Origin of the sequence: Rhodocyclus purpureus, from assembly GCF_016653115.1 — a bacterium.
Classification (GTDB): Bacteria; Pseudomonadota; Gammaproteobacteria; order Burkholderiales; family Rhodocyclaceae; genus Rhodocyclus; species Rhodocyclus purpureus.
This window is the reverse complement of record NZ_NHRX01000067.1, coordinates 134,575-191,467: the sequence shown is the minus strand read 5'-3', so window position 1 is coordinate 191,467 and position 56,893 is coordinate 134,575. Positions and strand designations below refer to the sequence as shown.

49 protein-coding genes (1 of these 49 cut by a window edge) are annotated in these 56,893 nt (G+C 67.9%); 14 read left to right on the top strand and 35 right to left on the bottom strand.

The annotated features are described in order from the left end of the window. Positions 1-202 precede the first annotated feature (202 nt). From guaA to CCR84_RS15710, 4 genes are all read right to left on the bottom strand, one after another. Positions 203-1,765, bottom strand: a complete 1,563-nt coding sequence (gene guaA, locus CCR84_RS15725) for a glutamine-hydrolyzing GMP synthase (RefSeq protein ID WP_201214399.1) — start codon at positions 1,763-1,765, stop codon at positions 203-205. Positions 1,766-1,914: 149 nt separating this feature from the next. After that, entirely contained in the window at positions 1,915-3,375 is a 1,461-nt protein-coding gene (gene guaB, locus CCR84_RS15720; RefSeq protein ID WP_201214387.1) for an IMP dehydrogenase, read from the bottom strand. Between the two features lie 99 nt (positions 3,376-3,474). After that, a complete protein-coding gene (locus CCR84_RS15715; RefSeq protein WP_201214375.1) occupies positions 3,475-3,798 on the bottom strand; it encodes an RnfH family protein in 324 nt (107 codons plus the stop codon). Positions 3,799-3,802: 4 nt separating this feature from the next. Further along, positions 3,803-4,240 carry a type II toxin-antitoxin system RatA family toxin gene (locus tag CCR84_RS15710; RefSeq protein ID WP_201214374.1) on the bottom strand — a complete coding sequence of 146 codons (438 nt, stop codon included), beginning with the start codon at positions 4,238-4,240 and terminating at the stop codon, positions 3,803-3,805. Between the two features lie 151 nt (positions 4,241-4,391). Here CCR84_RS15710 and CCR84_RS15705 point away from each other — a divergent pair, with 151 nt between their 5' ends. Next, the gene (locus tag CCR84_RS15705) at positions 4,392-5,003 is read left to right on the top strand and encodes a trimeric intracellular cation channel family protein (protein WP_201214372.1); all 612 of its coding nucleotides are present in this window, start codon (positions 4,392-4,394) and stop codon (positions 5,001-5,003) included. A gap of 150 nt (positions 5,004-5,153) precedes the next feature. Here the strand turns inward: CCR84_RS15705 and ppsA are convergent, their stop codons facing one another. Beyond that, complete coding sequence (gene ppsA, locus CCR84_RS15700) at positions 5,154-7,535, bottom strand: phosphoenolpyruvate synthase (protein ID WP_338052633.1); 2,382 nt, start codon at positions 7,533-7,535, stop codon at positions 5,154-5,156. A gap of 195 nt (positions 7,536-7,730) precedes the next feature. Here ppsA and ppc point away from each other — a divergent pair, with 195 nt between their 5' ends. Together ppc and ppsR are read left to right on the top strand one after the other, a co-directional pair. Beyond that, positions 7,731-10,556: a phosphoenolpyruvate carboxylase gene (gene ppc / locus CCR84_RS15695; protein WP_201214368.1), complete on the top strand. Its 2,826-nt coding sequence runs from the start codon at positions 7,731-7,733 to the stop codon at positions 10,554-10,556. 46 nt (positions 10,557-10,602) lie between these two features. Further along, positions 10,603-11,436, top strand: coding sequence for a posphoenolpyruvate synthetase regulatory kinase/phosphorylase PpsR (ppsR, locus tag CCR84_RS15690; RefSeq protein WP_201214366.1), 834 nt, complete (start codon positions 10,603-10,605; stop codon positions 11,434-11,436). Here ppsR and CCR84_RS15685 read toward each other — a convergent pair. From CCR84_RS15685 to rpsB, 16 genes are all read right to left on the bottom strand, one after another. Beyond that, positions 11,433-12,251: a TrmH family RNA methyltransferase gene (locus CCR84_RS15685; RefSeq protein WP_201214364.1), complete on the bottom strand. Its 819-nt coding sequence runs from the start codon at positions 12,249-12,251 to the stop codon at positions 11,433-11,435. The two genes, ppsR and CCR84_RS15685, sit on opposite strands and share 4 nt — an antisense overlap. A 30-nt stretch (positions 12,252-12,281) precedes the next feature. Beyond that, complete coding sequence (gene rnhB / locus CCR84_RS15680; protein ID WP_201214361.1) at positions 12,282-12,869, bottom strand: ribonuclease HII; 588 nt, start codon at positions 12,867-12,869, stop codon at positions 12,282-12,284. Continuing rightward, positions 12,862-14,025 (bottom strand): lipid-A-disaccharide synthase, encoded by a 1,164-nt coding sequence (lpxB, locus tag CCR84_RS15675; protein ID WP_201214358.1) that lies wholly within the window; start codon positions 14,023-14,025, stop codon positions 12,862-12,864. The genes rnhB and lpxB overlap by 8 nt, the downstream gene beginning before the upstream one ends. Further along, positions 14,022-14,792, bottom strand: coding sequence for an acyl-ACP--UDP-N-acetylglucosamine O-acyltransferase (lpxA, locus tag CCR84_RS15670; RefSeq protein WP_201214355.1), 771 nt, complete (start codon positions 14,790-14,792; stop codon positions 14,022-14,024). The genes lpxB and lpxA overlap by 4 nt, the downstream gene beginning before the upstream one ends. 16 nt (positions 14,793-14,808) lie before the next feature. Further along, complete coding sequence (gene fabZ, locus CCR84_RS15665; RefSeq protein ID WP_201214457.1) at positions 14,809-15,246, bottom strand: 3-hydroxyacyl-ACP dehydratase FabZ; 438 nt, start codon at positions 15,244-15,246, stop codon at positions 14,809-14,811. Positions 15,247-15,301: 55 nt separating this feature from the next. Beyond that, positions 15,302-16,357, bottom strand: coding sequence for a UDP-3-O-(3-hydroxymyristoyl)glucosamine N-acyltransferase (gene lpxD, locus CCR84_RS15660; protein ID WP_201214352.1), 1,056 nt, complete (start codon positions 16,355-16,357; stop codon positions 15,302-15,304). A gap of 23 nt (positions 16,358-16,380) precedes the next feature. Continuing rightward, entirely contained in the window at positions 16,381-16,899 is a 519-nt protein-coding gene (locus tag CCR84_RS15655; RefSeq protein ID WP_201214349.1) for an OmpH/Skp family outer membrane protein, read from the bottom strand. A gap of 15 nt (positions 16,900-16,914) precedes the next feature. Further along, on the bottom strand, positions 16,915-19,203 hold the full coding sequence (gene bamA / locus CCR84_RS15650; RefSeq protein ID WP_201214345.1) for an outer membrane protein assembly factor BamA: 2,289 nt from the start codon (positions 19,201-19,203) through the stop codon (positions 16,915-16,917). Positions 19,204-19,207: 4 nt separating this feature from the next. Further along, the gene (gene rseP / locus CCR84_RS15645; RefSeq protein ID WP_201214342.1) at positions 19,208-20,575 is read right to left on the bottom strand and encodes an RIP metalloprotease RseP; all 1,368 of its coding nucleotides are present in this window, start codon (positions 20,573-20,575) and stop codon (positions 19,208-19,210) included. Further along, entirely contained in the window at positions 20,572-21,780 is a 1,209-nt protein-coding gene (ispC, locus tag CCR84_RS15640; RefSeq protein ID WP_201214331.1) for a 1-deoxy-D-xylulose-5-phosphate reductoisomerase, read from the bottom strand. Before ispC ends, rseP begins: the two co-directional genes overlap by 4 nt. Before the next feature lie 20 nt (positions 21,781-21,800). Next, the gene (locus CCR84_RS15635) at positions 21,801-22,640 is read right to left on the bottom strand and encodes a phosphatidate cytidylyltransferase (RefSeq protein WP_201214329.1); all 840 of its coding nucleotides are present in this window, start codon (positions 22,638-22,640) and stop codon (positions 21,801-21,803) included. Further along, positions 22,633-23,460, bottom strand: a complete 828-nt coding sequence (gene uppS, locus CCR84_RS15630) for a polyprenyl diphosphate synthase (RefSeq protein WP_201214327.1) — start codon at positions 23,458-23,460, stop codon at positions 22,633-22,635. Before uppS ends, CCR84_RS15635 begins: the two co-directional genes overlap by 8 nt. A 23-nt stretch (positions 23,461-23,483) precedes the next feature. Then, positions 23,484-24,044 carry a ribosome recycling factor gene (gene frr / locus CCR84_RS15625; RefSeq protein ID WP_201214314.1) on the bottom strand — a complete coding sequence of 187 codons (561 nt, stop codon included), beginning with the start codon at positions 24,042-24,044 and terminating at the stop codon, positions 23,484-23,486. Between the two features lie 10 nt (positions 24,045-24,054). Next, complete coding sequence (gene pyrH, locus CCR84_RS15620; protein WP_201214311.1) at positions 24,055-24,771, bottom strand: UMP kinase; 717 nt, start codon at positions 24,769-24,771, stop codon at positions 24,055-24,057. An 80-nt stretch (positions 24,772-24,851) separates the two neighbouring features. Further along, entirely contained in the window at positions 24,852-25,742 is an 891-nt protein-coding gene (gene tsf, locus CCR84_RS15615; RefSeq protein WP_201214308.1) for a translation elongation factor Ts, read from the bottom strand. 105 nt (positions 25,743-25,847) lie between these two features. Beyond that, positions 25,848-26,591, bottom strand: coding sequence for a 30S ribosomal protein S2 (gene rpsB / locus CCR84_RS15610; protein WP_201214305.1), 744 nt, complete (start codon positions 26,589-26,591; stop codon positions 25,848-25,850). 336 nt (positions 26,592-26,927) lie between these two features. On the opposite strand from rpsB, the gene map reads away from it, so the two are divergent. Together map and CCR84_RS15600 are read left to right on the top strand one after the other, a co-directional pair. After that, the gene (gene map / locus CCR84_RS15605) at positions 26,928-27,725 is read left to right on the top strand and encodes a type I methionyl aminopeptidase (RefSeq protein WP_201214302.1); all 798 of its coding nucleotides are present in this window, start codon (positions 26,928-26,930) and stop codon (positions 27,723-27,725) included. A gap of 18 nt (positions 27,726-27,743) precedes the next feature. Next, positions 27,744-30,320, top strand: a complete 2,577-nt coding sequence (locus tag CCR84_RS15600) for a [protein-PII] uridylyltransferase (RefSeq protein WP_201214291.1) — start codon at positions 27,744-27,746, stop codon at positions 30,318-30,320. A gap of 109 nt (positions 30,321-30,429) precedes the next feature. Here the strand turns inward: CCR84_RS15600 and CCR84_RS15595 are convergent, their stop codons facing one another. Genes CCR84_RS15595 through smc form a run of 6 tightly spaced genes read right to left on the bottom strand, consistent with a single transcriptional unit; the run spans position 30,430 to position 39,605 of the window. Further along, positions 30,430-31,188, bottom strand: coding sequence for an S-methyl-5'-thioinosine phosphorylase (locus tag CCR84_RS15595; protein WP_201214289.1), 759 nt, complete (start codon positions 31,186-31,188; stop codon positions 30,430-30,432). Position 31,189: 1 nt separating this feature from the next. Then, a complete protein-coding gene (locus tag CCR84_RS15590) occupies positions 31,190-31,738 on the bottom strand; it encodes a hypoxanthine-guanine phosphoribosyltransferase (protein WP_201214287.1) in 549 nt (182 codons plus the stop codon). Between the two features lie 9 nt (positions 31,739-31,747). Beyond that, the gene (galU, locus tag CCR84_RS15585; protein ID WP_201214284.1) at positions 31,748-32,629 is read right to left on the bottom strand and encodes a UTP--glucose-1-phosphate uridylyltransferase GalU; all 882 of its coding nucleotides are present in this window, start codon (positions 32,627-32,629) and stop codon (positions 31,748-31,750) included. Then, positions 32,626-34,764 carry an NAD-dependent DNA ligase LigA gene (gene ligA, locus CCR84_RS15580; protein ID WP_201214281.1) on the bottom strand — a complete coding sequence of 713 codons (2,139 nt, stop codon included), beginning with the start codon at positions 34,762-34,764 and terminating at the stop codon, positions 32,626-32,628. Before ligA ends, galU begins: the two co-directional genes overlap by 4 nt. A gap of 15 nt (positions 34,765-34,779) precedes the next feature. Next, positions 34,780-36,054 (bottom strand): cell division protein ZipA C-terminal FtsZ-binding domain-containing protein, encoded by a 1,275-nt coding sequence (locus CCR84_RS15575; RefSeq protein WP_242508771.1) that lies wholly within the window; start codon positions 36,052-36,054, stop codon positions 34,780-34,782. Positions 36,055-36,062: 8 nt separating this feature from the next. Then, on the bottom strand, positions 36,063-39,605 hold the full coding sequence (gene smc, locus CCR84_RS15570) for a chromosome segregation protein SMC (protein ID WP_338052632.1): 3,543 nt from the start codon (positions 39,603-39,605) through the stop codon (positions 36,063-36,065). Between the two features lie 259 nt (positions 39,606-39,864). Between smc and CCR84_RS15565 the strand changes: the two genes are divergently transcribed. Continuing rightward, positions 39,865-40,608 (top strand): YecA/YgfB family protein, encoded by a 744-nt coding sequence (locus CCR84_RS15565; protein ID WP_242508770.1) that lies wholly within the window; start codon positions 39,865-39,867, stop codon positions 40,606-40,608. A gap of 28 nt (positions 40,609-40,636) precedes the next feature. On the opposite strand, the gene ispF is transcribed toward CCR84_RS15565, so the two are convergent. Both ispF and ispD read right to left on the bottom strand, forming a co-directional pair. Further along, entirely contained in the window at positions 40,637-41,137 is a 501-nt protein-coding gene (ispF, locus tag CCR84_RS15560; RefSeq protein WP_201214279.1) for a 2-C-methyl-D-erythritol 2,4-cyclodiphosphate synthase, read from the bottom strand. Next, the gene (ispD, locus tag CCR84_RS15555) at positions 41,137-41,829 is read right to left on the bottom strand and encodes a 2-C-methyl-D-erythritol 4-phosphate cytidylyltransferase (RefSeq protein WP_201214269.1); all 693 of its coding nucleotides are present in this window, start codon (positions 41,827-41,829) and stop codon (positions 41,137-41,139) included. Before ispD ends, ispF begins: the two co-directional genes overlap by 1 nt. 18 nt (positions 41,830-41,847) lie before the next feature. On the opposite strand from ispD, the gene CCR84_RS15550 reads away from it, so the two are divergent. Beyond that, the gene (locus CCR84_RS15550) at positions 41,848-42,498 is read left to right on the top strand and encodes a DUF4010 domain-containing protein (RefSeq protein WP_201214267.1); all 651 of its coding nucleotides are present in this window, start codon (positions 41,848-41,850) and stop codon (positions 42,496-42,498) included. A 69-nt stretch (positions 42,499-42,567) separates the two neighbouring features. Further along, complete coding sequence (locus CCR84_RS15545) at positions 42,568-42,780, top strand: DUF465 domain-containing protein (protein ID WP_201214264.1); 213 nt, start codon at positions 42,568-42,570, stop codon at positions 42,778-42,780. A gap of 65 nt (positions 42,781-42,845) precedes the next feature. On the opposite strand, the gene CCR84_RS15540 is transcribed toward CCR84_RS15545, so the two are convergent. The 6 genes from CCR84_RS15540 to typA form a co-directional block, all read right to left on the bottom strand. Further along, positions 42,846-43,856 carry an inorganic phosphate transporter gene (locus tag CCR84_RS15540; protein WP_201214261.1) on the bottom strand — a complete coding sequence of 337 codons (1,011 nt, stop codon included), beginning with the start codon at positions 43,854-43,856 and terminating at the stop codon, positions 42,846-42,848. 13 nt (positions 43,857-43,869) lie between these two features. Further along, complete coding sequence (locus CCR84_RS15535; RefSeq protein ID WP_201214258.1) at positions 43,870-44,508, bottom strand: DUF47 domain-containing protein; 639 nt, start codon at positions 44,506-44,508, stop codon at positions 43,870-43,872. A gap of 122 nt (positions 44,509-44,630) precedes the next feature. Further along, positions 44,631-45,176, bottom strand: coding sequence for a hypothetical protein (locus CCR84_RS15530; protein WP_201214255.1), 546 nt, complete (start codon positions 45,174-45,176; stop codon positions 44,631-44,633). Positions 45,177-45,204: 28 nt separating this feature from the next. Beyond that, entirely contained in the window at positions 45,205-46,116 is a 912-nt protein-coding gene (locus tag CCR84_RS15525; RefSeq protein WP_201214252.1) for an arginase, read from the bottom strand. A 181-nt stretch (positions 46,117-46,297) separates the two neighbouring features. After that, positions 46,298-47,296 (bottom strand): zinc-dependent alcohol dehydrogenase family protein, encoded by a 999-nt coding sequence (locus CCR84_RS15520; protein WP_201214237.1) that lies wholly within the window; start codon positions 47,294-47,296, stop codon positions 46,298-46,300. Positions 47,297-47,421: 125 nt separating this feature from the next. Beyond that, complete coding sequence (gene typA / locus CCR84_RS15515) at positions 47,422-49,260, bottom strand: translational GTPase TypA (RefSeq protein ID WP_201214233.1); 1,839 nt, start codon at positions 49,258-49,260, stop codon at positions 47,422-47,424. A 248-nt stretch (positions 49,261-49,508) separates the two neighbouring features. On the opposite strand from typA, the gene menB reads away from it, so the two are divergent. The 6 genes from menB to CCR84_RS15485 form a co-directional block, all read left to right on the top strand. Beyond that, positions 49,509-50,357, top strand: a complete 849-nt coding sequence (gene menB, locus CCR84_RS15510) for a 1,4-dihydroxy-2-naphthoyl-CoA synthase (protein ID WP_201214225.1) — start codon at positions 49,509-49,511, stop codon at positions 50,355-50,357. 19 nt (positions 50,358-50,376) lie between these two features. Continuing rightward, positions 50,377-51,558 (top strand): enolase C-terminal domain-like protein, encoded by a 1,182-nt coding sequence (locus CCR84_RS15505; protein WP_201214223.1) that lies wholly within the window; start codon positions 50,377-50,379, stop codon positions 51,556-51,558. 116 nt (positions 51,559-51,674) lie between these two features. Next, positions 51,675-53,075 (top strand): class I adenylate-forming enzyme family protein, encoded by a 1,401-nt coding sequence (locus tag CCR84_RS15500; protein ID WP_201214220.1) that lies wholly within the window; start codon positions 51,675-51,677, stop codon positions 53,073-53,075. Continuing rightward, positions 53,072-54,547 (top strand): isochorismate synthase, encoded by a 1,476-nt coding sequence (locus tag CCR84_RS15495; protein WP_201214218.1) that lies wholly within the window; start codon positions 53,072-53,074, stop codon positions 54,545-54,547. Before CCR84_RS15500 ends, CCR84_RS15495 begins: the two co-directional genes overlap by 4 nt. After that, the gene (menD, locus tag CCR84_RS15490) at positions 54,544-56,340 is read left to right on the top strand and encodes a 2-succinyl-5-enolpyruvyl-6-hydroxy-3-cyclohexene-1-carboxylic-acid synthase (protein ID WP_201214216.1); all 1,797 of its coding nucleotides are present in this window, start codon (positions 54,544-54,546) and stop codon (positions 56,338-56,340) included. Before CCR84_RS15495 ends, menD begins: the two co-directional genes overlap by 4 nt. 140 nt (positions 56,341-56,480) lie before the next feature. Then, positions 56,481-56,893: the 5' portion of a C40 family peptidase gene (locus CCR84_RS15485; RefSeq protein ID WP_201214214.1), read on the top strand. Its footprint extends 91 nt past the window's final position; 413 of the gene's 504 nt are visible here — the first part of the coding sequence; its start codon is at positions 56,481-56,483; the stop codon falls past the right edge of the window.

Below are 56,893 nucleotides of genomic sequence, written 5' to 3'. Positions count from 1 at the left end.
AGACCAAGACATCAATGGATGGTATCGGCCAAGATCGATTGAACGGGCAAAAGGATACCATCAGACAGACCACGGGAAAGGGTTGCTTTGTAATTCATTGTCATGCATCCAGATGCGAGGGCAGACGTAAAAAAAGCCCATTTTTACATGGGCTTATGTTGATTCTAGTGCCAGATCGTGCCTGGCACCACACTAGGGCAAATCATTCCCACTCGATCGTTGCCGGCGGCTTGCCCGAGATATCGTACACGACGCGGTTGATGCCGCGCACTTCGTTGATGATCCGGTTCGACACCCGGCCGAGCAGGCTGTGCGGCAGTTCGGCCCAGCGCGCGGTCATGAAGTCCTGCGTCTCGACGGCACGCAGCGCGACGACGTACTCGTAGGTGCGGCCATCACCCATGACGCCGACGCTCTTCACCGGCAGGAAGACGGCGAAGGCCTGGCTAGTCTTGTCGTACCAGTCGGCGGCGCGCAGTTCGTCGATGAAGATCGCGTCGGCGCGGCGCAGGAGGTCGGCGAATTCCTTCTTCACTTCGCCGAGGATACGCACGCCGAGGCCGGGACCGGGGAAGGGGTGGCGATAGACCATCTCGTGCGCGAGGCCGAGCGCGACGCCGAGTTCGCGCACTTCGTCCTTGAACAGTTCGCGCAGCGGTTCGAGCAGCTTCAGGTTGAGCGTCTCGGGCAGGCCGCCGACGTTGTGGTGGCTCTTGATCGCGTGCGCCTTGCCGGTCTTGGCGCCGGCCGACTCGATCACGTCGGGGTAGATCGTGCCCTGCGCCAGCCAGCGCGCCGCGGGCAGCTTCTTGGCCTCGGCCTGGAACACCTCGACGAACTCGCGACCGATGATCTTGCGCTTCTGCTCGGGATCGGAGACCCCCTTGAGATGCCCCATGAACTGCTCGGTGGCGTCGACGTGGATGACGCGCACGCCGAGATTGCGCGCGAAGGTCTGCATCACCTGCTCGCCCTCGTTGAGGCGCAGGAGACCGTTGTCCACGAAGACGCAGGTGAGCTGGTCCCCGATGGCGCGGTGGATCAGCGCGGCAGCGACCGACGAATCGACGCCACCGGAGAGGCCCAGGATCACCTCGTCGCTGCCGACCTGCTCGCGGATCCTGGCGACCGCCTCGTCGATGTAACCCGGCATGGTCCAGTCGCGACCGCAGCCGCAGATGTCGTGCACGAAGTTCGCGAACATCTCGCGGCCCTTGATGGTATGCGTGACTTCCGGATGAAACTGGACCGCGTAGAAGCCACGCGCCTCGTCGGCCATCGCCGCGATCGGCGTCGCCGCGTTCGAAGCGGTCACGCGGAAACCCGCCGGCAGCTCGACGACCTTGTCGCCGTGGCTCATCCACACCTCCAGCTGAGCCTTGCCAGCCGCACTGCGGCTGTCGGCCAGGCCACGGAACAGCGCACAGTCGTCGGCTTCGATCGTCGCGTAGCCGAACTCGCGCTTGTCGGCGCCGACGACCTTGCCGCCGAGCTGCTCGGCCATCGTCTGCATGCCGTAGCAGATGCCGAGCACCGGCACGCCGAGTTCGAAAACGGCCTGCGGCGCGCGGCAGTCGACGGCCTCATAGACCGAATTCGGTCCGCCCGAGAGGATGATGCCGCTGGCGCCGAAGTTGCGGACGAACTCGTCGCTGACGTCGTACGAATGGAGTTCGCAATAGACCTGCTGCTCGCGCACGCGCCGCGCGATGAGCTGCGTGACCTGCGAACCGAAGTCGAGGATGAGGATCTTCTTGTGGGCCATGGTGGAGTACCGGAAGTCGGAATCTGTCGGAGCGCCGGAGGGCGCGCATCGGGAAGTGCGGGAATCGGCGTGCTGGCGAATCGAGGCGAATGAAGGCCGATGAACAAAGGGCGGCCCGCAAGCCGCCCCCTGAGGATCCGCCCTGCGCCTCACTCGACGTGGTAGTTCGGCGCTTCCTTGGTGATCTGCACGTCGTGCACGTGCGACTCGCGCACGCCGGCCGAGGTGATCTCGACGAAGGTCGCCTGCGCGTGCATCTGGTCGATCGTAGCGCAACCGAGGTAGCCCATCGACGAGCGCAGGCCGCCCATCAGCTGGTGGATCACCGCGAGCACCGAGCCCTTGTAGGGAACGCGTCCCTCGATGCCCTCGGGCACCAGCTTGTCGACGTTGGCAGTGGTTTCCTGGAAGTAGCGGTCGGCAGCACCGGCGGCCATCGCGCCGATCGAGCCCATGCCACGGTAGGACTTGTACGAGCGGCCCTGGAACAGCTCGACCTCGCCCGGGGCTTCCTCGGTACCGGCGAACAGGCCGCCGAGCATGACCACGTTGCCGCCGGCGGCGATCGCCTTGGCGATGTCGCCCGAAAAGCGCACGCCACCGTCGGCGATGACCGGAACGCCCGTTCCGCGCAACGCATCGGCGACGTTCTGGATCGCGGTGATCTGCGGCACGCCGACGCCGGCGACGATGCGCGTCGTGCAGATCGAGCCGGGACCGATGCCGACCTTGACCCCGTCGGCACCGTGGTCGACGAGCGCCTTCGCTGCCGCAGCGGTGGCGATGTTGCCGCCGATCACCTCGACGTTCGGGAAGTTGCGCTTCACCCAGCGCACGCGGTCGAGCACGCCCTGCGAGTGGCCATGTGCGGTATCGACCACCAGCGCGTCGACGCCGGCCTCGACGAGCAGTGCGGCGCGTTCCTCGGTACCGGGGCCGACACCGATCGCCGCACCGACGCGCAGGCGGCCGGCAGCATCCTTGCTCGCATTCGGGTGCTCGCTCGACTTCAGGATGTCCTTGACCGTGATCAGTCCGCGCAGTTCGAAGTCGTCATTGACGACGAGGACGCGCTCCAGGCGGTGCTTGTGAATCAGCGCCTGGCCTTCGGCGACGGAGGCGCCCTCCTGCACGGTCACCAGACGCTCGCGCGGCGTCATGATGTTGCTCACCGGCTGGTCGAGGTTGGTCTCGAAGCGCAGGTCGCGGTTGGTGACGATGCCGACCACCTGCTTGCCCTGCACCACCGGCAGCCCGGAGATCCTGTGCTGACGCGTCAGCGCCAGCACCTCGCGCACCGTCATCGTCGGCGGGATCGTGATCGGGTCCTTGAGGATCCCCGACTCGAAGCGCTTAACCTTCGACACCTCGGCCGCCTGCGCCTTCGGGCTCAGGTTCTTGTGCACGATGCCGATGCCACCTTCCTGCGCCAGCGCGATCGCCAGGCGGGCTTCGGTGACGGTGTCCATCGCAGCGGACACCAGCGGCAGATCGAGACTGATGTTGCGCGTCAGGCGGGTACGCAGGCTAACGTCGCGCGGCAGGATCGCAGAATGGGCGGGAACCAGCAGGACGTCATCGAACGTCAGCGCCTTCTGAATTAAACGCATGGCTTTTATCCAGGCTCACAAAAGCAGGATTATACAGCAAGGCCGCCTGCCACCGCAGGACAGACAAGGCCCAGCCGGCAGGCCCGCGTGCAGCCTGCTTCAGCCGGCGTCCGCCTCGCCGGCGCCCTTCTTCATCGCCTTGCCCTCGCTCGCGCGCTGCTTGCGCATTTCCTTGGGGTCGGCGATCAGCGGGCGGTAGATCTCGACGCGGTCGCGATCGCGCAGCACCGTGTCCAGCCTGGAGAGCTTGCCGTAGATGCCGAACTTGCCCTTCGCCAGGTCGATCGCCGGGTGCTTCTGCAGCAGCCCGGAGGCCTCGAGCGCCTGCTTCAGGGTCGCACCTGCGGGCAGGTTCAGCGCGACCAGGTCCTGGCGGGCCGGCAGCGCATGGACGACCTCGACGCGGATGTTGTTGTCAGTCATCGGCTCAGCGGTTTCCGTAGACGACCGCAGCGCGGCGGACGAAGGCATCGACGAAGGTGTTCATGATCTGCCCGAATACCGGCGCGATCACCTTCTCGAACATCTTGCTCGAAAACTCGTAGGAGAGCTGGAATTCGACCTTGCACGCCGTCTCGCCGAGCGGCTTGAAGCGCCACATCCCCTCCAGCCGGCGGAAAGGCCCGTCGACCAGCTTGATGTTCATCCACAGCGGCACTTCCTTGTCGTTGTCGGTGGTGAAGTGCGACTTCACGCTGAGATAATTGATGAACAAGGTGGCGACCGTCTTCTTCTCGTCGCGGTACTTGAGTTGCGTCTGGCTGCACCAGGGCAGGAAAGCGGGATAATGCTCGACGCCATCCACCAGATCGAACATCTCTCTCGCCGACCGCTCGATCAGGACCGATTTTTCAACCAACGCCATCTGCCACCGCTCCGGAGAACATCATCAAGAGCCGGCGATTCTAGCGCAAAACCCTGCCCAGCACCGTTCCGATGCTTCTTGCCGACATTCACGACCAAGCCCCCCGCGCGCCGAGCCCCGACCGGCGCGCGCCGCTGCGGAGCGCAAACTGATGGAAGAACTTCTCTACTGGGCCGGGATGGCCGCAGTCGCGGTCAATGCCATCACCGGCGTTCTCGTCGCGCAGCACAAGCAGATGGACCTCGTCGGCGCGACCACGGTGGCGACGGCCACCGCGATCGGCGGCGGCACCCTGCGCGACGTGCTGCTGCAGCGCGAGGTCTTCTGGGTGGCCGATCAGGCCTACCTGGCGATCGCCATCGTCGTCGGCATCGTCACCTTCTTCTGGGCACGGCAGCGACGCATCGCGGAGGCGCGCTTCCTTTACCCGGATGCGGTCGGCCTGGCACTGTTCAGCGTGCTCGGCGCCCAGATGGCACTGCAATGGCAGGCCCCGTGGCTGGTCGCGAGCATCATGGGCGTCATCACCGGCGTCTTCGGCGGCGTCCTGCGCGACCTCTTCTGCAACCAGGTACCGCTCATCTTCCTGCCCGGCGAACTCTACGCATCGGTCGCCTGGATCGGCGCGCTGACCCTGATCGGACTGCAGGAGGTTGGTGTCGACGACACGACCTCGACCTGGGTCGCGATGGCGGTGATCCTGGCCGTGCGCGCGGCGGCAATCCGCTTCCGCATCCGCCTGCCGACCTTCAAGTCGCCTTGATGGGCGGACCGTCGGGTTAGCGCAGCCTAACCCGACAAGTGACGGCCTGAACCATGCCGCCCCCTGGAAAAACGGCTCCGGGCACGGAGCGTGCGCGGAGCCGTTTGCACTCGCTGCTGGCGGCATTGCCGCCAGCCCCGGATCGATGGATCAGGCGCGGTGCGCCGCCAGCCGCGTCCAAGTTTCGATGACCGTGTCCGGGTTCAGCGAAATGCTGCTGATTCCCTGGTCCATCAGCCATTCGGCGAGATCGGGGTGGTCGGAAGGCCCCTGGCCGCAGATGCCGACGTATTTGCCCTGGCGACGGCAGGCCGTGATCGCCATGTCGAGCAGCACCTTCACCGCCGCATCGCGCTCGTCGAACAGCGAGGCGACCAGACCCGAGTCGCGGTCGAGGCCGAGCGAGAGCTGGGTGAGATCGTTCGAGCCGATCGAGAAGCCGTCGAAGTGCTTGAGGAACTCCTCGGCGAGCAGCGCGTTCGAGGGGATCTCGCACATCATGATCAGCTTGAGATCGTTGTCGCCGCGCTTCAGGCCGTGCTCGGCGAGCAGTTGCTCGACCGCAGCGCCTTCGCCGACGGTACGCACGAAGGGCACCATCAGCTGCACGTTGGTCAGGCCCATCTCGTTGCGCACCTTGCGCATCGCCTCGCATTCCATCTCGAAGCAGTCGCGGAAGGTCGAGGCGATGTAGCGCGAGGCACCGCGGAAGCCGAGCATCGGATTCTCTTCCTCAGGCTCGTAGACATCGCCGCCGAGCAGCTTGCGGTACTCGTTCGACTTGAAGTCGGACATGCGCACGATCACCGGCTTCGGCCAGAAGGCGGCGGCGATGGTCGCGACGCCTTCGACCAGCTTCTCGACGAAGAAGGTCCTGGCGTCGGCGTAGCCACGCGCGCGCCGTTCGATTTCCTCGCGCCGGTCGACGGGCAGGTGTTCGATGTCGAGGATCGCCTTCGGGTGCACGCCGATCACGTTGTTGATGATGAATTCGACGCGCGCCAGGCCGACGCCGTCGTTCGGCAGCTGCGAGAACTCGAAGGCGAGTTCGGGGTTGCCGACGTTCATCATCACCTTGACCGGCACTTCGGGCATCGCCGCGACGTCGCGCGAGGTGACCTCGAAATCGAGCTTGCCGCGATAGACGTGGCCGGTGTCGCCCTCGGCACAGGACACGGTGACGATCTCGCCCTCGTAGAGCATGTCGGTCGCGTCGCCACAGCCGACGATCGCCGGGATGCCGAGCTCGCGCGCGATGATGGCCGCGTGGCAGGTGCGTCCGCCGCGGTTGGTGACGATCGCCGCCGCGCGCTTCATCACCGGTTCCCAGTTCGGGTCGGTCATGTCGGCGACGAGCACGTCACCCGGCTGCACCTTGTGCATCTCGCTAGGGTCATGGACGACGCGGACCGGGCCGACGCCGATCTTCTGGCCGATGGCGCGGCCCGACGCCAGCACCTTCGAGTAGCTCTTCAGGCGGAACTTCTGCACCGTGCTGGCGCCCTCTTCCTGCGACTTGACCGTCTCCGGACGCGCCTGCAGCACGTAGATGCGGCCGTCGCGACCGTCCTTGCCCCATTCGATGTCCATCGGGCGCTGGTAGTGCGCCTCGATGATCATCGCGTAGCGCGCCAGTTCCTGGACTTCGGCGTCGTTGATCGAGAAGCGGTTGCGGTCGGCTTCGGCGACGTCGGTCGTGACCGTCGAGCGGCCGGCGACCTTCTCGCTGGCGAAGACCATCTTGATCATCTTCGAACCGAGCGTGCGGCGGATCACCGCGTGCTTGCCGGCCTTGAGCATCGGCTTGTGCACGTAAAACTCGTCGGGATTCACCGCGCCCTGCACCACCGTCTCGCCCAGGCCCCACGAGGAGGTGATGAACACCGCGTCACGGAAACCGGATTCGGTGTCGAGCGTGAACATGACGCCGGCGGCGCCGGTGTCGGAGCGGACCATGCGCTGCACGCCGGCCGAGAGCGCGACGTTGGCGTGCACGAAGCCCTTGTGCACGCGGTAGGCAATGGCGCGGTCGTTGTACAGCGAGGCGAACACCTCCTTCATCGCGTGCAGGATGTTGTCCAGGCCTTCGATGTTGAGGAAGGTTTCCTGCTGGCCGGCGAAGGAAGCGTCGGGCAGGTCTTCGGCGGTGGCCGAAGAACGTACGGCAAAACTCATGCCGTCGCCGGATTCGGCGACCAGCGCCGCGTAGGCATCGCGGATCGCTGCGTCGAGTGCCGGCGGGAAAGGCGTGTCGATGATCCACTGGCGGATCTGTGCGCCACAGGCGACCAGCGCGCTGACGTCATCGACGTCAAGCGTCTCGAGCGCCTTGGCGATGCGCTCGGCGAGGCCTTCGTGGGCGAGGAAATCGCGGTACGCCTGCGCCGTCGTTGCAAAGCCGCCGGGAACGCGTACCCCCATGTGCGAGAGCTGGCTGATCATCTCGCCGAGCGAGGCATTCTTGCCGCCCACCCGATCAACGTCGGTCATGCGCAGATTCTCGAAGCTGATCACATATTCGTTCGTCGCCACCGTAGTTCGCCCCTGATGAAATTAAAGTCCGATGCGAGAAAATGGCCGGCACAGTACCGGCCGCAGAGGGTGTCATCTTATCATTTTCCCGTCGTTGTGGGCTTGCGGCGCGCCTGCGCGACCGCCGCGCAGGCGCATTTCCCGGCAAGGTCGAATCGGCGATAATGCGCTGCTGCGGATCACCGGAGCACGCCCATGCCCATCCCCGAGACCGATTCAGCTGACGACAAGGACCAGCCGCTGCGCGCCGACATCCGCCTGCTCGGCCGCCTGCTCGGAGACACGGTGCGCGAGCAGGAAGGGGAAGCGGTGTTCGCGGTCGTCGAACGCATTCGCCAAGCCTCGGTGCGCTTCGACCGGGAGAGCGCCCGGGAAGACGCACTACCGGCCGTCGCTCCGGCAGACGAAGCCAGCCGCGCGGAGCTCGCGCAGCTGCTCAACAAGCTGCCGCGCGAGACGATGCTGTCGGTCGTCCGCGCCTTCAGCTACTTCCTGCATCTGGCGAACATCGCCGAGGACCAGCACCACATCCGTCGCCGGCGCGCGCACGAGCTGCAGGGGTCGCCGGCGCGTGAAGGCAGCCTCGAACATTCGCTGGCACGCGTCGTCGCGGCCGGCGTACCGCTCGCGCGCCTGCGTGAATTCTTCACCGTCGCCCAAGTCTCGCCGGTGCTCACCGCGCACCCGACCGAGGTCAGCCGCAAGAGCATCCTGCAGGCGCAGCACGAGATCGCGCGCCTGCTCGACGGCCGCGACCGCATGCAGCTCACCGCCGGCGAACGCGCCGACAACGAGCGCTCGCTGCGGCGCGCGGTGCTGACGCTGTGGCGGACGCGGATGCTGCGCCCCAGCCGACTGGCGGTGGTCGACGAGATCAACAACGGCATCAGCCACTACGAGTCGACCTTCTTCAGCGAACTGCCGCGCCTCTATGGCGAGCTCGAGGAGCTGCTGGCGCGCAGCTTTCCCGGAGAAGACTGGGACCTGCCGCCCTTCCTGCGCATCGGCAGCTGGATCGGTGGCGACCGCGACGGCAATCCCTTCGTCACCGCCGACATCCTGCGCAGCGCGCTCAGGCTACAGTCGGCGGCAGTATTCGACTTCTACCTGCACGAGGTGCATGCGCTCGGCGGCGAGCTGTCGCTGTCGCAACTGCTCGTTCCGGTGTCGCCCGCGCTCGCGGAACTCGCTGAACGCTCGCCCGACCATTCACCGCACCGTGCCGACGAGCCCTACCGGCGCGCGCTGACCGGCATCTACGCGCGCCTGGCCGCAACCGCGCGCGCGCTCGACCAGCACGCGTCCGAACGCGTGCCGCTCGGCGCAGCGCCCCCCTACGCCGACAGCGCCGACTTTCTCGCCGACCTGGGAACGATCGCCGCCTCGCTGCGCGAGCACGGCGCCGCGCTGCTCGCCGACGGCCGCCTGCGCCGGCTACGACGCGCCGTGCAGGTGTTCGGCTTCCACCTGGCGCCGCTCGACCTGCGCCAGAACTCGGACGTGCACGAGCGCTGCGTCGCCGAACTGCTGGCGAGCGCCGGACGGCTGCCGACGCCCGACGCTTACAGCAGGCTCGGCGAGGAGGAGCGGATCGCGCTGCTCGCCGCCGAGATCGCCAGCCCGCGCCCCCTCTACTCGCCGCTGCTCGCCGGCGTCGAACTGTCGCGCGCGACCGCCGACGAACTGGCGATCTTCTTCGCCGCCCGCGAGTTGCGCGCGCGCTACGGCGCCGCAGCACTGCCGAATGTCATCATCTCGAAGACCGACGGCGCCTCCGACCTGCTCGAAGTCGCGCTGCTGCTCAAGGAGGCCGGGCTGCTCGTTGCCGGGGAGACCCCGTCGCTGGCGATGAACATCATCCCGCTGTTCGAGACCATCGACGACCTGCGCCGCAGCGCCGCAGTGATGGCGCAGCTGTTCGCGCTCCCCGTCTGGCGTGCCCTGATCGCCTCGCGCGACGACGAGCAGGAGGTGATGCTCGGCTATTCGGACAGCAACAAGGACGGTGGCTTCCTCACCTCGGGCTGGGAACTGTACAAGGCCGAGGTCGCGCTGACCGAGACCTGCGCCCGCCATGGCGTCCGCCTGCGCCTCTTTCATGGCCGCGGCGGTTCGGTCGGTCGTGGCGGCGGCCCCAGCTACCAGGCGATCCTGGCCCAGCCCGACGGCGCCGTTTCCGGCCAGATCCGCATCACCGAGCAGGGCGAGGTGATCGCCTCAAAGTACGCACACCCGGAGGTCGGTCGGCGCAACCTCGAGATCCTGGCGGCGGCGACGCTCGAAGCGACCTTGCTCGCGCGCGAGCAGGAGACCGACCCAGCCCCCTTGCGCGCGGTGATGGAGACGCTGTCGCAGCACGCCTACCGCGCCTACCGCGGCCTCGTGTACGAGACGCCCGGTTTCGACCGCTACTTCCGCGAGTCGACGCCGATATCGGAGATCGCCGAACTCAACATCGGCAGCCGTCCGGCCTCGCGCAAGCCCTCGCAGCGGATCGAGGACCTGCGCGCGATTCCCTGGGTGTTCAGCTGGTCGCAGTGCCGGCTGATGATCCCCGGCTGGTACGGCTTCGGCAGCGCAGTCGAGGCCTTCCTCGCCGGTCATCCCGACGGTCTGGCGACGCTGCGCCGCATGTACCGGTCGTGGCCCTTCTTCCGCTCGCTGCTCTCGAACATGGACATGGTGCTGGCCAAGACCGATATCGGCATCGCCTCGCGCTACGCCGAACTCGTCACCGACCTCGAACTGCGCGACGCGGTGTTCGCGCGCATCGCCGGCGAACACGCGCGCACGCGCCGCCACCTGCTGGCGATCGAGGAGACGGACTGCCTGCTCGCCGACAACCCCTCGCTGCGCCGCTCGATCCGCAACCGCTTCCCCTACATGGACCCGCTCAACCACCTGCAGATCGAACTCCTGCGCCGTCACCGCGAACACGCAGGAGAGATCGACGAACGCGCCCGCCGAGGCATCCACATGACCATCAACGGCATCGCCGCCGGCCTGCGCAACAGCGGCTAGCTTCCCTTCAGCGCCCACCTTCCATCACTTGCGAAAGCCTTTTTCCATGAACCAGCCACATCCCGTGCGCAGTGCCTTCTTCGTTTCCGACAGCACCGCGATCACCGCCGAAACCCTCGGCCACAGCCTGCTCTCCCAGTTCAAGGGAATCAAGTTCAGGCAGACCCGCATCCCCTTCGTGAACAACGAGGAAAAGGCACTCGCTGCCGCCGCACGCATCGCGCAGGCCGCGCGCGAGGACAACGCGCGACCGATCGTTTTCACGACCCTGGTCGAACCGGCGCTGAACGCGATCCTCGACGATTCGCAGGGCTTCTGCGTGCCGCTGCTCGAAACCTTCCTCGCGCCGCTAGAGAACGAGCTGCGCATCGAGTCGACACACACCATCGGCGGTTCGCACTCCTTCACCGAGAACAAGCACTACGAGGACCGTCTCGACGCGATCAACTTCGCGCTCAACCACGACGACGGCATCACCATGGCCGGCATGGAGCAGGCCAACGTGATCCTGGTCGGCGTCTCGCGCTGCGGCAAGACGCCGACCAGCATCTACCTGGCGATGCAGTTCGGCATCAAGGCCGCCAACTACCCGCTGATTCCCGAGGACTTCGAGCGCGGCCGCCTGCCGCAGGGACTCGATCGCTTCCGCCAGCGCATGTTCGGTCTGACCATCCAGCCCGAGCGCCTGCACAAGATCCGCAGCGAGCGGCGCCCGAACAGCCATTACGCGTCGATCGAGAATTGCCGCCGCGAGGTGGCCGAGGCCGAGCGCCTGATGCAGCGCGAGGGAATCCGCTGGCTCGACTCGACCACCAAGTCGATCGAGGAGATCTCGACGACGATCATGCACGAGATCAAGCTCGAGGGCCACGCGTTCTAGCCGCTCCCCGTGACCGGCGCCTGGCTCCGCGGCAGGCGCTGGCGGACCGTCTCGAACAGACAGACCGCAGCCGCCGCCGCGGCATTGAGCGACTCGCTGCCGCCCGGCATCGGGATGGTGAAGTGTGCCCGTGCCGCAGCCGCCGTCGCCGGGCGCACGCCCGCGCCTTCGCTGCCGAAGATCCAGGCCAGCGGCCCCGTCAGGTCGGCGGCGAACAGCGACTGGCCGGCTGCGGGCTCGGTGACGGCAGCCACGCCGCGATAGGCGCCGATGAAGGCGCACAGGTCGGCGTTTTCGAAGAGCTCGAGCGCAAAATGCGCACCCATCCCGGCGCGCAGGGTTTTCGGCGACCAGACCTGAGCGCAGTCGGGCGACAACAGCACCTGGCGGAAACCCGCCGCGGCGGCGCTGCGCAGGATCGAGCCGACGTTGCCCGGATCCTGCACGCCGTCGAGGAGGACGGCATCGGCATCGGGATCGGGCGCGCCAGCCGCTTGCGGCTGGCGGATCAGCGCCATGATGCCGCTCGGCGTGTCGACCGCGGCGAGCTCGGCGAAGAGCGGGGCGGACAGGGCGAGGACCTCGATCGTCGGGTCGAGCGCCGCCAGATGGCGGGCAATCTCGGCGCGGGACGCTCCCTGTTCGCTGACGATCAAGGCTTCCGGCCGGCCGCAGCGCTCGCTGTAAACCTCGATCAGGTGCATGCCGTCGAGCAGCGCGAGCCCTTCGCGGCGGCGTTCGCGAGCGCTCTGCGCCAGCTTCTTCAGCGCCTTGAAGCGCGGGTTATCGCGCGAAACGATGTGTCTGACGGACATGGGCGGGTGTCTCCGCTGGCGGCGCCAGGCTTACAGCAGGTTCAGTTGCGCCACCGGCGCGAAGCTGCGCCGGTGCTCTGGACAAGGCCCGTGGCGGCGCAGCGCAGCGAGGTGCTGCGCGGTCGGGTAGCCCTTGTGCCGGTCGAAAGCGTACTCGGGGTGGCGCTCATGCAGCGCGAGCATCCCTGCATCGCGCACGGTCTTCGCCAGGATCGACGCGGCGGCGATCGGCGCCGAGCGCGCGTCACCGCCGACCAGCGCCTCGGCCGGACAGGGAAGTTGGGGACAGCGGTTGCCGTCGATCAGCGCGCGCTCGGGGGGAACGGCGAGCGCGGCAACGGCGCGCTGCATGGCGAGCAGGCTCGCCTGCAGGACGTTCAGGCGATCGATCTCGGCAACGCTGGCCTCGGCCACCGCCCAGGCAAGCGCCCGTTCGCGGATCAGGAGCGCCAGCGCCTCGCGCTTCTTCGCCGACAACTTCTTCGAGTCGTCGAGTCCGGCGATCGGCCACGCCGGGTCGAGGATGACCGCCGCGGCGACGACGGCACCGGCGAGCGGACCGCGGCCGGCCTCGTCGACGCCACAGACGAGGCCGGCGGGAACGATCAGCTCAGCCATGCGTGGCCGGCAGGCAGTCGATGATCGCCTGCGCCGCCTTCTCGGCGGTGTTCTGGCGCAACTGCAGGTGGATGCCGCGAAACACCTCGCCGATGCGCGCCGCGGTCTCGCGGTCGGCGAAGAGATTGAGCAGGGCCTGCGCCAGATTCTCGGGCGTGGCATCGTCCTGGATGAACTCCGGGACGACGAAGCGGCCGGCGAGCACGTTCGGCAGCCCGACGTAGGGCAGATAACCCCTGCCTTTCATCAGCCGGTACGAGAGTGGCGACATGCGGTAGGCGATGGCCATCGGCCGCTTGAGCAGCGCCGCTTCCAGGGTCGCCGTTCCGCTGGCGACGAGGACCACGTCGGCAGCGGCCATGGCGTCGTGCGCATGACCGAAGAGCAGGCGCAGCGGCAGGTCGTGCGCCTCGCAGCGATAGATCGCCTGCTCGAACATGAGCCGCGTCTCGCGCGTCGCCAGCGGCACGAGGAAGAGCGCATCCGGCAGCTTCTCGGCGATCCTGCGCGCGGTGCGGATGAAGATGTCGGCCATGTACTGCAATTCGGACTGACGGCTTCCGGGCAGCAGCGCGAACACCGGTTGCATGGCCGGGATCTCCAGCAACTCGCGCGCGCCGACGCGCCCGTCCTCGACCGGCAGGACGTCGGCGAGCGGATGCCCGACGTAGCTCACCGGAATCTGCCGCGCCTCGTAGAGCGCCGGTTCGAACGGGAACAGGGCGAGCACGCGGTTGACCGCCGCGGCGATCTTGCGGATGCGCTCGCCGCGCCAGGCCCAGATCGACGGACTGACGTAGTGCACCGTGGTGATGCCGCGCTCCTTCAGCGCCTGCTCCAGCCCGAGGTTGAAATCGGGCGCGTCGACGCCGATGAAGACGTCGGGGCGATGGCCGTCGTCGGCGAGCAGACGACGGCGCAGTTCGCTACGGATCCCGGCGATCTCGGGGTAATGGCGCAACGCATCGACGTAGCCGAGCACGGCCAGCTTTTCCAGCGGATACCAGGCGTCGAAGCCTTGCGCCTCCATCTTCGGCCCGCCGATGCCGTAGAAGACGGCATCGGGCAGGCGCGCGCGCAGCGCGGCGATCAGGTGACTCGCCAGCAGATCGCCCGACGCCTCGCCGGCGACCATGGCGATGCGCACGGCGGTCATCGGATGATGCCGCGCTTCGAGGCTGCGAGAAAGTCCAGAATCGGCCGGATTTCCGGGTGCGCTACGGCATCCTGCTCGAGCTTGGCGCGCGCCTCTTCGAGGCGCAGGCCGGACTTGTACAACGTGCGGTAGGCACGCTTCAGGGCCAGCAGCGCGTCGGCAGAGAAGCCGCGGCGCTTCAGTCCTTCGCTGTTGATGCCGAACGGGCTGGCGGTGTTGCCGGCGGCGGTGACGTAGGGCGGGATGTCCTGCAGGACGACCGTGCCGACCGCGGTCATGCAGTGCGCGCCGACGCGGCAGAACTGGTGCACGCCGGTGAAACCGCCGAGGATCGCCCAGTCGTCGACATGGACATGGCCGGCCAGCTGCGAGTTGTTGGCGAAGATGGTCCTGTTGCCGACCCGGCAATCGTGCGCGATGTGCACGTAGGCCATGATCCAGTTGTCGTCGCCGATGCGCGTGACGCCCTCGTCCTGCGTGGTGCCGACGTTGAAGGTGCAGAACTCGCGGATGGTGTTGCGGTCGCCGATCTCCAGCCGCGTCGGCTCGCCCGCGTACTTCTTGTCCTGCGGGACTTCACCGAGCGAGGCAAACTGGAAGATGCGGTTATCGCGGCCGATGCGCGTGTGACCGCTGATGACGACGTGCGGACCGACGCTGGTGCCGTCGCCGATCTCGACGTCGGGGCCGATGATCGAATAAGCACCGATGCTGACATTCTGGCCGATACGGGCACCCGGATCGACGATGGCGCTAGGGTGAATCATGTGCTCCCCCACCCGCTCAGGCGACGGCGCGCTGCGCGCACATCAGTTCGGCCTCGGCGGCGACCTGGCCGTCCACGCGCGCGACGGCACGATACTTCCAGATGCCGCGCATGTTGCGCACGATCTCGACGTGCAGGTCGAGGCGGTCACCCGCGGAGACCGGACGCTTGAAACGGGCACCGTCGATGCCGACGAAGTAGAACACCGAATCGTTGTCGGGCTTGGCCCCCATCGTCTTGAACGAGAGGATCCCGGCCGCCTGCGCCAGCGCTTCCATGATCAGCACGCCCGGCATCACCGGGTGATGCGGGAAGTGACCGACGAAGAACGGCTCGTTGATGGTCACGTTCTTGTAGGCATGGATCTTCTCGCCCGGCGTGAAGTCGACCACACGATCGACCAGCAGGAAGGGATAGCGGTGCGGCAGGTGTTCGAGGATTTCCTTGATTTCCATTGAGTTCAAGCTGGTTGCTCCGTCAGCGCGGGATCGAGGCGATCGTCCGCAGTCTTCATTCAGTGGTGTCGGTCCCGGGAGCGGCGCTGCGGGGAGCGGCTGCGATCAGGCGGGCGAGGTTCTTTTCGAGTTCGGCGACGCGATCGGCAAGCGTCGCCAGGCGGCGGATCTGCGCCGCGTTGTGCAGCCAGTCGGCGTGCGGCTCCAGCGGATAGATCGCGGTGTATTGCCCGGGCTTCTTCAGGCTCTTGCTCACCATCGACCCGGCCGAGACGTGCGTGTCGTCGGCGAGTTCGAGGTGGCCGAGGATCATGCCGGCGCCGCCGACCGTACAGCGCTTGCCGATCTTCGCACTGCCGGCGATGCCGACGCAGCCGGCCATCGCCGAATGCTCGCCGATCACCACGTTGTGCGCGACCTGGATCTGGTTGTCCAGCTTGACCCCGTCGCCGATCACGGTGTCGTCGAGCGCGCCGCGGTCGATCGAGGTGTTGGCGCCGACCTCGACGTCGTCGCCGATGATCACGCGGCCGATCTGCGGGATCTTGATCCAGCGCTCGCCGTCCCTGGCGAAGCCGAAGCCGTCGCTGCCGATGACGGCACCGGCCTGGATCACCGCGCGCCGGCCGATGCGGCAGTCGCGATAGACGACCACGTTCGGGTAGAGCTGCGAATCGTCACCGATGGCGACGCCGTCGCCGACGACGCAGCCCGGATGGATGACCACGTTCTCACCGATGACGACGTCACGGCCGACCACCGCGTTCTCGCCGACGCTGGCCGAGGCCGGCAGTTCCGAATGCACGACCGCCGACGGATGCACACCGCGCGCACGCTGCGGCGGCGGATTGAGCAGCGCGACCACGCGCGCGTAACAGACGTAGGGGTTCGCGTGGATCAGCCGCGGCAGCGTCGTGTCGTCGGCAAACTGCGGCGGCACGATCACCGCCGTCGCGCGTGTCGTCCGCAACTGCTGGCGGTACTTGGCACCGACGAGAAAGGCGATCTGCCCGGGCTCGGCCGAGGCCAGGGCGGCCACCTGATGGACCAGCACCGAGCCATCGCCGGCGAGTTGTGCGCCCAGCCGCTCGGCGAGCGCGTCGAGACGCATTCCTCCTTGCACTTGCACTCCGCTTACTTGGCGTCCCTGCCTTCCGACAGCGCCTTGATCACCTTGTCGGTGACGTCGAGACGCGGGCTGACCCAGACCACGTCCTGCAGGATCAGATCGTATTTCTCGCTCTCGGCGATCTGCTTGATCGCCTTGTTCGCCTTCTCGATGATGGCGGCGTTTTCCTCGTTCTGGCGCAGGTTGAGGTCCTCGCGGAACTCACGCTGCTTGCGCTGGAATTCGCGCGACAGTTCGTTGAGTTCCTTTTCCTTGGCGCGCCGTTCCGAATCGGCCATCGTCACCGCGTTCTTCTCGAGGTTTTCCTGCATCGACTGCAGTTGCTTGGCGACGCGCTGCAACTCCTGGTCACGCCTGGAGAACTCCTGCTCGATCTTCTTTCCTGCCTTCTGCGCCGCCGGGGCATCGCGGAAGATGCGCTGGGTATTGACGTAGCCGATCTTCAACTGGTCCGAGGCGAACGAGTAGGAAGCGGGCAGCGACACGGCCAGCGCCAGCAACAACGTGGAAATTTTCTTGTTCAAGCTGTTTCTCCCCGATTAAAAGGTCGTTCCCATCTGGAACTGAAAACGTTGCAGTCTATCACCGTCCTTGCTGTTGAGCGGCTGGGCGATGCTGAATTTGAGCGGGCCGAGCGGCGAGGTCCATACCGCAGAGATACCGGTGGAGGTGCGCAGGTCGCCGACCGCCATCTTGTCCTCCTTGTCCCAGACCCAGCCGGCGTCGAAGAACGCGCCGAGGCGGAAGGACTTGTCGACACCGAGGCCGGGCAGCGGGAACAGCAGTTCAGAATTGAAGACCAGGCGCTTGTTGCCGCCTGTACGCTGATCGGAGACCACGCCATTCACAGTATCGCGCGGGCCGAGGCTCGCCGTGTCATAGCCGCGCACCGAAGTGACGCCGCCTGCGTAGAAGCGCTTGTAGAAGGGAACGCTCTGGCCGCCGTAGCCGTCGGCGTAACCCGCTTCGCCGTTCAGCATCAGCGTGAAGGTCTTGCTCAGCGGGAAATAGCGCTGATGCTGGTAGGTGGCGCGATAGTAGTGCAGCGAGCCGCCCGGTACCGCGACTTCGAGCCCCGCGCGCTGGATGCCGCCGCGGGTCGGGTAGATCACGCTGTCCTTGGTGTCGGAGGTCCAGCCGACCGTAGCCGGCAGGCTGATGTTGCTCTCGCCGAACTCCTTGACGAAGTCGAGGTAGCGCTGCGGGCTGTCTTCGTAGGTGGTCACCTTCGTGTTGTCGATGCCGAAGCCGACCGAGATCGACTCCTTCTCGGCGATCGGGAAACCGAAGCGGATGCCGCCGCCCATCGAACTCGTCTTGTAGCGATACGAGAGCGACAGGGGGTTGAGGTTGCGCTGATAGAGGTCGAAACCCTGGCTGATGCCGTCGACGGTGAAATACGGGTCGGTGTAGGACAGGCTGATGTTGCGGTTGAGCTTGCCGGTGTTGAGCTGGAGGGAAGCGAACTTGCCCGAACCGAACAGGTTGGCCTGCGAGATGCCGCCCGACAGGATCACCTTCTCGGCGCTGGAGAAACCGGCGCCGAGCGAGATGGTGCCGGTCGACTTCTCGACGACCTTGAGGTTCACGTCGACCTGGTCGTTGGTTCCCGGAACCGGCGGCGTCTCGACGCTGACCTCACTGAAGTAGTTGGTCTTGTCCACGCGCTGACGCGACAGCTGGACGCGGTCGGCGTCGTACCAGCCGCCCTCCATCTGCCGCATCTCGCGGCGGATGACCTGGTCGGCGGTCTTGGTGTTGCCGACCACGTTGATGCGACGGACGTAGGCGCGCTTGCCCGGATCGACGAAGATGGTGAAGGCGACCTGGCGTTTTTCCTTGTCCACGTCGGGCGCCGCATTGACGTTGGCGAAGGCATAGCCGAGCGCACCGAGGCGGTCTGAGATGGCCTTGCTGCTCTCGTTCAGTTTCTCGCGCGAGAACACGTCACCCGGCTTGATCTGCACGGCCTTGCGGAATTCCTCTTCAGACAGCAGCAGGTCGCCGGCGAGCTTCACCGACGAGACCATGTAGCGCTCGCCCTCGTTCACGCTGACCGTGATGTAGATGTCCTTCTTGTCCGGACTGATCGACACCTGCGTGGACTCGACGTTGAATTCGAGGTAGCCGCGATTGAGGTAGAAGGAGCGCAGCGACTCGAGGTCGGCCGACAGCTTCTGCTTCGAGTACTGGTCGTTCTTGGTGTACCAGCTGATCCAGTTCGGCGTCTGCAGCTGGAAGACGTCGAGCAGTTCCTTCTCCGCAAAGGCCTTGGCGCCGACCAGGTTGATCTGCTTGATCTTGGCCGCCTCGCCCTCGCTGATGCTGAAGTTGATCGCCACCCGGTTACGCTCGAGCGGCGTCACCGTGGTCGTGATCGCGACGCTGTACTTGCCACGCGACAGGTATTGCCGCTTCAGTTCCTGCTCGGCCTTGTCCAGCGTCGCGCGGTCGAAAACGCGCGACTCGGCGATGCCGATCTCCTTCAGGCCCTTCTTCAGCTGGTCCTTGTCGAATTCCTTCAGGCCGACGAAGTCGATCTGCGCGATCGCCGGACGCTCCTCGACGACGACGATGAGCACGTCACCCTCGACCTCGATGCGCACGTCCTTGAAGAAACCGGTCGCAAAAAGCGCCTTGATCGACTGCGCGGCCTTCTCGTCGCTCATCGTCTCGCCGACCTTGACCGGCAGATAGCTGAAGACGGTGCCCGCCTCGGTGCGCTGGATGCCCTCGACGCGAATGTCCTTGACGGTGAAGGCCTCGAAAGCGAAGGTACCGGACGCGGAGAGCGCAGCAATCAAGCCTGCGACCATTTTTTTGTTCATAAGATTAGCCGGAAAGCAATCGAGACAAATCGTTGTAGAAGGCGAACACCATCAGGAGCGCAATCAGCGCGATGCCGATGCGCTGCCCGATTTCCATGGTGCGTTCGGAGAGCGGCGTACCCTTGATAATTTCGGCCAGATAATACAACAAATGCCCGCCGTCCAATATCGGGATGGGCAGCAGGTTGAGCACGCCGAGACTGAGGCTGATCAGCGCGAGAAAGCGCAGGTAATAATCGACGCCCAGTTGCGCCGACTGCCCGGCATAGTTGGCGATCGTCACCGGACCGCTGAGATTGCGCCAGGAAACGTCGCCGGTGAGCATCCGCCCCATCATCACGAGACTGAGTGCGCTCTTGTCCCAGGTCTCGGCGACGGCCTTGCCGAAGGCGACGAGCGGTGGATGACGCACGGTGACGAGCCAGGCCGCACGCGTCGCCTCGTCGGCCAGAACGCCGATGCCGATGCGGCCGACTTCCCTGCCCCTGCGCATTTCACTGCCGACTGCCGCGCGCGTCGAGAACTCGCCGTCGCCACGCAGGAACGTGATGCGCAGGGACTTTCCGGGGGAAACGCGGATCGTGCCGACCACCTCGGCCCAGTCGTCGATGGTCCGCCCGTCGATGGCGACGATGCGGTCACCGACGCGCAGGCCTGCCGAGGCCGCGCCACCGTCGGCCTGCACCTCGCCGATGACTGGGGCCTGCCGTGGCCGCCCGGGAACGAGTCCGATGCGTTCGAGCGCGTCACCCTCCCAAGCCGACTCGCGGACAGCGGCAAGATCGACCCGGCGAACGGCGACGTTCGACTGCTCGTCGATCACTTCGAGTTCGATCGCATCGCGGTCGAGCGACTCGCGCAGCAGCGCCCAGCGCAGGTCCTGCCAGGTGTCGACGGCGACGCCACCGACCTTCAGCACGCGCTCGCCGCGGACGACGCCGGCTGCCGCAGCGGCACTCGCGGCCGGCGGCTCGCCCAGGAAGGGACGTGGCTCCTCGACGCCGTGCCAGAAGAGCGCCCAGTAGAGCACGATCGCGAGCAGGAAATTGGCGGCCGGCCCGGCCGCCGCGATCGCCATCCGCCGCAGCGGTGGCTGCCGGTTGTAGGCACGATGCAACTCGGCCGGCGCCACCTCGCCCTCGCGCTCGTCGAGCATGCGCACGAAGCCACCGAGCGGGATGGCCGAAATCATCCATTCGGTGCCGTCGGCGCCGAAGCGGCGCGACCACAGCGGCTTGCCGAAGCCGATCGAGAAGCTCAGTACCTTGACGCCGAGACGACGTGCCACCCAGTAGTGACCGAACTCGTGGACGAAGACGAGCAGGCCGAGCGCCAGCGCAAAGGCGGCGAGCGTGTGCGGCAGCTGGCTCACGCCACCCCGATCACCGCGGCGCCTGCCGACGCCCTCTCGGCCACGATCTGGCCGGCCAGTTCACGGGCAGCGCGGTCAGCCGCGAGCACCTCGGCCAGCGTCGTCACCTCGCCCGCCGGCAGCGCGTCGAGCACGGTGGCGATCAGCGGCGCGATTTCGGTGAAGCCGATGCGGCCGTCGAGGAAGGCTTCCACCGCGACCTCGTTGGCTGCGTTGAGCGTCGCCGGCGCGCTGCCCCCGGCCTTCAGCGCACGATAGGCGAGCGCCAGGCAGGGGAAACGCGCGAAGTCGGGGCGTTCGAATTCGAGTTGGGCGACGGCGAAGAGGTCGAGCGGCGCCACCCCGGAAGCGATCCGCTCGGGATAGGCGAGCGCGTGCGCGATCGGCGTGCGCATGTCGGGATTGCCGAGTTCGGCGAGTACCGAGCCATCGACGTACTGCACCAGCGAATGCACCACGCTCTGCGGGTGGATCACCACCTGGATGTTCTCGGCAGGGACGTTGAACAGCCAGCGCGCCTCGATCATCTCCAGGCCCTTGTTCATCATCGTCGCCGAATCGACCGAGATCTTGCGCCCCATCGACCACTTCGGGTGCGCGCAGGCTTGGTCCGGCGTCACCGCGACGAGGTCGGCGACCGGCGTCTTGCGGAACGGTCCGCCCGACGCGGTCAAGAGCAGGCCGGAAACGCCGCTCACCGCCATGTCGCCACGGTAATCGGCCGGCAGCGACTGGAAGATCGCGTTGTGCTCGGAATCGATCGGCAAGAGCGTCGCGCCGCTTTCGGCGACGGCGCGGATGAACACCGCGCCAGCCATCACCAGCGCTTCCTTGTTCGCGAGCAGAACCTTCTTGCCGGCACGCACCGCCGCCAGCGTCGGCTCGAGACCGGCGGCGCCGACGATCGCCGCCATCACCGCGTCGACCTCGGGCAGGCTGGCCAGCCGGCAGAGCGCTTCCGGACCATGCTCGACTGCGGTCGTGCAGCCGGCAGCGGCGAGCCTCGTGCGCAGACGCGTGGCCAGTTCTGCGTCGCCGACGACCGCGAAGCGCGGCTGGAACTCGATGCACTGTTCGAACAGCTTGTCGACCTGCCGGTGCGCGCACAGCGCGAGCACGCGGTAGCGTTCGGGATGACGACGGACGACGTCGAGCGTGCTGACGCCGATCGAACCGGTGGAGCCGAGAATGGTGAGCTTCTGCATGGGCTTCTCGCAGGGAGGATTCAGAGCTGTGCCGCCAGCCACACCAACGCGACCAGCGGCAGGGTTGAGGTCAGGCTGTCGATCCGGTCGAGCACGCCGCCGTGGCCGGGCAGCACGTTGCTGCTGTCCTTCAGCCCGGCCTGGCGCTTCAGGAGCGACTCGAACAGGTCGCCGACGACGCTGACCACGGTCAGCGCGAGCATAACGAGCACGAGGCGCGCGGGCGAATCGCGCAGCGCCGGCGGCAGGTGGTCGGCGAGCAGGAAACCGTAGGCGAGGACCGCGATGGCGGCGCCGGCAGCGCCTTCCCAGGTCTTGCCGGGGCTGATCGAAGGCGCCAGCTTGTGCCTGCCGAAGGCACGTCCGCTGAAGTAGGCGGCGATGTCGGCGATCCAGACGATGGCCATGATCCCCAGGAGGAAGAAGCCACCACCGGCGTGCAGGTGCAGCAGGGCGAGCCAGGTGGGCAGGATGACGACGGCGCCGACGGCGACGCCGCCGATGCCGCCCGGCAGCGGCCAGCGCTTCGCCATCCATGCCGGCACCAGCAGGAGCCAGAAAGCGACTGCCGGCAGGTAGAACCAGCGCGCGAACTCCCAGGCGCTGGCGAGCGGGAAGAAGTCGCCGAGACCGAGCGCCTCGGGAAAGACGAAGGCCAGGGCGTCGCACAGCACCAGGGTGGCGACGCCGAAACCGATCCGCGCCGGCGCCGACCAGCGCAGCAGCGCGCCCCACTCCCAGGCGGCGAGCGCGGCGACCAAGGCCGCCACCGCCGCCCAGCCGAAAGGCGGCAGCGCGAACAGCGCGGACAGGAAAGCGGCGAGGAGGAAGACCGCGGTGATGACCCGCGTCTTAAGCATGAATACGGTTTTCCTTGGGCGGTTCGTCTGCAGCGCCGGGCGCCGCCGGCGCTGCGTCAGCCGCGGGCTGGGTCGCCGCGAGTTGCTCGCTGGTCCTGCCGAAGCGCCGTTCGCGCTTGCGGTAGGAGGCGATCGCCGCGTCGAAGGCCGCCACGCCGAAGTCCGGCCAGACCGTGTCGATGAAGTAGAACTCCGTGTAGGCGAGTTGCCAGAGCAGGAAGTTGCTGATCCGCTCCTCGCCGCCGGTGCGGATGAAGAGGTCGGGCTCGGGCGCGTAGGCCATCGACAGGTAGGGCGCGAGGTCGTCTTCCTGCCACTTGCCGAGCCGCTCCGGATGCGCCTCGGCGAGGCGGTTGGCAGCCTGCAGGATGTCCCAGCGACCACCGTAGTTGGCAGCGATGGTCAGCGTCAGCCGATCGTTGCCGGCGGTGCGCTCCTCGGCGCTGGCGATCATCGCGCGCAGCGAGTCGTCGAAGCGCGAGAGGTCGCCGACGATCTTCAGCCGCACGCCGTTCTCGTGCATGCGCGCGACCTCGTTGCGCAGCGAGCGGACGAAGAGCTGCATCAGCAGCGTCACTTCCTCTTCCGGACGCCGCCAGTTCTCGGAACTGAAAGCAAACAGCGTAAGGTAGCGGATGCCACGGTCGAGGCAGGTGCGCACCGACTCGCGCACCGCCTCGACACCGCGGTGGTGGCCGGCGACGCGCGGCAGGAAGCGCCGCCGCGCCCAGCGCCCGTTGCCGTCCATGATGATCGCCACATGCTGCGGCACCACGCCAGCCTCGGGAATGGCCTGCGTCGAACTCGTGAATTTCGCCATCGTGGTGCTCCGGTGGGACCGGGCTAAATCGCCATCAGCTCGGCTTCTTTCTGCGTCAGTTGCTTGTCGACTTCGGCAACGAAACGATCGGTCAGTTTCTGCATCTCGTCGTGCGCGCGGCGCTCGTCGTCCTCGGAGATCTCCTTGGCCTTGACCATCTCCTTCAGCTGCGCGAGCGCGTCGCGGCGCAGGTTGCGCAACGCAACCTTGGCGCCCTCGCCTTCGCCCTTGACCACCTTGGTCAGGTCGCGGCGGCGCTCTTCGGTCAGCGCCGGCATCGGCACGCGGATCAGCTCGCCCATCGACGACGGGTTGAGACCGAGGTCGGAATCACGAATGGCGCGCTCGACCTTGCCGGCCATCGCCTTTTCCCAGACCTGGACGCCGAGCGTGCGCGCGTCGATCAGCGTGATGTTGGCGACCTGATTGACCGGCACCGGCGAACCGTAGTATTCCACCTGCACGTGGTCGAGCAGGCCGACATGCGCGCGCCCCGTCCGCACCTTGGCCAGGTCGGTCTTCAGGGCTTCGAGCGTGCGCCCCATCTTGTGCTCGATGCTTTTCTTCAATTCGGCAATAGACATTTTTCTTCCCTCAGCAAACGACCAGCGTACCTTCGTTCTCACCCATGACGACGCGCAGCAGCGCGCCCGGCTTGTAGATCGAAAACACGTTGATCGGCAGGCGCTGGTCGCGGCAGAGCGCAAAGGCGGTGGCGTCCATCACGCCCAGGTTCTGCGCGATCGCCTCGTCGAAACTGATCTGTTCGTAACGTACCGCGTCGGCAAACTTGTTCGGGTCGGCCGAGTAGATGCCATCGACCTTGGTCGCCTTGAGCACGATCTCGGCCCCGATCTCTGCCCCGCGCAGGGCTGCGGCGGTATCGGTGGTGAAGAACGGGTTGCCGGTGCCCGCGGCGAAGATCACCGTGCGCCCCTGTTCGAGGTAGCGGATCGCCTTGCCGCGGATGTACGGCTCGACCACCTGCTCGATGTTGAGCGCGGACTGCACGCGCGAGGCGATGCCCGCGGCGCGCATGGCGTCCTGCAAGGCCAGGCCGTTCATCACGGTCGCCAGCATGCCCATGTAATCGGCCTGGGCACGATCCATTCCGGTCGACGCGTGCGCGAGACCGCGAAAGATGTTGCCACCACCGATGACGACGCCGACCTGCACCCCGAGATCGACCACCGCCTTGATCTCGGCAACGATCTCCGAGATCGTCTGCCGGTTGATTCCGTAGGCGTCGTGACCCATCAGGGCCTCACCCGACAGTTTGAGCAGGATTCGCTTGTACTTTGGCTCGGCCATGCTGGCTCCGGTTATCGTCATGTGGCGTGAAAACTGCTCGGCCGGTCCGGCAGCAACTGCCGGGACCGGCCGGAACGACCTTACTTCTGCGCGGCAGCAGCGGCCTGCGCGGCGACTTCGGCAGCGAAGTCGGTGACCTTCTTCTCGATGCCTTCGCCGACGATGAACAGCGTGAAGCCGGCAACCGACGCCTTCTTCGCCTTCAGGAGTTGCTCGATCGTCTGCTTGCCGTCTTCGGCCTTGACGAAGACCTGGCCGAGCAGGGTCACTTCCTTCAGGAACTTCTGCACCGAACCTTCGGCGATCTTCTCGATCATCGCTTCCGGCTTGCCGGCTTCGCGTGCCTTCTCGATCGCGACGCGACGCTCGGCTTCGATCAGCTCGGCATCCACGCCCGACGCGTCGAGCGCCTTCGGCTTGCCGGCGGCGATGTGCATCGCCAGATCCTTACCGAGCTGCTCGTCACCACCGACGAGGTCGACGAGGACGCCGATCTTGGCCCCGCCGTGGATGTACGAGTAGAGCTGGCCCTTGGCTTCGACGCGGACGAAGCGGCGCAGGGACATGTTCTCGCCGATCTTGCCGACCAGCGCCGAGCGCGTCGATTCGACCGTGCCCTCGCCCAGCGGCAGCGCCGACAGCGCAGCAACGTCGGCCGGGTTGGCGCTGATCACCAGCGCCGCACAGTCGGCGGACAGCTTCAGGAAGTCGTCGTTCTTGGCGACGAAGTCGGTTTCGCAATTGACTTCGAGGATCGCGCCGCAACCGCCGTCGATCGCGATCGCGACGACGCCTTCGGCCGTGACCCGGCTCGCCGCCTTGCTTGCCTTGGTACCGAGCTTGACGCGCAGGATTTCTTCAGCCTTGGCCATGTCGCCGTCGGCTTCGGCCAGCGCCTTCTTGCACTCCATCATCGGCGCGTCGGTCTTCTCGCGCAGTTCCTTGACCATGCCTGCGGTAATTGCCGCCATATTCTTCTCCACTTGCGAACGCGGCCGGGATTGCCGGCCGCGCCAGATTCAGACAGCGGCCGGGCGCCCCGGGGCGCTCAGCGGCCGCGAACTCACGATGCGTCCTTACTCGGCCGCTTCTTCGACTTCGATGAACTCGTCGCCTTCACCGGCGATGATCTCGTGCAGGACCAGGCTGCGGCCTTCGAGGATCGAGTCGGCAACGCCGCGGGCGTACAGGCGGATGGCGCGCGAGGAGTCGTCGTTACCCGGAATGACGTAGTCGATGCCTTCGGGCGAGTGGTTGGTATCGACCACGGCGATCACCGGGATGCCGAGCTTCTTGGCTTCGGTGATGGCGATCTTGTGGTAGCCGACGTCGATGACGAACAGCGCGTCAGGCAGCGTGTTCATTTCCTTGATGCCGCCGATCGACTTCTGCAGCTTTTCGAGTTCGCGTTGATGCACGAGCGCTTCCTTCTTGCCCAGCCGCTCGATCGAGCCGTCTTCGACCTGGGCTTCCATCTCCTTGACGCGCTTGATCGACTGCTTGACCGTCTTGAAGTTGGTCAGCATGCCGCCCAGCCAGCGCTGGTCGACGTAGGGGGCACCGGCGCGCAGCGCTTCTTCGGCGACGATCTCGCGTGCCTGGCGCTTGGTGCCGACGAACAGGATGGTGCCCTTGTTGGCCGCCAGCTTGCGCACGAAGGCCATCGCTTCGTCGTACTTGGCGAGCGTCTTCTCGAGGTTGACGATGTGGATCTTGTTGCGCGCGCCGAAGATGTACTGAGCCATCTTCGGATTCCAGAAACGGGTCTGGTGACCGAAGTGGACACCGGCTTCCAGCATTTGACGCATGGTCGTGGACATACTCGATAACTCCATAAGGGTTGAACCGCCGCTCGTCCCAGTACACCTGCAGTCCGCCGAGGCCGGCGGACACCCTTGAACAGACGAGCGTGCGAGATAGACGCTGCGGCGAAGGCCGCGGCGCCCGCGCACCGACATGGCGCGCATTGAATCTTGCCGACGGGGTGTCAGCAAAACCCGGCGATTGTACCACCGCGAGGGGCACCGACTCAAACCCAAAACGCGGCCTGCGCCAGGAAGCGCTGCGACCGGTCCGGCGGACACGGGAGTCGGTCGCCGAAATTGCCTTGCCCCTCCCCTTCCATTATCCTCGGGTGTTTTGTACCGGCCACCACCATGAGCATTGTCATCAAGACGCCCGAAGAAATCGAGAAGATGCGCGTCGCCTGCCGCCTCAACGGCGAAGTCCTCGACTACATCACCCCCTTCGTCGTCGCGGGAACCACCACCGCCGAGATCGACCGGCTCTGCCACGACTACATCGTCAATGTGCAGGGTGCCATCCCGGCACCGCTCAACTATGCGCCGCACGGCCACACGCCCTACCCCAAGTCGGTGTGCACCTCGATCAACCATCAGGTCTGCCACGGCATTCCCGACGACCGGCCGCTGAAGAACGGCGACATCGTCAACATCGACGTCACCATCATCAAGGACGGTTACCACGGCGACAGCAGCCGCATGTTCATCGTCGGCCAGCCGTCGATCATGGCCAAGCGCGTCTGCGACATCGCTTTCGACTGCATGTGGCTCGGCATCGCGCAGGTGCGACCCGGTGCGCACCTCGGCGACATCGGCGCCGCCATCCAGAAGTACGCCGAGAAGTCGGGCTGCTCGGTGGTGCGCGAGTACTGCGGCCACGGCATCGGCGCCAAATTCCACGAGGACCCGCAGGTGATGCACTTCGGCCGCGCCGGCACGGGACCCGTGCTGGAACCCGGGATGATCTTCACCATCGAGCCGATGATCAACGCCGGCAAGGCGGCGATCCGCCAGATGGCAGACGGCTGGACCGTGGTCACCAAGGACCGCAGCCTGTCGGCGCAGTGGGAGCATACGGTGCTCGTCACCGAGACCGGTTACGAGGCGCTGACGCTGACCGCCGGCGACCGCGCCAAGCCCGACTGGATCTGAGGCGGCGGTGCCCGGGTCATGCCCGCCTCCACGACCGGGACAGCACTGCAGGCGCACAGGACGCGCCTGCGCGATGCCCAGCAGGCGCTCATCGATCGCTATCGCGCCGACAGCGACAGCCGACGCCTGCTGCAGCGGCGATGCCGGCTGATCGACGAGGTCCTGCGCGAGCTCTTCGCCGAGTCGGGCCTGCCGACGTCGGTGGCACTCGTCGCCGTCGGTGGCTACGGACGCGGCGAACTCTACCCGGCCTCCGACATCGACCTCCTGCTGCTGCTGCCGCAGGTGCCCGACGATGAACTGAAGGAGCGCATCGAAAGCCTGATCGCCTCGTTCTGGGACGTCGGCCTCGACATCGGCCACAGCGTGCGCACCGTCGACGAGTGCCTGAGCGAAGCGGCCGGCGACGTCACCATCCAGACGGCGCTGATCGAAGCCCGCCTGCTCACCGGCAGCAAGCCCCTGTTCGCCACGTTCAGTGCGCGCTTTCGCGAGCAGCTCGACCTCGCTGCCTTCTTCCGCGCCAAGCGGCTCGAACAGGAAGAGCGCCACCAGCGCTTCCAGGGCACCCCCTTCAGTCTCGAACCAAACTGCAAGGAGAGCCCGGGCGGACTGCGCGACCTACACATGATCCTCTGGATCGCGCAAGCCGCGGGCTACGGCGACCGCTGGCGCGCGCTCGAACGGCACGGCCTGATCACGCGCGAGGAGGAGCGCCGCCTCGAACGCTGCGAGGGCTTCCTGCGCCAGCTGCGCGTACGCCTGCACCTCCTGCTCGGCCGACGCGAGGATCGACTGCTCTTCGACTACCAGACGGCGCTCGCCGGCGAGCTCGGCTTCACCGGTTCGGTGACGCGCCGTCCGAGCGAAGAGCTGATGCAGAGCTACTACCGCACCGCCAACTACGTCTCGCAGCTCAACACCATCCTGCTGCAGAACCTCGCCGCGGCGCTGACGCCGACACCTTCGCTGCCGCCGCAGCCGATCGACGGGAACTTCCAGTCCTGCGGCGACCTGCTCGACGTCGTCGACCCGGACCTGTTCGCCAGGAACCCCGGCGCCATCCTGGAAAGCTTCCTGGTCATGCAGGCGCATCCCGAGTTGCAGGGGATGACGGTAGGTACCCTGCGCGCGCTGTGGCGGGCGGCACACCGGATCGACGCCGGCTTCCGCAACGACCCGGTCAACCGTGCCAGTTTCCTGAAGATCTTCCAGCAGCCGCGCGGCGTGGTGCAGGCGCTGCGCCTGATGAACGGGCTCGGCGTGCTCGGCCACTACCTGCCCTGCTTCGGCCGCATCGTCGGCCAGATGCAGCACGACCTTTTCCACGTCTATACGGTCGACCAGCACATCATGCAGGTGGTCAGGAACCTGCGCCGGTTCACGCTCGACGAGTTCGCGCACGAGTACCCGCTGTGCAGCCGGCTGATCAGCGACTTCGAGCGTCCCTGGGTGCTCTACATCGCGGCACTGTTCCATGACATCGCCAAGGGGCGCGGCGGTGACCACTCGCAACTGGGGACGCTCGACGCGCGCGAGTTCTGCGTGGAGCACGGCATCCCTGACGAAGACACCGAGCTGATCGTCTGGATCGTGCGCAACCACCTGCTGATGTCGCAGGTCGCGCAGAAGCAGGACATCTCCGACCCGGCGACGGTGGCCGAGTTTGCCAGGATCGTCGGTGACAAGCGGCACCTGGTCGGACTCTACCTCGTCACCGTCGCCGACATCCGAGGTACCAGCCCGAAGGTGTGGAACGCGTGGAAGGGACAGCTGCTCGAGGACCTGTATCTGGCCACGAGGAAGCTCCTCGCCGCCGGCGGGCAGGTGCCGGCAGCGCAGGGGATCATCGCCGAACGGCAGCAGGAGGCGATGCGCCTCCTGCGCTACTTCGCGCTCTCGGCCACCGTGCACGAACGCCTGTGGAAACAGCTCGACACCGTCTATTTCCTGCGCCACAGCGCCGACGAGATCGCCTGGCACACGCGCGCACTGCACTACCGCATCGACGAGAACAAGCCGGTGGTCAAGGCGCGCCTGACTCCGAAGGGCGGCGGCCTCGAAGTGATGGTGTACACGCGCGACCAACGCGACCTGTTCGCGCGCCTGGTCGGCTTCTTCGCCCGCACCGGCTACACCATCCTCGACGCCAAGATCCACACCACTCGCCACGGCTACGCGCTCGACAGCTTCGTCATGCAGGACACCAGCGATCGCGGCAGCGACCGGCAGATGATCGGCTACATCGAGCACGAACTGGCCCGCGTGCTGATCGAGCAGACGCCGCTGGCCGCGCCGTCGGCAGGCCGCCTGCCGCGCCAGGTCCGGCACTTTCCGATCGCACCCAGCGTCACGATCAAGGCCGACGACCGTGGCGCGCGCTACATCCTCTCGATCAGTGCGGCCGACCGGCTCGGCCTGCTGTACACGGTCGCCAGCACGCTTGCGGCACACCGGGTGAGATTGCACACCGCGAAGATCTCGACGCTCGGCGAACGCGTCGAGGATACCTTCCTCGTCAGCGGCGGCGACCTCGACGAGAGCGCTGCCCGCATCCGTCTCGAAACCGAGTTGATCGACAAGCTGCGCGTCTGAGCGCCGCCGCATTCGAGGTGGCGTGGGCTCCAGCTGCGGCCTCGCCCGTCCCGGCAAAAGCCCCGCAGCGCGTGCCGGATGGGCGTGCGCCCAGGGTCCGGGTCGCAAGCTATCCTGCGCAGGCCGAATCGGCGCGGATCATCTGCTCGATGATGGTCCGCACCTGAGCCATCGACTGTTCGAGGATGCCCTGGATCGCGTCGAAGCTGATGCCTTCGGCGCTGTCGCCGCGGCCGGCGGCGTAGTTGGCGACGACGTTGATTGCCGCGTACGGGATGTCCAGTTCGCGCGCCAGCACCGCTTCCGGCATCCCGGTCATGCCGACCAGGTCGGCACCGTCGCCTTCGAGGCGGTTGATCTCCGCTGCCGTCTCCAGACGCGGGCCCTGCGTCGTCGCATAGACGCCGTTGTCGCTGGCCGGGATGCCGGCTGCTGCGGCAGCGGCGATCAGGCGTGCGCGCAGCTTGCGATCGTAGGGCTCGGTGAAGTCGATGTGCGTCACCGTGCAATCCTGGCCTTCATGGAAGGTCGATTTGCGCCCCCAGGTGTAGTCGATGATCTGGTGCGGGATGACGATGGCACCCGGGACCAGGTCGGCGCGGATGCTGCCGACCGAGGCGACGGCGACGATGGCGCGCACGCCGGCGTCGCGCAGCGCCCACAGGTTGGCGCGGTAGTTGATCTCGTGCGGCGGGATGGTGTGCCCGTAGCCGTGACGCGCGAGGAAGGCGAGCTGCTGGCCGCACAGTTCGCCGAAGGTGATCGGCCCCGAAGGCTCGCCGTACGGGGTGCGCCTGAGCTCGCGGCGGACGTTGTCGAAGTGAGCGGCGAACTGCGCGAGGCCGCTGCCACCGATGATCGCCAGCATCTCAGGCCTCCTTCATGGCGTAGATCGCCGGCAGGTTGCGCCAGTGGCCGTAGGCGTCCATGCCGAAGCCGAAGACGAAGCGGTCGGGCACCTTGAGCGCAACGAAGTCGGCAGCGATCGGCTTCTGCTTGCCGTTCTCCTTGTCGGTCGCCACCGCCGTGTAACACGCGGCCGCACCCTGTTGCAGAATGCGTTCGCGGATCGCGGCCAGCGTCACTCCTTCGTCGAGGATGTCGTCGACGATCAGCACGGTGCGCCCCTTGACCGGGGTCCACGGCGCCGAGCGCCACGACAGCGCGCCGCCCGCCGTATCCTGTCCGTAGCGGGTGACGTGCAGGTAATCGAAGTCGAGCGGGAAGTCGAGCTGCAGCATCAACTGGCCGGCGAAGGGGACGCCGCCGCTCATCACGCAGAGCAGCAGCGGGTGGGTGCCGGCGAGCTTCTCGCTCACTTCGGCGGCGACGCGGGAGACTGCGGCGCGCACGGTCTCGGCGGAGTGGATCAGTTCGGCCGATGCGAGGAGGGCCTCGGCGCTCTTGTCATTTCCCATGGCAGATTCTCAATCGAGGTGGTGAAGGTAATCGTCGAAGGCGGCGCCGACTTCCGGGTGGCGTCGGCCGAACACCACCGTCGCCTGCAGATAGCCGAGCTTGGAACCGCAATCGTAGCGGGTGCCCTGGTAGCGGTAGGCGAGCACCTCTTCTTCGGCGAGGAGCGCGGCGATGCCGTCGGTGAGCTGGATTTCGCCGCCCGAACCGGGCTTGGCGTTCTCGAGGTGTTCGAAGATGCGCGGCGTCAGGATGTAGCGACCGACGACCGCCAGCGTCGAGGGCGCGACTTCGGGCGCCGGTTTCTCGACGATGCCGGTGATGCGTTCGATGCGGTTCGCCGGGTCCGCGCCGGCGGCGGTGCGCACGATGCCGTAACTCTTCGTCTCGCTGCGCGGAACATCATGCACGGCGAGCACCGAGGCACCGCGCTCGGCGAAGACGTCGACCATCTGCCGCATCACCGGCGGCTCGCCGTCGAGCAGGTCGTCGGCGAGCAGCACTGCGAAGGGCTCGTCGCCGACCACTGCCTTGGCGCAGAGCACGGCGTGGCCGAGACCGAGCGCCTCGGGCTGGCGCAGGTAGATGCAGTTGATCCCCTTCGGCAGCAGGTTGCGCACGCGTTCGAGCATCTCGTTCTTCTGCTTGAGTGCCAGCTCGTTTTCCAGCTCGTAGGCCTTGTCGAAGTGATCCTCGATCGCGCGCTTGCTGCGCCCGGTGACGAAGATCATGTCGGTGATTCCCGCCGCCGCCGCTTCCTCGACCGCGTACTGGATCAGCGGTTTGTCGACGATCGGCAGCATTTCCTTGGGGCTGGCCTTGGTCGCTGGCAGGAAGCGCGTTCCCAGACCGGCGACCGGAAAGACCGCCTTGCGTACCCGCTTTTGCGTCATTGTTCTTCTCCCTGTTCTGGCAGGAACCCCTGCCGCTTCAACAACTCGTGCAGGCCCGCCTCGTCGATCACCTCGACGCCGAGTTGGCGTGCGCGCTCGAGCTTGCTGCCGGCCTCGCTGCCGGCAACGACGTAGTGCGTCTTCTTCGACACCGAGCCGCTGACGCGGCCGCCCGCGGCCTCGATCAGGGCCTTCGCCTCGTCGCGCGACAGCGACGGCAAGGTGCCGGTGAGGACGAAGGTCTTGCCGGCGACCTCGCCGGGCGCTGCGGCGAGGACTGCCTCGTCGAGTGCCTCTTCACCCTCTTCCCATTCGAGCCCGGCGCTACGCAGGGCGGCAACGACCTCGAGGTTGTGCGGCTCGGCGAAGAAATCGACGACGCAGGCGGCGACGGTCGGGCCGACGTCGGGAACCCGTTGCAGGCGTTCGAGATCGGCACTGCCCGCTGCCGCCAGCAGCCGGTCGAGCGCGCCGAAGCTGCGCGCCAGGTCGCGCGCGGTGGTCTCGCCGACGTTGCGGACGCCGAGCGCATAGATGAAGCGCGCCAGCGTCGTCTTCCTGCTCTTTCCGATCGCGGCGACGAGCTTTGCCGCCGACTTCTCGCCCATGCGTTCGAGCGCGGCAAGCGTTCCCGCGTCGAGCGCGTAGAGGTCGGCCGGCGTCTGCACGAGGCCTGCGTCGACGAGCTGCTCGACCAGCTTGTCGCCGAGCCCCTCGATGTCGATCGCCTTGCGCGAGGCGAAGTGCAGCAGCGCCTGCTTGCGCTGCGCCGGGCACCACAGGCCGCCGCTGCAGCGCGCAACCGCTTCATCCTCGCCGCGCACGACGTGCGAGCCGCACACGGGGCACTCAGGATACGCGGCGATCAGGTCGAAGCACGCTCGCTGCGCATGTTCCTCATCAAGGACCGGGCCGACGATCTCGGGGATCACGTCGCCGGCGCGCCTGACGATCACCGTGTCGCCGACGCGGACATCCTTGCGCGTGATCTCGTCCTGGTTGTGCAGGGTCGCGTTGGTGACGGTGACGCCGCCGACGAAGACCGGTTCGAGGCGCGCCACCGGGGTCAGCGCGCCGGTCCGGCCGACCTGAACCTCGATCGCGAGGAGCCGCGTCGTCGCCTCCTCGGCCGGGAACTTGTGCGCCACCGCCCAGCGCGGCTCGCGCGTGACGAAGCCGAGTTCGGACTGCAGCGCCAGCGAATTGACCTTATACACGACACCGTCGATCGCGAACGGCAGCGTCGCGCGCGCGGCCCCGATGCGCCGGTGGAACTCGGCGAGTTCGGAGCCGCCCTTGGCGACGACGCGCTGGCCACAGACCGGGATGCCGAAGGCCGCCAGCGCGTCGAGGATTCCCGCATGCGTCGCCGGAATATCCCAGCCTACGGTCTCGCCGATGCCGTAGGCGAAGAAGGACAGGGGGCGGCTCGCCGCGACCTTCGGGTCGAGCTGGCGGATGCTGCCGGCAGCACCGTTGCGCGGATTGACCAGGGTCTTCTCGCCGCGCGCGGCCGCCTCGCGATTGAAGCGGGCGAAGGCGTCGTGGCGCATGTAAACCTCGCCGCGCACTTCGAGCACGGCCGGCAGCGATTCGGGATCGCCCTTGAGGCGCAGTGGCAGCTCGCGGATGGTGCGCACGTTCTGCGTCACGTCCTCGCCGGTCTCGCCGTCGCCACGCGTCGCCGCCAGCACCAGCAGGCCGTGCTCGTAGCGCAGGTTCATCGCCAGCCCGTCGAACTTGAGTTCCGCGCAGTACTCGACCGGCGGCGCCTCGTCGCCGAGCTTCAGTTCGCGGCGCACGCGTGCGTCGAAGGCCACCGCGGCGGCCTCGCCGAAGTCGGTCTCGGTACGGATCGAGAGCATCGGCACGGCGTGGCGGACGGCGCGGAACTCGGGCTGCGGCGCGCCACCGACGCGCTGCGTCGGCGAGTCGGCAGCGCGCAGCGCCGGATGGGCAGCCTCGAGCGCCTGCAGTTCGCGGAACAGCGCGTCGTACTCGGCGTCGCCGATTGCCGGCGCGTCGAGATCGTAGTAGAGGTGGTCGTGGCGCTCGATCTCTGCGCGCAGCCAGCGCGCGCGCGTGGCGAGAGTGTCGCCAGCGAGCAGGTCTTCAGGAGGGAGCGGTAAAGTCATGCAGTCGCGTTCGGCTCAGGCGAACAGGCGCAAGGCGAGCGCGCCGCCGGCGGGGATCTGCCGCGCCGCCATTGCCGCCTGGGTATGCGCGATGGTCTGGCGGATCGGTTCGAGCGAGCCCTCGATCAGTGGCCGCCGGTTGTCGTCGACGAGAACACCCTGCAGCGAAGCGCTGAAGCGTCGCGCGAGATCGAGCATCTGCGCGAACACGCGGTCGCCGTGGGCCACCCGCGGCACGTCGAGGATGAAGGTGACACCCTGCACCTGCAGGGTCTTCAGGCTTTCCGGCTGGAAGCCGCCGCGTTCCTGGCGGCTCATGACGAAGAGGACCTGCCCGTCGTCGCCGCGGCGAACGAAGCGCCCCTCACCGTCAAGCACCTCGAGCGCCATGCCGGCGCCTTCGGCCAGCGCACGCAGCTTGGTCCCGGCGAACGCCTGTCCCTGGCTGACGACGTTGAGCCCGATCTGGATGTCGAGGTCGGCGCAGAATTGGTCGAGGGTGGCGGCAGCGGCGAGCGCTGGCTGGCTCGGCGGCAACTCGACGACGCCGGCGAAGCGTTCGCCGAGTTCGTGCGTGGCGCGCTCGAACAGCGCGAGCTCGGCTTCGCTGACCGGTCCGCGCCGGTCGACGAGTTGCAGGCCGAGGCACAGGCGGCGCCACTTGCCGGAGGGATCTTCGCGCTGCCCGGCGAGGGTGGTCGGGTCGAGCCGGTCCCATTGCCCGCCGGCCTCGTTCCAGCCGAACCAGCGCGACGGCTTGCGCACGCGCGGGAGCCAGTCGCCCTGCGCCTCCAGGATCTGCGTCGCCGACAGCGCTTCGGCTGCATCGACGACGGCAATGTGATCGACCAGCGGCGACAGCGGCGCGGAGGCCGCCGGCGGCAGCTTGACGGGGGCGACCGGCGTGGCCGCCTCGGCGGGAAGCGCCTGGCTCATCGGGAGGTCGATGACCTCCGCTGCTGCCTCCGCTGCAGCCTCCGCGGGCGCATCGCCCCCCTGCGGCTCGGCGCGACCGTCGACTGCAGCGAACGCCAGGTCGGCGGCTGGCTCGCCGCTGGCCACCACCGGCTCGATCCGTGCACCCGCCGGGGATTCGGATTTCGTGGCGGCTTCGCCGCTGCTCTCCGCCGCTTCAGCGAAGAGGACGTCGTTGTGCGCGCGTTCGAGCACCTTCTCGGCGAGTTGCCGCTGCTTGCCCTCCTGCCAGCGGTTGAAAAACACCACGCCGGCGACGGCGGCGGCGCCCAGTCCGATCATGCCGATCTGCAGTTCGTTCAATTCAATGTTCATAGGAACTCCTAGGCCAGTTGCTCGCGCATGCGCAGCGCCTCGGCAATGTCGACATCGACGATGCGCGACACGCCGGATTCCTGCATGGTAACGCCGACGAGCTGCTGGGCCATCTCCATGGCGATCTTGTTGTGGCTGATGAAAAGAAATTGGGTCTGCGCCGACATGTGGCGGACGAGATCGCAGAAGCGTTCGGTATTGGTATCGTCGAGCGGCGCGTCGACCTCGTCGAGCAGGCAGAAGGGGGCCGGGTTCAGGCGGAAGATGGCAAAGACCAGCGCAATCGCCGTGAGCGCCTTCTCGCCCCCAGACAACAGCTGGATCGTCGAGTTCTTCTTTCCCGGTGGCTGCGCCATCACCTGGACGCCGGCGTCGAGGATCTCCTCGCCGGTCATGATCAGGCGCGCCTCGCCGCCGCCGAACAGGCGCGGGAAAAGCTCGCCGAAACTGGCATTGACCGAATCGAAGGTGCCCTGCAGCAGGTCGCGCGTCTCGCGATCGATGCGGCGGATCGCGTTCTCCAGCGTGTTCAGCGCCTGCGTCAGGTCTTCGGCCTGCGCGTCGAGGAAGCCCTTGCGCTCGCGCGCCGCTTCGAGCTCGTCGAGCGCGGCGAGGTTGACCGCGCCGAGTGCGTCGATCGCCTTCTGCAGCTGGTTGATGTTGGCCTGCAGGGTGCCGGCGCGCGCGCCGGCCAGCTCGGGGAGCAAGGACTCTTCGTCGGCGCCCGCCTGAACGAGTTGTTCGGCAAGCTGCGCGGCGTTGAGCGCAGCGGCCTGTTCCTTGAGGCGCAGTTCGCCGATGCGCTCGCGCAAGGGGTCGAGGCTGCGCTCGACCGCGAGGCGCGAGTCTTCCAGTTCGCGCTGGCGGGAAGCGGCGGCTTCCTGCGCGTCGCGCGCGCAGGCCAGGCCCTGCTCGGCGCCGACGCGGGCGGCCAGTGCGTCCTGCAGTTGCGGTTCGAGGTCCTCGGCCTGCTGGGCGCCGGCACTCTCCGCGCAGCGCGCGACTTCGTCCTCGATGCGTTCGAGCTGGCTCCGTGCGAGGTCCTGCTGGCCGGCGATCTGGTCGAGCCGGTTGCGGCACTCGCGTTCGCGGAACTGTGCCTCGCGCAGTTCGCGTTCGCCGCCGGCCACCTGCTCGCGCGCGTCGCGAAACGAGCGCTCGGCGCCCTCGAAGGCCGCGAGCGCGTCATCGACGACGTTCTGCACCTCGTCGATCTGCTCGCGCAACTCGGCCAGCGCCTCCTCGGCGACGAAGCGTCGCTCCTGCTCGGATTCCTCTTCCCCGGCCATCTCGGCGAGCGCCTCGTCGAGCTGCGACTGCCGCTCGCGGTGACGATCGATGGCCTGCGCGAGCTTGAGGGACCTGACCTGCAGCGCATGCGCCTCGTTCTGCGCGTGGTCGAGGCGCGCGCGCGCCGCCTGCAGCGCCTGCTGCGTGTCGGCGAGTGCGTCCTCGCCGGCGGCGAGCGCCGCCTGCGCCGCATCGACGGCCTCCTGCCGCTCTCCGAGCGCACGCGACAATTCGTCGATCTCGCGCTGGCGTTCGAGCAGGCCGTGCTCGGCGGCGTCGGGAGCAAACAGGATGACGCCGGCAGCCGCGACCAGGTCGCCGCGCGGCGTGACGATGACGGCGTCGCCTGCGAGTTCGCCGCGGCGGGCGAGCGCACTGGCGAGGTCGGACGCGGTCGCCACTGCGCCGAGCCAGTCGTGGAGGATGGCGGCGAGCACCGGGTCGCTGCAATGCACGCGCGCCAGCAGCGAATCCGCACGCACCGTTGCCCCCGCGGCTGCACCGGCAGCGCCTTGCGACAGCAGCAGGGCGAGCCGCGCCGGCGGCCGGTCCTTTTCCCAGCCTGCGTCGGCTGCGTCGGCGGCGATCGCCGACAAGCGCTCGCGCAGCACCGCCTCGACCGCGTCCTCCCAGCCGGCCTCGACCTGCAGCGACTTCCACAAGGGCGCGCGACCGTCGAGACGGTTCCGGCGCAGCCAGCCGGCGCGGTCGCCCGCACCGGCGACGCGCTGTTGCAGTTGTTCGAGCGCCGCCCGCCGCGCCGCGGTATCGGCGCGTTCCTTCTGCGCCTGCTGCACGCCGGCGAGCTGCTCGCGCCGGCGCGCCTCGAGCTGCGGCAGCGCGTGCTGCAGCGCCGCCAGCTCTTCCTGCGCGTCGGCGACGCGCAGCTTCAATTCGGCGAGTTGCTCCTGGTGCAAGGCGTATTCGTCGGCGTCGGGCTCGGGCAAGGCCGCGCGTTCCTGCTGCAGGCGCTCGCGCCGCCCGGCGAGCAGCAGCAGGGCCCGCTGCGCGTGGCCGAGGTTGGCCTCCTCGACGCGCAGCCGCTGCTCCAGCGCGGCGAGCCGCGCGCGCTCGCGCGTGACCGCCTCGCGTGCTTCGGCGTAGGCGGCTTCCACCACCGGCAGGCGCTCGCGCAGTGCCTCGACGCGCAGCGCTTCCTCCTCGACACGCTCGCCCGCGTCAGCCGCTGCCTCGCGCCAGTGTTGCTCGTCGGCAGCGTGGCGTTCGGCTTGCGTGAGCCAGTGCTCGCGATCGTCGGCCAGCTGGGCGAGACGGCTTTCGTATTCCTGGCGTGCTTCGCGCCGGTGACGGATCTCGGCTTCGAGCCGGACCACCTCGGCGTTGGCCTCGAACAGACGCGCCTGCGCCTCTTGCAGTGCGTCCCCGGCCGCGAACACGCTCTCGCGCGCCTCGACCAGTTCTGCTTCCGTACGGCGCAAGGCGGCAATTCGCTCGTCCTGGTCGGTCGCCGTGCGCGTGAGTTCGTTGGCCAGCCGCTCGCGCTCGACCTGCGCCTCGTTGCGGCGCAACAGCCAGAGCAGTTGCTGACGACGGCCGAGGTCGTCGCTGAACTGCCGGTACTGCCGTGCCACCGCTGCCTGTGCTTCGAGCCGTTCCATCTGCCCGGCCAGTTCCTGACGAATGTCCTCGACGCGGGCCAGGTTGTCGCGCGTGTCGGCGATGCGGTTCTCGGTCTCGCGCCGGCGTTCCTTGTACTTGCTGACGCCGGCCGCTTCTTCGAGGAAGACGCGCAGTTCCTCGGGGCGCGCCTCGATGATGCGCGCGATCATCCCCTGGCCGATGATCGCGTAGGCGCGCGGACCGAGGCCGGTGCCGAGGAACAGGTCGGTGATGTCCTTGCGCCGGACGTGCTGGTTGTTGATGTAGTACTCGGACTGGCCGTTGCGCGTGAGCAGACGCTTGACCGACAGTTCGGCGTACTGCGACCACTGCCCGCCGATGCGGCCGAGCGAGTTGTCGAAGACCAGTTCGACGGCAGCACGCGACACCGGCTTGCGGTTGCCCGAGCCGTTGAAGATGACGTCCTGCATCGACTCGCCGCGCAGTTCCGACGCCTTCGACTCGCCGAGCACCCAGCGCACCGCGTCCATCACGTTCGACTTGCCGCAGCCATTGGGCCCGACGACGCCGACCAGTTGCCCGGGCAGGGCAATCGTGGTCGGGTCGACGAAGGACTTGAAGCCGGCGAGTTTGAGCTTGGTCAGGCGCATGGACAGGCAGAGACGACGCGCTGCAGGCAAGTGCACGCCGGTGGAAAGCTTGGGAGCGGAAAACGGCCAGCCGTGCCGCAAGGGCGACGCAGCTTGCCGCGAGCCGCTTATAATAGCATCTCGCTCGCATTCGCCGCGCTGCCGGCCAGGCCCGGGCGCCGTGCCGGCGCGCGGCAGACGCCGGATCGGCCACGCGGTGCGCCACCTGCGCGCCCCTTTTCATGGATGCTCAACGGCTGCTTCACGGCTGCGCCAACCGCCTCATTCAACCACCACTCAGGGCCCAACGATGTCCGCTGCCAACACCATGCTTCCGCTCAGCGAAGCCGAACTCGACCGCCTCGAAATACTGCTCGACGATCCTTCGCTGCCCGAGCCGATGCGCCTCGACGAAATCCAGGGCTACCTGTGTGCTGCACTCTCGGGGCCGGTGCCGATCCCCGAGCAAGAGCGGCTGGTCGAAATCCTCGGCAGCGAGGAAGCGCTGGACAGCGAACCGGGGCGTGAAGCGGTCGCACTGCTGCGCCGTTTCACGCACGAACTGGAAAGCGTTCTCGCCAGCGGCGAAGCGCCGACGCTCCTGCTCTACGCCCGCGACGGCGAGGAAGCGGCGCCGAACGACTTCGGGCCGTGGTGCGAGGCCTACCTGTTCGCCGTCGATACCGCGCCCGAGGACTGGTTCGAGACGCTGGAGGCCGAGGTCGATAGCCAGTCCGGCGAAGACGCCGAAGCCGCCAGCGAGGAACTCGACTACCTCGACGAGCGCCTGTTCCCGATGATGCTGCTCACCGGCGAAGCCGAGACCGCGGCACGCGAACACGGCGAAGAGTGGCCGAGCGGCGACGAACTCGAGCGCATCGAACGCGAGTGCGAGGAGAACCTGCCGTACGCAGCGAGCGAGATCTACCGCTTCTGGCTCGCCCGCCGCGGCACCGCACCGATCCGCCGCGAGACGCCGAAGGTCGGCCGCAACGATCCCTGTCCCTGCGGCAGCGGCAAGAAGTACAAGCAGTGCTGCGGCGCGCTCGACTGAGATCAGCCTGATCGCCGCCGCACTTTCCTCAGGTGGCGGCGATCAACGCGATCGCCTCGACGGCGACGCCCTCGCAGCGACCGACGAAGCCTAGCCGCTCGGCCGTCTTCGCCTTGACATTGACGTCGCCCGGCGCAACGCCGAGGTCGGCAGCGATGTTGGCGATCATCGCCGGGATGTGCGGCGCCATCTTCGGCTGCTGGATGATCACCGTCGCATCGACATTGACCACCCGCCAGCCGGCGGCGGCGAGCAGTTCGACCGCGCCGCGCAGGAGGACACGGCTGTCGGCACCGCGATAGCGCTCGTCCGTATCCGGGAAGTGCCGGCCGATGTCGCCAAGAGCGGCGGCGCCGAGCAGCGCGTCCGTGATCGCGTGCAGCAGGGCGTCGGCGTCCGAATGCCCGAGCAGGCCGAGCGTATGCGGGATATTGACGCCGCCGAGGATCAGGTCGCGGCCGGGGACGAGCGCGTGGCTGTCGAAGCCCTGGCCGACGCGCAGGCGGGGCGTGCTGGTGGGGGTGTTCATCAATTCTCCTTGCGGCGCTGCAGGATCGCTTCGGCCAGCGCCAGATCGGCCGGGTAAGTCACCTTGAGGTTGGAAGCGTCGGCGCGCACCAGTCGCGGCCGGAACCCGGCGGCCTCGATCGCACCTGCTTCGTCGGTGACCTCGGGGTGTTCGGCGAGCGCGCGGCGCAACAGGCCGTAGCGGAACATCTGCGGCGTCTGCGCCTGCCACAGACCGTCGCGCGGTTCGGTCGCCAGCACGCGCTGTTCGCCGTCGGCGCGCTTCAGCGTATCGGCGACCGGCGCCGCGAGCAGGCCGCCGACCGGATCGTCGGCGAGTTCGGCACAGAGTGCGCGCAACATCGCCTGCGAGACGCAGGGACGCGCGGCGTCATGCACCAGGACCCAGTCGTCGTCGGCAACCACCGTCTCGGCGGCGGCCAGCCCGTTGCCGACGCTCTGCGCACGCGTCGCACCGCCGCAATAGACCGTCTCCAGCTTCGGCCCGAGTACGCTCCAGTCCCACGCCGACCAGTGCTCGTCGCCCGGCGACAGGACCACCCAGACGCGGTCGATCAGCGGACAGCGGCACAAGGCGTCGAGGGTGTGATGGATCAGCGGCCGGCCGGCGAGCGGCAGGTACTGCTTCGGCATTTCGGCGCCGAAGCGCGAACCGCTGCCGGCGGCGGGAACGATTGCATAGTGTCGGGTCATGGCGTAATTTTAACGGAAATGAACGGCGAACTCCTCGACACGGCCGGGCTCGACATCCTCCCCGACCTCCTCATCAGCCTCGGTGTCGGCCTCCTGATCGGGCTCGAGCGTGAACGCAACCCGGCTTCGCGCGCGGGGCTGCGCACCTTCGGCCTGGTGGGGCTGCTCGGCGCCGTCTGCGCGCTGATCGCGAGCCGGCTCGATTCGCCGTGGATCATTGCCGCCGGCCTCGTCACCGTCGGCAGCATCGCCTTCCTGACCTGGCGTCGTCTCGGTGCGCCTGCCGATGCCCCCGAACTGGCCTTGCGCAACCCGACCGAACTGCGCACCGCGCTGAGCTTCGCTGCCGTCTACGGCATCGTGCTCTTCTGCTCGGCGGCGCTGTCGGAGACCGCCGGCACCGTGGGGATCTACGTCTTTTCGCTGATCACCGGCTTCACCGACGTCGACCCGATCGCGCTCTCCAGCCTGCGCCTGTTCGGACAGGGCAAGCTCGCAGCGAACGAGACCGCGACCTCGATCCTGATCGCGCTGCTCGCCAACCTCGTCTTCAAGCTCGGGATCATCGGCGTGGTCGGCGGACGCCGGCTGGCGCGCGCGGCCCTCGCCGGTTTCGCGGCCCTGGCCGGCGGATCGATCGCCGGCTGGGCGCTGCTCGGGCTCCTTTGATTGTCAGCGGCCGGGGACAGGCATATCATTTGATGGAACCCCTTCGCCTCGACCTTCGGACGTTTCCCCATGACGCTGAACAACGAAGATGCCCGCTTCCTGCGCGAGCGAATGCATTCCATGCAGGTCGAACACCGTGACCTCGACTCGGTGATCGGCTATCTGGCGCAGAACCCGCCCGCCGACACCCTGCTCCTTCGCCGCCTTAAGAAACGCAAGCTGATGCTCAAGGACCGCATCGAGCAGATCGAACTGATGCTGGTGCCGGACATCCCGGCGTGAAATGTGAAACGGGAAGGCCTGCTTGATGCCGTGGAATCAAGCAGGCCTTCCCGAATGCATATCGCTCAAAGCACGAAGCGCCCGAGGTACCAGAAGAGCGCGGCGATCAGCGCGCTGCAGGGAATGGTCAGGACCCAGGCCCAGACGATGGTGCCGGCGATCCCCCAGCGCACTGCCGACAGCTTGCGCGTGGCGCCGACGCCGACGATGGCGCCGGTGATGGTGTGCGTCGTCGACACCGGGATGCCCAGCGCAGTGGCCATGAACAGGGTCGCGGCACCACCGGTCTGCGCGCAGAAGCCGCCGACCGGACGCAGGTGGGTGATCTTCTGCCCCATCAGCTTGATGATCCGCCAGCCACCGAAGGCGGTTCCGAGACCGATTGCCCCGTAGCAGGCGGCGATCACCCAGACCGGCGGCGACGAGGGGTCGTCACCGCTCATCCCGGCGGCAATCAGCAGCATCCAGATGATGCCGATCGTCTTCTGTGCGTCGTTGCCACCGTGACCGAGCGCGTAGGCCGATGCGGAAACCAGCTGCAGGCGCCTCGACCACTTGTCGACCCGTCGCGGGGTGCTGCTGCGGAACAGCCAGGAAACGGCGACCATCATCAGCGAGCCGAGCACCATCCCGAGCAGCGGCGAGACGAGGATGAAGGCGACCGTCTTCAGGACGCCGCCGGCAATCAGCGCGCTCGGGCCCGCCTTGATCAGTGCCGCGCCGATCAGGCCGCCGATCAGCGCATGCGAGGAGGACGAGGGTATCCCGTAGTACCAGGTGAGGATGTTCCAGGCGATCGCCCCGACCAGCGCGCCGAAGACGACGTAATGGTCGATGATCGCCGGCTCGATCGTTCCCTTGCCGACGGTGGCGGCGACGTGCAACTGGAAGACGAAGACGGCGGCCACGTTGCACGCCGCCGCCATCATCACCGCCGTGTGCGGCTTCATCACCCGCGTCGACACCACCGTCGCGATCGCGTTGGCGGAGTCGTGGAAGCCGTTCATGAAATCGAACACCAGAGCCAGGGCGACGAGAAAGATCACGACGCCCAGGCCCATATTCACCGCATCCATGTGCGACCGCCGCTCAGGAGTTCTCGAGGACGATGCCCTCGAGGATGTTGGCCAGATCCTCGCAGCGATCGGTCACCGATTCGAGCAGCTCGTAGACCGCCTTCAGCTTGATCAGCTGGCGCACGTCCGGTTCCTCGCGGAACAGTCGCGACATCGCCCCGCGCATGACGCGGTCGGCGTCGGTTTCGAGGCGGTCGATCTCCTCGCAGGTCTTGAGGATCGCCGGACCGTTGTCCATCGACGGCAGCAGTAGCACCGCTGCGCGCACCCGGTTGGCCGACGACAGGATGATGTCGGCGAGATTCTTCGCCTCCGGCGTCGCCCGCCGGATGTCGTAGAGGTTCAGGATCTGCGCGCCGCCCTTGATCAGGTCGATGATGTCGTCGAGACAGTTGATCAGCGAGTGGATCTCGTCGCGGTCGAGCGGCGTGATGAAGGTCTTGTGCAGCAGCGCCATCGTGTCGTGGGTGATGCGGTCGGCCTGGTCCTCGGCCTGATCGATCGCCCTGAAGTACTCGGCAGCATCACCGCCGGGCTTGTTCAGTTCCGCCATCAGCCCCACCAGCGCCTCGGCGCCGATCACGATCTGCTCGGCGTGCGCGTTGAACAGATCGAAAAATTTGCCCTCTTTGGGCAGCAAACGTCCAAACATGAGTTTGTTTCAGAAATTTGACAGGCGCCAGTCTACCACCGGCAGCCGCCCGCCGTCGCAGACTTGTAAAAATTGATCTGGAGCAACTCCGGCGCGACACCGCTGCCGACACCCCGACGCGCTCATCGCTGCAGCGGCAGGAGCCAGGCCGAGCAGGGCATCGCCAGCCCGCGTGGCCGCGTCAGGTCGGGCCGGGAATAGGTCGTGCGCACGATCCCGGTGCTCGCGTCGAAGAGGACGTCGAAGAAGGCGCGTTGCCCCCAGGCGTCGCAGTAGCGCCATTCCCAGACGAGTTCGTCGCGCCACTTGAAGTAGGCGGTCCCCGAGGGCAGCGAGGGCCCGAGCAGGCGCAAGACGTCGGCCTGCGTGCTCCTGCCACTCTCGATGCGCGCGAAGTGCTCGGTGTCGAGCACCTTCTCCATGGTCTGCAGCAGGCCGTCGGCACCGACGAAGACCATGAAGGTCTCCGTACCCTCGGGCCCGAGCGGATACGCCAATTGCTGGCGACCGTCGGGATCCTGCCAGACCATCGCCGGCTGTCCGAGCAGGCCGACCACATCGGACAGCGTCGACACGCCCGGCTGCAGGCGGACGCCCCAGCTCGCGCAGGCCGTGACCGAGATTGCCAGCACGGCCGCTGAGAGCCGCTGTAAAACCCTGGAGAACATGGCGAGCCCCCTTTCGGCAGGTGGATGTTCACTCTAGCAGGGACCGGCACAGCGCCTGGATCGCGCGCGCAGTCGCGAACTGCCGGTCACGATAAGGATTGTATTCGACGATCTCCAGCGCCAGGAGCCGCGGGTCGTCGTGCAGCGAGCGCAGCGCCGCGGCGAGGTCGTCGAGCAGGATTCCACCGGGGACCGGCGACCCCACCCCCGGCGCTTCCGCCGGATCGAGGGCGTCGAGGTCGAGGCTGATTCCGTAAGCGGCACTGGTCGCCGCCACCTGCGCGCGCGCCTCGCGGAAGACCACCGCCAGACCGCGCGCCCTCACCTCGTCCATCAGGTACACACGCACCCCCAGGTCGGCGAGCAAGCGGGCTTCGCCCGACTCGAAGCTCCTGACGCCGATCAGGCAGACGTTCTCCGGCAGCAGGCGACCCGCGGCGACGCAGGTCGCGTCGAGGCGCAGGTCGCCGATCCCGGCGCCGAGCAGGCAAGCGAGCGGCATGCCGTGGATCGCCCGCGAGGGAGAGGTACGGAAGCTGTGGCTGTCCATGTGTGCATCGAGCCAGATCAGCCCGAGGCGGTCGTCTGCGGCATGTGCGGCGAGGCTCGCCTGCACCCCCGACCAGGTGCCGATCGCACACGAATGATCGCCGCCGATGACCAACGGAAAATGCCCATCGTCGAGGCTGCGCTGCACCGCGGCGGCAAGCCGCGCGGTGATCCCGGCGATGGCACTGGCGGCGTCGCCTGCATGCCCAGCCGCGGACAGGTGGATCACCTCCTGCCAGTGCACGCCCCCCGGCCCCGCCTCGAGTTCGCGCAGGAAGCCGAGCAGGCGCAGCACCTCGGGGCCGTCCTGACACGCGTGCTCGCCGGCGCCGTAGCCACCGGCGACGCCGATCACCACCGTCCTGCGCGACTGCCTCGGCATTGGCTTCATTCCCGACGCCTCTTTTCAGCCACGAAAAACACGAACGTGGGCTTGTAGCTGTTTACCGTCCAAGCTATGGTGAGATCTCCAATCAGCGTCCGAGCCCGTCAGGATTTTTTTCGTGGATTTCGTGGCCAACTTCCTTTTCAAGCTTGATGGCTCTTCTCCGGACCGGCGCAGGCACCGGCGCTCAGCCGGGGAGCAGCACCGCGGCGCCCCGGATCCTTCCCTGGCGCAGGTCGGCAAGCGCCTCGTTTGCTGCAGCCAACGGGTAGCTGCGGACATGGCAGCGGATCGGCTTGGCGAGCGCCGCCGCGGCGACGATCGAGAGAAACTCGTCGCCGTCCGCGCGCGTCAGGTTGGCCACCGAGCGGAGGCTGCGCTCACCCCACAGGATCGAGTAGGGAAACGCGGGGATGTCGCTCATGTGGATCCCGGCACAGACGACCACCCCGCCCTTCTTCACCTGGCGCAGGGCCGTCGGGACGAGTTCGCCGACGGGTGCGAAGATCAGCGCCGCGTCGAGCGCGGTCGGCGCGGCCTCGTCGCAAGCGCCGGCCCATTCGGCGCCGAGCTGGCGCGCGAAGGCCTGCGCCTCTTCGTCCCCCGGCCTGGTGAACGCGTGAAAGCTGCGCCGCTGATGCACGAGCACCTGCGCGAGGATGTGCGCGGCGGCGCCGAAGCCATAGAGGCCGATGCAGCGGGCGTCGCCGGCGAGGCGCAGCGCACGGTAGCCGATCAGTCCGGCGCAGAGCAGCGGGGCGAGTTCGGCGGCCGGTTGCAGCTCGGGCAGCGGAAAGCAGAAGCGGTGGTCGGCGAGCGCGTACTCGGCGTAGCCGCCGTTGATCTGATAGCCGGTGAAACGTGCCTCGTCGCACAGATTCTCGCGCCCGCCCGTGCAGTAATCACAGCGGCCGCAGGTCCAGCCGAGCCAGGGAACGCCCAAGCGCTGCCCGATCGTAATTCCTTCGACGCCTTCTCCGAGCGCGGCGACGCGACCGACGATCTCGTGGCCGGGAACGATCGGCAAGCGCGGATCGGGCAGTTCGCCATCGACGAGGTGCAGGTCGGTGCGGCAGACGCCGCAGGCCTCGACCTCGAGCAGGATCTCACCGGGGCCGGGAACGGGAACCGGCAGTTCCGCCAGGCGCAGCGGCAAGCGGGGAGCATCGAGAAGCATGGCGCGCATGACGGGACTCCGGCAGGCGGACGATACCTTCACGATAGCGCCTGTCGCCGGCGCCGGCAAGGCACGCAAAAGACAACGGCGGCCCGTGGCCGCCGTTGTCTTGCGCAGCGCTGAAGGCGCGAAGATCAGTCGCGCGCTGCGCGGCGGCGTTCGTGCTCGGTCAGGTGACGCTTGCGCAGGCGGATGCTCTTCGGCGTGATCTCGACCAGTTCGTCGTCGTCGATGAACTCGACCGCGGATTCGAGCGTCAGCGCGACCGGCGGCACCAGGCGCACGGCTTCGTCGGTGCCCGAGGCGCGCACGTTGGTGAGCTGCTTGCCCTTGATCGGATTGACGACGAGGTCGTTCTCGCGGCTGTGGATGCCGATGATCATTCCCTCGTAGAGCCGTTCACCGGGGTTCACGAACATGCGACCGCGGTCCTGCAGCTTCCACAGCGCGTAGGCGACCGCTTCACCCTGCTCGGCCGAGATCAGCACGCCGTTGCGCCGTCCCGGCAATTCGCCCTTGACCGGTGCATACTCGTCGAAGACGTGGCTCATCAGTCCGGTGCCGCGCGTCAGGTTGAGGAACTCGCCCTGGAAGCCGATCAGGCCGCGCGCCGGGATGCTGTATTCGAGGCGGACACGACCACGTCCGTCGGATACCATGTCCTGCAACTCGCCGCGCCGGTAGCCGAGCGCTTCCATGACGCCGCCCTGGTGCGACTCCTCGACGTCGAGCGTCAGCAGCTCCCAGGGTTCGAGGCGCTCGCCGTCGACTTCCTTGAAGATCACGCGCGGCCGGCCGACCGCGAGTTCGTAGCCTTCGCGGCGCATCGATTCGAGCAGGATGGTCAGGTGCAGTTCGCCGCGTCCGGAGACGACGAAGCTGTCGCTGTCGGGGGTGTCCTCGACGCGCAGCGCCATGTTGGTCAGGAGTTCCTTGTGCAGGCGGTCGCGGATCTGGCGGCTGGTGACGAACTTGCCCTCGGTGCCGGCGTAGGGCGAGCTATTGACCATGAAGGTCATGTTCAGGGTGGGCTCGTCCACCTTCAGCATCGGCAGCGCTTCGGGCTGATCCGGGGAGGCGATGGTGCAGCCGATCGACAGTTCCTCGATGCCGGTGATGAGCACGATGTCGCCGGCGAGCGCTTCGTCGAGCGCGACGCGCTCGAGCCCGCGGAAACCGAAGATCTGGTTGATCTTGGCGTTCTTCGGCGAACCGTGCTCGTAGTTGCCGTCGGCGTCGGGCTGGCCGTAGAGGACCGTCACCTGCTGCGCCGGCTTCAGGCGGCCGCGCTGGATGCGCCCGATGCCGATGCGGCCGACGTAGCTCGAGTAGTCGAGTGCCGAGATCTGCAGTTGCAGCGGCGACTCGATGTCGTCGGCTTCGGGCGGCGGCACGTGCTTCAGGATCGTCTCGAACAGCGGACGCATGTCCGGCGACGGCTGCGCGAGGTCGGTGGTGGCAAAACCGTTAAGCGCCGACGCATAGACGACCGGGAAGTCGAGCTGCTCGTCGGTGGCGCCCAGCTTGTCGAACAGGTCGAAGGTGTGATCGACGACCCAGTCCGGACGCGCACCGTCGCGGTCGACCTTGTTGATGACGACGATCGGGCGCAGGCCGAGCGCCAGCGCCTTCTTGGTCACGAAGCGCGTCTGCGGCATCGGGCCTTCGACTGCGTCAACGAGGAGCAGCACGCCGTCGACCATCGACAGCACGCGCTCGACCTCGCCGCCGAAGTCCGCGTGTCCCGGGGTATCGACGATGTTGATGTGCACGCCTTCGTAGTCGACCGCGGTGTTCTTGGCCAGGATGGTGATGCCGCGTTCCTTTTCCAGGTCGTTCGAGTCCATGACCCGCTCGACCAGTTGCTGGTGCGCGGAGAAGGTGCCAGCCTGCCGCAACAACTTGTCGACCATGGTGGTCTTTCCGTGGTCGACGTGGGCGATGATGGCGATGTTGCGGACGGGACGGGACATGGGGGCAGGGCCTGAAAAAAAGTTCTCCAGTTTAGCACGCCGGCGGCGTCAACCGGCGAATTTCCTGCGACACGCATACATGGCGCAGGCGGCCCGGCTGCAGCCGCCGCCATCGCCTTGGCAAGCCTGGCTGCAGCCGGTAAGCTCTGCCCCGCCCACGGCCGGGGCGCCGCCCGACCTCGTGCCGGCAGCGACGCCTCCCGCCGCCTGCTTCCCGGAAGCGCCCATCTCCGCGACAAGGAAACGACATGTCCTCCCCGATCCGTCCCGCCCTCGACTGGCAGCCGCGCGCTGCCGAAGCCGACTATTCCGACATCACCTACGACTTCGCCGAAGGCATCGCCCGCATCGCGATCAACCGGCCGCACAAGCGCAACGCCTTCCGTCCCGAAACGGTCGAGCAGTTGATCGACGCGATGCACCGCGCGCAGTTCGACCGTGAGGTCGGCGTCATCATCCTCACCGGCGCCGGCCACGAAGCCTTCTGCTCGGGCGGCGACCAGACCGTGCGCGGCGACGACGGCGGCTACCACGACGAAGCGGGAACGCCGCACCTCAACGTGCTCGACCTGCAGATGCAGATCCGCCGCTGTCCGAAGCCGGTGGTGGCGATGATCGCCGGCTACGCGATCGGCGGTGGCCACGTCCTGCACCTCGTCTGCGACATGAGCATCGCCGCCGACAACGCGCGCTTCGGCCAGACCGGCCCGCGCGTCGGCAGCTTCGACGCCGGTCTCGGCGCCGGCCTGCTGGCGCGCACCGTCGGCATGAAGAAGGCCAAGGAAATCTGGATGCGCTGCCGCCAGTACGACGCGCAGCAGGCGCTCGACATGGGGCTCGTGAACACCGTCGTGCCGCTGGCGCAGCTCGAGGAAGAAACAGTCCTCTGGTGCCGCGACATGCTGGCGCTGTCGCCGATGGCGCTGCGCATGATCAAGGCCGGCTTCAACGCCGACACCGACGGACTCGCCGGCATCCAGGAACTCGCGGGCAACGCCACGGGCCTCTTCTACATGACCGAGGAAGGCCGCGAAGGCCGCGACGCTTGGCTGGAGAGGCGTGCGCCCGACTTCGCCAAATACCGCCGCCGGCCGTGATCGACCGCTCCAACGCTTGATGAGCAGCCGTCTCGCGGCGCTCCGCGTCGCCCCCTACCGGCTGCCGCTGCACGAGGAATGGGCGAGCGCCGCCGGCGGTTTTTCCGTGCGCTCGGGCTGGCTGCTGGCGATCGACGACGAGCACGGCTGGCGCGGGCACGGCGATTGCGCACCGCTCCCCGGACAGGTCGGCGAGCCGCCGGCCGTCGCCGCGGCGGCGCTGGCCGAAGCACAAGGCTGGCTGCCCGGAATGCGGGTCGGCGAAGCCCTGGCGCAGCTCGACGATCCCTCGTTCACACGGCGCACCCCGGCGGCGTGCTGCGCGCTCGATGCGGCGCTGCTCGACCTGCTGGCGCAGCAGGCCGGCGTCGGCCTGGCCGACTGGCTGCTCGCCGACGCCGCCGCGCGCAGCGTCGGCAGCGTCGCGGTCAACGCCAGCCTCGGCGCGCTCGCGCGGCGCTCCGACGCCGAGCTCGCTGCCGCCGGCGAAAGCGCGCTCGAAGCCGGTTTTCGCGTGTTCAAGCTGAAGGTCGGGATCGGCGACCCGGCCGCCGAAGCCGCCCGGCTCGCCGCCTTCGGCGCAGGTCTGCCGGCCGGCTGCTCGCTGCGTCTCGACGCCAACGGCGCCTGGGACGAAGGTCGCGCTGCCCGTTTCATCGACGCGTGCGGCGAACTGCCGATCGACAGCCTCGAAGAACCGCTCGCGACCGCCGGCGACCGCGACACGTTCGCGGCGGCGCTGCGCCGGCTGCAGGCACGCGCCGCCTTCCCCCTCGCGATCGACGAGTCCTGGCCGCAGTTCGCGGCGGACGAGGGCGACGCCCTGCGCGCCGCGCTGCCCGTGCACCGGCTCGTCGTCAAGCCGCCGCGCCATGGCGGAATCCGTGCCGCCTTCGCGCTCGCAGAACGCGCCCTGGCCGCCGGCATCGACGTCGTCGTCACCAGCAGCATCGACAGTGCCTGCGGCGTCCTCGCCGCCGCGCACCTGGCGGCAGCGATCGACGCCCGCCGCCGCGCGGCCGGGCTGGAGACGCAGGCGCACGGACTCGCGACCTCGTCCTGGCTTGCCGTCGATACCGGCGCCGCGCCGCTCGTCGCAGCCGGCCGCCTGCACCTGCCCGCACGCCCCGGAATCGGCTTCGTGCCTGATTACCGTGACGGTATGCTCAAGCCTCTTGCATCAAGCATACCGTCCCCGTAATTAGCGTGACTGGCTTGGACGCGTATAATCGGCTTTTCACGCGCTGCCGATCGCGCCCCTCGCCGACAGGCGGGAGGCGCGGTAGCCTTTACCTCGCCGCTGTGCCGCACGTCCCGATGACCCATCTCGCCGCCCTCCTTGCCGACCATGCCCGTTCCCGGCCCGACGCCATCCTGATGCGCTGGGCCGGCACCTGCAACTCGGCCGCCGAACTCGCCGCGCAGGCGGCCACCGACGCCGCTGCCTTGCACGCGCAGGGTTTCGCTGCCGGCGGGATCGCGGCGATCGCCGGTGGTGCGGGCGAGCTGCTGCGCGCCCTGCTCGCCTGTGCGCAGGCCGGCATCGCGCTGGCGCCGCTCGAACCGGCGACAGCCGAAGCGCGCTGCCCCGTGCTCGCCGCGCTCGGCGGCGGCAAGCTGCGCCGCGCGACCCTGCCGCCCACTGCGGATGCTGTGCCGAGCCTGCACACCGCGGCCGACAGCATGACCGACGCGCCGCCCGCCGCTGATGACGACGACGCGCTGGCACTGGTGATCGCCACCAGCGGCAGCGAGGGAACACCGAAGGCGGTGATGCTCACGCACGCCAACCTCGCCGCCGCGGCACGCGCCGCCAACGAGCGGCTGCCGCTCGCGCCCGGCGACGTGTGGCTCGGCTGCCTGCCGCTGCATCACATCGGCGGCGTCTCGATCGTCCACCGCTGCCTGCAGGCAGGCGCCACCCTGTCGCTGCACGAGCGCTTCGACGCACCGGCCGTCTGGCAGGAGATCGCCGCCGGCGCGGTCAGCCACGTCTCGCTGACGCCGGCGATGCTCGCGCGCCTGCTCGACGTCGCGGACGGCACGCCGCCGCCATCGACCCTGCGCCACGCGCTGATCGGTGGCGCTGCGCTGTCGCGCCCGCTGTTCGCCCGCGCCCGCGCCGCCGGCTGGCCGCTGCGGCCGAGCTGGGGGATGAGCGAGTCGGCGGCACAGGCGGCGACGCGCGTCGAGGCGATCGACGACTGGCATGAGGGCGAAGCCGGCCCCCTGCTCACCGGGCTCGCCGCGCGCGTCGAGCCCGACGGCCGGCTGGCGCTCCGAGGGCCGCAGATCATGCGCGGCTACCTCAACCCGGAGCTTGCGCCCGGTGTCGGCCTCGACGACGGCTGGTTCGTGACCTCCGACCTCGGTCGCATCGACGCCGACGGCAGCATCACCGTCCTCGGCCGCGCCGACGACATGCTGGTGAGCGGCGGCGTGAACGTGCACCCGCTCGAGGTCGAGGGCAGGCTTGCCGCCTGCCCCGGCGTCGAGGACCTCGCCGTCACCGCGCTGCCCGACCCGGTCTGGGGCGACCTGCTGGTCGCCCTCTACGTCGGCCCGGCCAGCGCCGACGCGCTGCGCGAATTCGGCCGGCAGCATCTCGCATCGGCACAGCGACCGCGGCGCCTGCTGCGCGTCGATCGCCTGCCGCGCAACGCGATGGGCAAGATCGAAAGGGCGGCGCTGCGTGCGCTGGCAAGGAGCGCCGCATGACGCTGCCGTCCCTGCTCGCGCCACCACGGCGCGCCGAACTGCGCCGCCTGCTCGCAACGCGGCTCGCGGCCATCGCCGGCGACGCCGCGGCGCATGTCGCACTCTCGGTGACTATCGACCTCGGCGACGGCGCGCCTTGCGACTGGCTCGACCTGGAGTTTGCCGACACGCACAGTTTCTGGTGGGCGCGTCCGGAGGCCGACGAATGGCGCCTGGCCCTCGGTCAGGCCTTGATCGTCGCCAGCGCCGGCCCCAACCGCTTCCCGGCGCTGCACGCCGCCTTCGCCGGACTGGCCGGCGAATGGCGGCACAGCGATGTGGATGGCGCCGGGAAGAAGGCAGGACGGATTCCGGCGGCACACCTCGGCTTCGCCTTCGACGAGGATGAACAGGAAGAACTGCCCAACGCCCGCCTGGTCGTGCCTGCACTCCTTCTCGTCAGCAAGGGCGGCCGCTGCAGCGCGACCTTCACCTGCAGCGGCAGCACGATCGACGAGGCGGTCGACGGCTGGATCGGCGAATTGTCGCTGCTCACCCGGCAACGGCCCCGGGTGCATGGCGAGCGCGATCGCCCGCAGCGGCTGCAGACGCCGCTTGCCGACCGCGCCTTCATCGCCCGCGTGCGCGCCGCGCTGGCGGGAATCGCCACCGGCAGCCTGCAGAAGCTGGTCGTCTCGCGCAGCGTGCGCCTCCAGGGCGAGCGGCCGATCGCCGTCGCCCCCGTGCTCGCCTCGCTCGCCCGGCGCTATCCGGCATGCACGATCTACGCAGTCGGTCGGCCGGGCTTCGCCTTCGTCGGCGCCACCCCGGAGCGGCTGGTCGAACTCGCCGCCGGAACGGCACGCGCCGACGCTCTCGCCGGAACGTCATGGGCCGCCGACGGCGCAGGGAACGCCACGAGCGCCCCGGCCTCGCTCAGGCTCGAGGACGACAAGAACAGCCGCGAGCAGGCGCACGTGGTGCATGCGGTGCGCGCCGCACTGGCGCCGCTGTGCCACTCGCTGAGCCAGTCGCAGTCACCGGAAGTGCTGCGCCTGCGTCACCTGCAGCACCTGCGCACGGTGTTCTCCGGATCCGTCACGGAAGGGGTGGGCCTGTTCGACCTGATCGCCGCGCTGCACCCGACGCCCGCGGTCGGCGGCACGCCGGCGGCGGCGGCACGCGCCTGGCTGCGCACGCGTGGCGAACGCCGCGCGGCCTGGTACAGTGGCGGCGTCGGCTGGATCGATGCCGCCGGCGATGGCGAGGTCGTCGTCGCCTTGCGCTGCGCGCGCATCGCCGGCAACCGCGCCGACTGCCACGCGGGCGCCGGCATCGTCGCCGGGTCCGACCCCGAGCAGGAATTCGCCGAAACCGAAGCCAAGTTCGGGGCCGTCATCGATGCGCTCTGCCTGCCCGATGCGCAAGCCTCGAGCATGGCGGAGGCGGGCCAGGCGCAGCCTCGTGCCGACGGCCGGACCGGAACACGATGAACGAAGCCGGCGCCGATCAAGGCCTCACCAACCTCTTATGGGCGCAGACCTTCGTCGACGCGCTCGCCGCTGCCGGCCTGCGCGACGCGGTGATCTCGCCCGGGTCGCGCTCGACGCCGCTGGCGCTGGCCCTGCTGCGGCAGCCGGCGATCCGCTCCACGGTCGTCATCGACGAACGCTGCGCCGCCTTCTTCGCGCTCGGCCGGGCCAAGGACTCCGGTCTCCCGGTGGCACTCCTGTGCACTTCGGGCTCGGCGCCGGCCAACTGGTTTCCGGCGGTGATCGAGGCGGCGCAGTCGGCAACCCCGCTGCTGCTCATGTCGGCCGACCGACCGGCCGAACTGCAGGGCTGGGGCGCCAACCAGACCGTCGACCAGCTGGGCCTGTTCGGTACGCACGTGCGCGCCGCGCACGCGCTCGAAGCCCCGCAGGCCGGCTTTGCGCCAGGCTGGCTGCGCCGTTTCGCGGCGCGCATCGTCGCCGAAAGCTTGGCGCCGCTGGCCGGACCGGTCCATGTGAACCTGCCCTTCCGCGAGCCGCTACTGCCTGCCGCCGATCCGGCGCAGTGGCCGCAGGCCACCACCGTTGACAGCGTGGTCCTCGCCGCCGCCGGCCTGAGCCTGCCCGACCCGGCGGCGATCGCGGCGACCGCCGCCGAACTGTCCGGTCGGCCGGGGATCATCGTCTGCGGTGGCGGCCGCTTCCCGGCGGGCTTCGCAGAAGCCATCCTCGCACTCGCCGCCGCGCTCGACTGCCCGGTGTTCGCCGAACCGCTCTCGGGGCTGCGTTTCGGCGCGCATTTCGCCGGAGAAGGACGCCGCCGCATCTGTGTCCGCCACGAATCCTTCCTGCGCAGCCGCGACTTCGTAGACACGCAGCGCCCCGACTGGGTGCTGCGCTTCGGCGACTTCCCGGTGACGAAGCAGGTGCAGCAGTGGCTGGCGGCGGTGGTGCCGGCCATGCAGATTGTCGTCGCGCCGCCGGGGCGCTGGAGCGACCCGCAGCACGCGGCAACGCGCTTCCTGCACGGCGACGCGCTCGCCATCACTCGTCGACTGGCGAGCGCGGTGACGGCGACGGCGCCGCCGGGCTGGTGCGAGGCCTTTGCCCGCGCCGAGGCGGCGGTCGAGCGCGCGCTCGAACAGGCCGGATCGGAATCCGATGCATTCTGGGAAGGCGTCATCGTGCCCGCCCTGCTCGCCCGCCTGCCGGCCGGTTTCCGCTTCTTCTGCGGCGCGTCGATGGCGATCCGCGACCTCGACACCTTCTCCGGCAGCAGCGACAAGCTGCTTGCCTTCTTCACCAATCGCGGTGCCAGCGGCATCGATGGCAATCTGTCCACCGCCGCAGGAATCTCCGGGGCAGGAGCGACGCTGGCGCTGGTCGGCGACCTCACCTGCGCGCACGACAGCGGCGGGCTGGCGCTGGCACGGGGCCGGCCGCTGCTCGTCGTCGTCGTCAACAACGGGGGCGGCGGCATCTTCGAGTATCTGGCGCCGGCGGCGCTGCCCGAGTTCGCGCGCGGCTGGCTGACGCCCGTCGACGCCGACTTCGCACACCTGGCGGCGACCTGGGGAATCACCTACCGGCGCGCGGCAACGCTCACCGACCTGCAGGCGGCGCTCGACACGGCGCTGGCGACGCTGGCGCGCAACGAGCCTTGCCTGATCGAGGCGGTGGTCGATCGACCACTGAGTCTCTCCCGGCATCGCGACTGGTGGCGCAGAGCCGCCGCTGCCGTCGATGCGCTGGCCGGGGCCCGGACGGCGCAGGGCGATCGGGCGGAACGGTAGCGCAAGCTCGAAAGCACATGAAGATCATAAAGAAAACCTTTCAAAAAGAAGTAATTGCAGAATTAATCTCAATGATTTTCTCGCAATAACCACGCCATCATTGTTTACATCTCCGTGAACTTGCATTAAATTCGCGGCCCATGGATACGAAACGAGTCCTCTCCGCACTTCTTGCCGCCGGCGCGCTCGCTTTCTCCAGCGTGGTCAGCGCAGTCGAACAGCCGAAACCCATCGAGGAACCGACGCTGTTCGAGCGCTACGCGAATACTGCCCAGGACCTGATCCTCAAGGGGCTCGAACTGGTCGGCATCAATTACCGCTACGGTGGTACCAATCCCGACCTGGGACTCGACTGCAGTGGTCTGGTGCAACTTGTCTACCGCGAGGCCGCCGGCCTCAACCTGCCGCGCACGGCCAGGGAACAGAGCCGGGTCGGCGAGGTCGTCGGCAAGAACGAACTCAAGGCCGGTGATCTCGTCTTCTTCAACACGATGCGTCGCGCCTTCTCGCACGTCGGCATCTATATCGGTGGCGACCGCTTCCTGCACGCGCC

Bases quoted from the DNA above. Each gene is read 5' to 3' on its own strand.
- guaA (WP_201214399.1), bottom strand. From the start codon at position 1,765: ATGGCCCACAAGAAGATCCTCATCCTCGACTTCGGTTCGCAGGTCACG.
- guaB (WP_201214387.1), bottom strand. From the start codon at position 3,375: ATGCGTTTAATTCAGAAGGCGCTGACGTTCGATGACGTCCTGCTGGTT.
- CCR84_RS15715 (WP_201214375.1), bottom strand. From the start codon at position 3,798: ATGACTGACAACAACATCCGCGTCGAGGTCGTCCATGCGCTGCCGGCC.
- CCR84_RS15710 (WP_201214374.1), bottom strand. From the start codon at position 4,240: ATGGCGTTGGTTGAAAAATCGGTCCTGATCGAGCGGTCGGCGAGAGAG.
- CCR84_RS15705 (WP_201214372.1), top strand. From the start codon at position 4,392: ATGGAAGAACTTCTCTACTGGGCCGGGATGGCCGCAGTCGCGGTCAAT.
- ppc (WP_201214368.1), top strand. From the start codon at position 7,731: ATGCCCATCCCCGAGACCGATTCAGCTGACGACAAGGACCAGCCGCTG.
- ppsR (WP_201214366.1), top strand. From the start codon at position 10,603: ATGAACCAGCCACATCCCGTGCGCAGTGCCTTCTTCGTTTCCGACAGC.
- CCR84_RS15685 (WP_201214364.1), bottom strand. From the start codon at position 12,251: ATGTCCGTCAGACACATCGTTTCGCGCGATAACCCGCGCTTCAAGGCG.
- rnhB (WP_201214361.1), bottom strand. From the start codon at position 12,869: ATGGCTGAGCTGATCGTTCCCGCCGGCCTCGTCTGTGGCGTCGACGAG.
- lpxB (WP_201214358.1), bottom strand. From the start codon at position 14,025: ATGACCGCCGTGCGCATCGCCATGGTCGCCGGCGAGGCGTCGGGCGAT.
- lpxA (WP_201214355.1), bottom strand. From the start codon at position 14,792: ATGATTCACCCTAGCGCCATCGTCGATCCGGGTGCCCGTATCGGCCAG.
- fabZ (WP_201214457.1), bottom strand. From the start codon at position 15,246: ATGGAAATCAAGGAAATCCTCGAACACCTGCCGCACCGCTATCCCTTC.
- lpxD (WP_201214352.1), bottom strand. From the start codon at position 16,357: ATGCGTCTCGACGCGCTCGCCGAGCGGCTGGGCGCACAACTCGCCGGC.
- bamA (WP_201214345.1), bottom strand. From the start codon at position 19,203: ATGAACAAAAAAATGGTCGCAGGCTTGATTGCTGCGCTCTCCGCGTCC.
- ispC (WP_201214331.1), bottom strand. From the start codon at position 21,780: ATGCAGAAGCTCACCATTCTCGGCTCCACCGGTTCGATCGGCGTCAGC.
- CCR84_RS15635 (WP_201214329.1), bottom strand. From the start codon at position 22,640: ATGCTTAAGACGCGGGTCATCACCGCGGTCTTCCTCCTCGCCGCTTTC.
- uppS (WP_201214327.1), bottom strand. From the start codon at position 23,460: ATGGCGAAATTCACGAGTTCGACGCAGGCCATTCCCGAGGCTGGCGTG.
- frr (WP_201214314.1), bottom strand. From the start codon at position 24,044: ATGTCTATTGCCGAATTGAAGAAAAGCATCGAGCACAAGATGGGGCGC.
- pyrH (WP_201214311.1), bottom strand. From the start codon at position 24,771: ATGGCCGAGCCAAAGTACAAGCGAATCCTGCTCAAACTGTCGGGTGAG.
- tsf (WP_201214308.1), bottom strand. From the start codon at position 25,742: ATGGCGGCAATTACCGCAGGCATGGTCAAGGAACTGCGCGAGAAGACC.
- rpsB (WP_201214305.1), bottom strand. From the start codon at position 26,591: ATGTCCACGACCATGCGTCAAATGCTGGAAGCCGGTGTCCACTTCGGT.
- map (WP_201214302.1), top strand. From the start codon at position 26,928: ATGAGCATTGTCATCAAGACGCCCGAAGAAATCGAGAAGATGCGCGTC.
- CCR84_RS15600 (WP_201214291.1), top strand. From the start codon at position 27,744: ATGCCCGCCTCCACGACCGGGACAGCACTGCAGGCGCACAGGACGCGC.
- CCR84_RS15595 (WP_201214289.1), bottom strand. From the start codon at position 31,188: ATGCTGGCGATCATCGGTGGCAGCGGCCTCGCGCAGTTCGCCGCTCAC.
- CCR84_RS15590 (WP_201214287.1), bottom strand. From the start codon at position 31,738: ATGGGAAATGACAAGAGCGCCGAGGCCCTCCTCGCATCGGCCGAACTG.
- galU (WP_201214284.1), bottom strand. From the start codon at position 32,629: ATGACGCAAAAGCGGGTACGCAAGGCGGTCTTTCCGGTCGCCGGTCTG.
- ligA (WP_201214281.1), bottom strand. From the start codon at position 34,764: ATGACTTTACCGCTCCCTCCTGAAGACCTGCTCGCTGGCGACACTCTC.
- CCR84_RS15575 (WP_242508771.1), bottom strand. From the start codon at position 36,054: ATGAACATTGAATTGAACGAACTGCAGATCGGCATGATCGGACTGGGC.
- CCR84_RS15565 (WP_242508770.1), top strand. From the start codon at position 39,865: ATGTCCGCTGCCAACACCATGCTTCCGCTCAGCGAAGCCGAACTCGAC.
- ispF (WP_201214279.1), bottom strand. From the start codon at position 41,137: ATGAACACCCCCACCAGCACGCCCCGCCTGCGCGTCGGCCAGGGCTTC.
- ispD (WP_201214269.1), bottom strand. From the start codon at position 41,829: ATGACCCGACACTATGCAATCGTTCCCGCCGCCGGCAGCGGTTCGCGC.
- CCR84_RS15550 (WP_201214267.1), top strand. From the start codon at position 41,848: ATGAACGGCGAACTCCTCGACACGGCCGGGCTCGACATCCTCCCCGAC.
- CCR84_RS15545 (WP_201214264.1), top strand. From the start codon at position 42,568: ATGACGCTGAACAACGAAGATGCCCGCTTCCTGCGCGAGCGAATGCAT.
- CCR84_RS15540 (WP_201214261.1), bottom strand. From the start codon at position 43,856: ATGGATGCGGTGAATATGGGCCTGGGCGTCGTGATCTTTCTCGTCGCC.
- CCR84_RS15535 (WP_201214258.1), bottom strand. From the start codon at position 44,508: ATGTTTGGACGTTTGCTGCCCAAAGAGGGCAAATTTTTCGATCTGTTC.
- CCR84_RS15530 (WP_201214255.1), bottom strand. From the start codon at position 45,176: ATGTTCTCCAGGGTTTTACAGCGGCTCTCAGCGGCCGTGCTGGCAATC.
- CCR84_RS15525 (WP_201214252.1), bottom strand. From the start codon at position 46,116: ATGAAGCCAATGCCGAGGCAGTCGCGCAGGACGGTGGTGATCGGCGTC.
- CCR84_RS15520 (WP_201214237.1), bottom strand. From the start codon at position 47,296: ATGCGCGCCATGCTTCTCGATGCTCCCCGCTTGCCGCTGCGCCTGGCG.
- typA (WP_201214233.1), bottom strand. From the start codon at position 49,260: ATGTCCCGTCCCGTCCGCAACATCGCCATCATCGCCCACGTCGACCAC.
- menB (WP_201214225.1), top strand. From the start codon at position 49,509: ATGTCCTCCCCGATCCGTCCCGCCCTCGACTGGCAGCCGCGCGCTGCC.
- CCR84_RS15505 (WP_201214223.1), top strand. From the start codon at position 50,377: ATGAGCAGCCGTCTCGCGGCGCTCCGCGTCGCCCCCTACCGGCTGCCG.
- CCR84_RS15500 (WP_201214220.1), top strand. From the start codon at position 51,675: ATGACCCATCTCGCCGCCCTCCTTGCCGACCATGCCCGTTCCCGGCCC.
- CCR84_RS15495 (WP_201214218.1), top strand. From the start codon at position 53,072: ATGACGCTGCCGTCCCTGCTCGCGCCACCACGGCGCGCCGAACTGCGC.
- menD (WP_201214216.1), top strand. From the start codon at position 54,544: ATGAACGAAGCCGGCGCCGATCAAGGCCTCACCAACCTCTTATGGGCG.